The organism is Konateibacter massiliensis, assembly GCF_900184995.1.
Classification (GTDB): domain Bacteria; phylum Bacillota; class Clostridia; order Lachnospirales; family Lachnospiraceae; genus Lachnotalea; species Lachnotalea massiliensis.
The window spans coordinates 62,672-120,342 of record NZ_LT860098.1 but is presented as its reverse complement, the minus strand read 5'-3'; the positions used below and the strand labels follow the sequence as shown (position 1 = coordinate 120,342).

Annotated in this window: 51 protein-coding genes and 1 pseudogene (2 of these 52 running past the window's edge); 40 read left to right on the top strand and 12 right to left on the bottom strand. The window is 41.3% G+C overall.

All coding sequences use genetic code 11. The features are described from left to right. From CTY48_RS01930 to trxA, 3 genes are all read left to right on the top strand, one after another. Window positions 1-74, top strand: the 3' portion of a protein-coding gene (locus tag CTY48_RS01930; protein WP_099466833.1) for a cytidylate kinase-like family protein. Its footprint begins 553 nt before the window's first position; only the last 74 of its 627 coding nucleotides appear in the window; its start codon lies beyond the left edge, outside the window; its stop codon occupies window positions 72-74. Between the two features lie 49 nt (window positions 75-123). Then, window positions 124-1,464: an MFS transporter gene (locus CTY48_RS01925; protein ID WP_099466832.1), complete on the top strand. Its 1,341-nt coding sequence runs from the start codon at window positions 124-126 to the stop codon at window positions 1,462-1,464. Window positions 1,465-1,657: 193 nt separating this feature from the next. Then, window positions 1,658-1,969, top strand: a complete 312-nt coding sequence (gene trxA, locus CTY48_RS01920; RefSeq protein WP_099466831.1) for a thioredoxin — start codon at window positions 1,658-1,660, stop codon at window positions 1,967-1,969. A gap of 91 nt (window positions 1,970-2,060) precedes the next feature. Here the strand turns inward: trxA and CTY48_RS01915 are convergent, their stop codons facing one another. Continuing rightward, a complete protein-coding gene (locus CTY48_RS01915) occupies window positions 2,061-3,143 on the bottom strand; it encodes a GGDEF domain-containing protein (RefSeq protein WP_099466830.1) in 1,083 nt (360 codons plus the stop codon). A gap of 570 nt (window positions 3,144-3,713) precedes the next feature. Between CTY48_RS01915 and CTY48_RS01910 the strand changes: the two genes are divergently transcribed. Further along, window positions 3,714-6,182 carry a glycosylhydrolase-like jelly roll fold domain-containing protein gene (locus tag CTY48_RS01910; RefSeq protein WP_099466829.1) on the top strand — a complete coding sequence of 823 codons (2,469 nt, stop codon included), beginning with the start codon at window positions 3,714-3,716 and terminating at the stop codon, window positions 6,180-6,182. A 97-nt stretch (window positions 6,183-6,279) separates the two neighbouring features. Here the strand turns inward: CTY48_RS01910 and CTY48_RS01905 are convergent, their stop codons facing one another. Beyond that, window positions 6,280-7,815: a PucR family transcriptional regulator gene (locus tag CTY48_RS01905; RefSeq protein ID WP_099467490.1), complete on the bottom strand. Its 1,536-nt coding sequence runs from the start codon at window positions 7,813-7,815 to the stop codon at window positions 6,280-6,282. A 154-nt stretch (window positions 7,816-7,969) separates the two neighbouring features. Here CTY48_RS01905 and CTY48_RS01900 point away from each other — a divergent pair, with 154 nt between their 5' ends. The 13 genes from CTY48_RS01900 to CTY48_RS01840 all read left to right on the top strand — a co-directional run bounded on the left by CTY48_RS01900 (window position 7,970) and on the right by CTY48_RS01840 (window position 22,866). Beyond that, the gene (locus CTY48_RS01900) at window positions 7,970-8,746 is read left to right on the top strand and encodes an SDR family NAD(P)-dependent oxidoreductase (RefSeq protein ID WP_099466828.1); all 777 of its coding nucleotides are present in this window, start codon (window positions 7,970-7,972) and stop codon (window positions 8,744-8,746) included. Between the two features lie 132 nt (window positions 8,747-8,878). Next, complete coding sequence (locus CTY48_RS01895) at window positions 8,879-9,853, top strand: Gfo/Idh/MocA family protein (RefSeq protein ID WP_099466827.1); 975 nt, start codon at window positions 8,879-8,881, stop codon at window positions 9,851-9,853. 43 nt (window positions 9,854-9,896) lie between these two features. Further along, window positions 9,897-12,548 (top strand): translation factor GTPase family protein, encoded by a 2,652-nt coding sequence (locus CTY48_RS01890; protein ID WP_099466826.1) that lies wholly within the window; start codon window positions 9,897-9,899, stop codon window positions 12,546-12,548. A gap of 14 nt (window positions 12,549-12,562) precedes the next feature. Further along, complete coding sequence (locus CTY48_RS01885) at window positions 12,563-13,114, top strand: GNAT family N-acetyltransferase (RefSeq protein WP_099466825.1); 552 nt, start codon at window positions 12,563-12,565, stop codon at window positions 13,112-13,114. A gap of 84 nt (window positions 13,115-13,198) precedes the next feature. Continuing rightward, window positions 13,199-14,275, top strand: a complete 1,077-nt coding sequence (gene ytvI, locus CTY48_RS01880; protein ID WP_099466824.1) for a sporulation integral membrane protein YtvI — start codon at window positions 13,199-13,201, stop codon at window positions 14,273-14,275. Between the two features lie 148 nt (window positions 14,276-14,423). Further along, a complete protein-coding gene (locus tag CTY48_RS01875; protein ID WP_099467489.1) occupies window positions 14,424-16,088 on the top strand; it encodes a propanediol/glycerol family dehydratase large subunit in 1,665 nt (554 codons plus the stop codon). A 41-nt stretch (window positions 16,089-16,129) separates the two neighbouring features. After that, complete coding sequence (locus tag CTY48_RS01870) at window positions 16,130-16,768, top strand: propanediol/glycerol family dehydratase medium subunit (protein WP_099466823.1); 639 nt, start codon at window positions 16,130-16,132, stop codon at window positions 16,766-16,768. Next, a complete protein-coding gene (locus CTY48_RS01865; RefSeq protein ID WP_099466822.1) occupies window positions 16,768-17,160 on the top strand; it encodes a diol dehydratase small subunit in 393 nt (130 codons plus the stop codon). Before CTY48_RS01870 ends, CTY48_RS01865 begins: the two co-directional genes overlap by 1 nt. After that, window positions 17,157-18,983, top strand: coding sequence for a diol dehydratase reactivase subunit alpha (locus tag CTY48_RS01860; protein ID WP_099466821.1), 1,827 nt, complete (start codon window positions 17,157-17,159; stop codon window positions 18,981-18,983). Before CTY48_RS01865 ends, CTY48_RS01860 begins: the two co-directional genes overlap by 4 nt. Next, window positions 18,970-19,305, top strand: a complete 336-nt coding sequence (locus tag CTY48_RS01855; RefSeq protein WP_099466820.1) for a glycerol dehydratase reactivase beta/small subunit family protein — start codon at window positions 18,970-18,972, stop codon at window positions 19,303-19,305. The genes CTY48_RS01860 and CTY48_RS01855 overlap by 14 nt, the downstream gene beginning before the upstream one ends. 34 nt (window positions 19,306-19,339) lie before the next feature. Further along, window positions 19,340-20,383: a cob(I)yrinic acid a,c-diamide adenosyltransferase gene (locus tag CTY48_RS01850; RefSeq protein WP_236354688.1), complete on the top strand. Its 1,044-nt coding sequence runs from the start codon at window positions 19,340-19,342 to the stop codon at window positions 20,381-20,383. Window positions 20,384-20,849: 466 nt separating this feature from the next. Then, a complete protein-coding gene (locus tag CTY48_RS01845) occupies window positions 20,850-21,464 on the top strand; it encodes a hypothetical protein (RefSeq protein ID WP_099466819.1) in 615 nt (204 codons plus the stop codon). Window positions 21,465-21,540: 76 nt separating this feature from the next. Beyond that, window positions 21,541-22,866 (top strand): FAD-dependent oxidoreductase, encoded by a 1,326-nt coding sequence (locus CTY48_RS01840; protein ID WP_099466818.1) that lies wholly within the window; start codon window positions 21,541-21,543, stop codon window positions 22,864-22,866. Between the two features lie 48 nt (window positions 22,867-22,914). Here the strand turns inward: CTY48_RS01840 and CTY48_RS01835 are convergent, their stop codons facing one another. Then, the gene (locus CTY48_RS01835; RefSeq protein WP_099466817.1) at window positions 22,915-23,421 is read right to left on the bottom strand and encodes a QueT transporter family protein; all 507 of its coding nucleotides are present in this window, start codon (window positions 23,419-23,421) and stop codon (window positions 22,915-22,917) included. A 365-nt stretch (window positions 23,422-23,786) separates the two neighbouring features. Between CTY48_RS01835 and CTY48_RS01830 the strand changes: the two genes are divergently transcribed. Further along, complete coding sequence (locus CTY48_RS01830) at window positions 23,787-24,686, top strand: hypothetical protein (protein WP_099466816.1); 900 nt, start codon at window positions 23,787-23,789, stop codon at window positions 24,684-24,686. Between the two features lie 121 nt (window positions 24,687-24,807). Here the strand turns inward: CTY48_RS01830 and CTY48_RS01825 are convergent, their stop codons facing one another. Both CTY48_RS01825 and CTY48_RS01820 read right to left on the bottom strand, forming a co-directional pair. Then, window positions 24,808-25,569, bottom strand: coding sequence for a response regulator transcription factor (locus CTY48_RS01825; protein ID WP_099466815.1), 762 nt, complete (start codon window positions 25,567-25,569; stop codon window positions 24,808-24,810). Continuing rightward, window positions 25,547-27,421, bottom strand: a complete 1,875-nt coding sequence (locus tag CTY48_RS01820; RefSeq protein WP_099466814.1) for a cache domain-containing sensor histidine kinase — start codon at window positions 27,419-27,421, stop codon at window positions 25,547-25,549. The genes CTY48_RS01825 and CTY48_RS01820 overlap by 23 nt, the downstream gene beginning before the upstream one ends. 175 nt (window positions 27,422-27,596) lie before the next feature. Here CTY48_RS01820 and CTY48_RS01815 point away from each other — a divergent pair, with 175 nt between their 5' ends. The 5 genes from CTY48_RS01815 to CTY48_RS01795 all read left to right on the top strand — a co-directional run bounded on the left by CTY48_RS01815 (window position 27,597) and on the right by CTY48_RS01795 (window position 33,793). Beyond that, window positions 27,597-28,964, top strand: a complete 1,368-nt coding sequence (locus CTY48_RS01815) for an ABC transporter substrate-binding protein (protein WP_099466813.1) — start codon at window positions 27,597-27,599, stop codon at window positions 28,962-28,964. 78 nt (window positions 28,965-29,042) lie between these two features. Then, window positions 29,043-29,921, top strand: a complete 879-nt coding sequence (locus CTY48_RS01810; protein ID WP_099466812.1) for a carbohydrate ABC transporter permease — start codon at window positions 29,043-29,045, stop codon at window positions 29,919-29,921. Continuing rightward, a complete protein-coding gene (locus CTY48_RS01805) occupies window positions 29,921-30,748 on the top strand; it encodes a carbohydrate ABC transporter permease (RefSeq protein ID WP_099466811.1) in 828 nt (275 codons plus the stop codon). Before CTY48_RS01810 ends, CTY48_RS01805 begins: the two co-directional genes overlap by 1 nt. Before the next feature lie 12 nt (window positions 30,749-30,760). Further along, window positions 30,761-33,079, top strand: coding sequence for an alpha-xylosidase (gene yicI, locus CTY48_RS01800; protein ID WP_099466810.1), 2,319 nt, complete (start codon window positions 30,761-30,763; stop codon window positions 33,077-33,079). A 105-nt stretch (window positions 33,080-33,184) separates the two neighbouring features. Next, window positions 33,185-33,793 (top strand): hypothetical protein, encoded by a 609-nt coding sequence (locus CTY48_RS01795; protein WP_099466809.1) that lies wholly within the window; start codon window positions 33,185-33,187, stop codon window positions 33,791-33,793. A gap of 166 nt (window positions 33,794-33,959) precedes the next feature. Here the strand turns inward: CTY48_RS01795 and CTY48_RS01790 are convergent, their stop codons facing one another. Further along, entirely contained in the window at window positions 33,960-34,436 is a 477-nt protein-coding gene (locus tag CTY48_RS01790; RefSeq protein WP_099466808.1) for a pyridoxamine 5'-phosphate oxidase family protein, read from the bottom strand. A gap of 95 nt (window positions 34,437-34,531) precedes the next feature. After that, complete coding sequence (locus tag CTY48_RS01785; protein WP_099466807.1) at window positions 34,532-35,086, bottom strand: GNAT family N-acetyltransferase; 555 nt, start codon at window positions 35,084-35,086, stop codon at window positions 34,532-34,534. A gap of 227 nt (window positions 35,087-35,313) precedes the next feature. Here CTY48_RS01785 and CTY48_RS01780 point away from each other — a divergent pair, with 227 nt between their 5' ends. Genes CTY48_RS01780 through CTY48_RS01770 form a run of 3 tightly spaced genes read left to right on the top strand, consistent with a single transcriptional unit; the run spans window position 35,314 to window position 37,063 of the window. Next, window positions 35,314-35,751 carry a MarR family winged helix-turn-helix transcriptional regulator gene (locus tag CTY48_RS01780; RefSeq protein ID WP_099466806.1) on the top strand — a complete coding sequence of 146 codons (438 nt, stop codon included), beginning with the start codon at window positions 35,314-35,316 and terminating at the stop codon, window positions 35,749-35,751. Window positions 35,752-35,767: 16 nt separating this feature from the next. After that, window positions 35,768-36,463, top strand: a complete 696-nt coding sequence (locus tag CTY48_RS01775; RefSeq protein WP_099466805.1) for a pirin family protein — start codon at window positions 35,768-35,770, stop codon at window positions 36,461-36,463. A gap of 27 nt (window positions 36,464-36,490) precedes the next feature. Further along, complete coding sequence (locus CTY48_RS01770) at window positions 36,491-37,063, top strand: nitroreductase family protein (protein ID WP_099466804.1); 573 nt, start codon at window positions 36,491-36,493, stop codon at window positions 37,061-37,063. Between the two features lie 122 nt (window positions 37,064-37,185). Here the strand turns inward: CTY48_RS01770 and CTY48_RS01765 are convergent. Next, a pseudogene (locus CTY48_RS01765) lies at window positions 37,186-37,716 on the bottom strand (GNAT family N-acetyltransferase). A 315-nt stretch (window positions 37,717-38,031) separates the two neighbouring features. Here CTY48_RS01765 and CTY48_RS01760 point away from each other — a divergent pair. From CTY48_RS01760 to CTY48_RS01720, 9 genes are all read left to right on the top strand, one after another. Further along, window positions 38,032-38,940 (top strand): Rpn family recombination-promoting nuclease/putative transposase, encoded by a 909-nt coding sequence (locus CTY48_RS01760; RefSeq protein ID WP_236354686.1) that lies wholly within the window; start codon window positions 38,032-38,034, stop codon window positions 38,938-38,940. Window positions 38,941-39,116: 176 nt separating this feature from the next. Continuing rightward, on the top strand, window positions 39,117-40,139 hold the full coding sequence (locus tag CTY48_RS01755) for an ROK family transcriptional regulator (protein ID WP_099466802.1): 1,023 nt from the start codon (window positions 39,117-39,119) through the stop codon (window positions 40,137-40,139). Between the two features lie 47 nt (window positions 40,140-40,186). Beyond that, entirely contained in the window at window positions 40,187-40,798 is a 612-nt protein-coding gene (locus tag CTY48_RS01750; RefSeq protein WP_099466801.1) for a sugar O-acetyltransferase, read from the top strand. A 53-nt stretch (window positions 40,799-40,851) separates the two neighbouring features. Next, complete coding sequence (locus CTY48_RS01745; RefSeq protein ID WP_099466800.1) at window positions 40,852-41,637, top strand: histidinol-phosphatase HisJ family protein; 786 nt, start codon at window positions 40,852-40,854, stop codon at window positions 41,635-41,637. A 180-nt stretch (window positions 41,638-41,817) separates the two neighbouring features. After that, complete coding sequence (locus CTY48_RS01740; RefSeq protein ID WP_236354684.1) at window positions 41,818-42,525, top strand: HAD hydrolase-like protein; 708 nt, start codon at window positions 41,818-41,820, stop codon at window positions 42,523-42,525. A 27-nt stretch (window positions 42,526-42,552) separates the two neighbouring features. Then, a complete protein-coding gene (locus CTY48_RS01735) occupies window positions 42,553-42,996 on the top strand; it encodes an 8-oxo-dGTP diphosphatase (RefSeq protein WP_099466798.1) in 444 nt (147 codons plus the stop codon). Window positions 42,997-43,022: 26 nt separating this feature from the next. Further along, complete coding sequence (locus CTY48_RS01730) at window positions 43,023-43,892, top strand: SPL family radical SAM protein (RefSeq protein ID WP_099466797.1); 870 nt, start codon at window positions 43,023-43,025, stop codon at window positions 43,890-43,892. Window positions 43,893-44,079: 187 nt separating this feature from the next. Next, window positions 44,080-44,604: an RrF2 family transcriptional regulator gene (locus CTY48_RS01725; RefSeq protein ID WP_099466796.1), complete on the top strand. Its 525-nt coding sequence runs from the start codon at window positions 44,080-44,082 to the stop codon at window positions 44,602-44,604. Continuing rightward, entirely contained in the window at window positions 44,591-47,335 is a 2,745-nt protein-coding gene (locus CTY48_RS01720) for a YhgE/Pip domain-containing protein (protein ID WP_099466795.1), read from the top strand. The genes CTY48_RS01725 and CTY48_RS01720 overlap by 14 nt, the downstream gene beginning before the upstream one ends. Window positions 47,336-47,372: 37 nt before the next feature. Here CTY48_RS01720 and CTY48_RS01715 read toward each other — a convergent pair whose 3' ends face one another. Further along, window positions 47,373-47,855: a DUF2798 domain-containing protein gene (locus CTY48_RS01715; RefSeq protein ID WP_099466794.1), complete on the bottom strand. Its 483-nt coding sequence runs from the start codon at window positions 47,853-47,855 to the stop codon at window positions 47,373-47,375. Between the two features lie 289 nt (window positions 47,856-48,144). Then, window positions 48,145-48,471 carry a winged helix-turn-helix transcriptional regulator gene (locus CTY48_RS01710; protein ID WP_099466793.1) on the bottom strand — a complete coding sequence of 109 codons (327 nt, stop codon included), beginning with the start codon at window positions 48,469-48,471 and terminating at the stop codon, window positions 48,145-48,147. Window positions 48,472-48,588: 117 nt separating this feature from the next. Between CTY48_RS01710 and CTY48_RS01705 the strand changes: the two genes are divergently transcribed. Then, window positions 48,589-48,981, top strand: coding sequence for a pyridoxamine 5'-phosphate oxidase family protein (locus tag CTY48_RS01705; RefSeq protein WP_099466792.1), 393 nt, complete (start codon window positions 48,589-48,591; stop codon window positions 48,979-48,981). Window positions 48,982-49,131: 150 nt separating this feature from the next. Here the strand turns inward: CTY48_RS01705 and CTY48_RS01700 are convergent, their stop codons facing one another. Together CTY48_RS01700 and CTY48_RS01695 are read right to left on the bottom strand one after the other, a co-directional pair. Then, on the bottom strand, window positions 49,132-52,515 hold the full coding sequence (locus CTY48_RS01700; protein ID WP_099466791.1) for a glycoside hydrolase family 2 TIM barrel-domain containing protein: 3,384 nt from the start codon (window positions 52,513-52,515) through the stop codon (window positions 49,132-49,134). Between the two features lie 21 nt (window positions 52,516-52,536). Then, the gene (locus CTY48_RS01695; RefSeq protein WP_099466790.1) at window positions 52,537-53,421 is read right to left on the bottom strand and encodes an AraC family transcriptional regulator; all 885 of its coding nucleotides are present in this window, start codon (window positions 53,419-53,421) and stop codon (window positions 52,537-52,539) included. Between the two features lie 419 nt (window positions 53,422-53,840). On the opposite strand from CTY48_RS01695, the gene CTY48_RS01690 reads away from it, so the two are divergent. The 4 genes from CTY48_RS01690 to CTY48_RS01675 form a co-directional block, all read left to right on the top strand. Then, window positions 53,841-54,797 (top strand): ABC transporter permease, encoded by a 957-nt coding sequence (locus CTY48_RS01690; RefSeq protein ID WP_099466789.1) that lies wholly within the window; start codon window positions 53,841-53,843, stop codon window positions 54,795-54,797. A 14-nt stretch (window positions 54,798-54,811) separates the two neighbouring features. Further along, window positions 54,812-55,684, top strand: a complete 873-nt coding sequence (locus CTY48_RS01685; RefSeq protein ID WP_099466788.1) for a carbohydrate ABC transporter permease — start codon at window positions 54,812-54,814, stop codon at window positions 55,682-55,684. Window positions 55,685-55,719: 35 nt separating this feature from the next. Continuing rightward, window positions 55,720-57,432: an ABC transporter substrate-binding protein gene (locus CTY48_RS01680; protein WP_099466787.1), complete on the top strand. Its 1,713-nt coding sequence runs from the start codon at window positions 55,720-55,722 to the stop codon at window positions 57,430-57,432. A gap of 93 nt (window positions 57,433-57,525) precedes the next feature. Beyond that, window positions 57,526-57,671, top strand: partial view of a glycoside hydrolase family 3 C-terminal domain-containing protein gene (locus CTY48_RS01675; RefSeq protein WP_099466786.1) — the start only. The gene runs 2,026 nt beyond the window's last position; 146 of the gene's 2,172 nt are visible here — the first part of the coding sequence; the start codon lies at window positions 57,526-57,528; the stop codon falls past the right edge of the window.

Genomic DNA, 57,671 nt, shown 5'->3' with positions numbered 1-57,671 from the left:
TTAATACGAGTGAGCTTACCTTTGAGGAGGCAGTGACCTTAATCAAAGAGTATATTAAAATTCGGATTAAATAGTGTTAGGAAAGTGTGGGCGACGCTCACACTTTTTATGAGGAGGAAAATTATGAATCAACTATCGATGAGAATTGACAGACTCCCGTCCACACCAATGTTGAAAAAGATTTTACTTTTGACAGGTATCGGCTGGCTTTTTGATGCTATGGATCAGGGTATGGTATCAGGCGTTATGGCAGCTATAGGTGCAGATTGGGGATTGACGACACAGCAGTTAGGACTTCTTGGAAGTATCGGAATGCTCGGAATGGGAATTGGAGCAGCATTATCCGGCATGGTTGCGGATAAATGGGGCAGGCGGACTGTTATTATGTTAACCTTGATTATATACGGTGTGGCAAGTGCAGCTTCTGCTTTTGCAATAAATTATCCGATGCTGCTCGTGCTTCGCTTTTTGACTGGCTTTGGTTTGGGCGGTGAGTTACCGGCTGCGTCTACACTAATCAGCGAATATTCCCCGACCAAAATCAGAGGGCGAAACGTAATCTTTTTGGAGAGCTTTTGGGCTTGGGGCTGGATATTAGCGGCTTTGGTGGCTTATCTGCTCATTCCGCTCTACGGTTGGAGAATCGCCTTCTTGGTAGGCGGGATGCCGGCATTGTTTGCTGTATATCTTCGAAAGGCGGTTCCAGAATCACCAAGATACCTTGACGCAGTGGGAAGGACGGAGGAAGCCGAGGAGCTGGTTGCCAAAATGGAAAAACAGGCGGGTATCACTCCTTTGCCTGCTGCAAAATCAGAACATAAGGTCCCTGCGAATCTCCATGTAAAATTCTGGGAGCTGTGGTCAAAAAAATATATTCGAAGCACAGCTGTTTTGTGGGTAATCTGGTTTGGAATTAATTTCGGTTATTATGGCTTTGTGCTTTGGACCCCGACACTTCTTGTCGGACGCGGCTTTGATTTGGTCAAGAGCTTCGGCTTCACATTTGTGATGTGCCTCGCACAGCTGCCGGGATATTTCAGTGCTGCCTATCTGGTGGAAAAGGTTGGACGAAAAAAAGTGCTATCCATTTATTTTGCAGGAACTGCAATTGCTGCGTGGCTGTTCGGACATGCGGGCAGCGCGAATGAGGTTTTGATTTACGGAGCGATGCTTTACTTCTTTAGCCTTGGTGCATGGGGCTGTGTGTACGCTTACACGCCAGAGGTTTACCCGACAGCAGCAAGAGCGAGCGGTTCCGGCTGGGCATCTGCTTTTGGAAGATTAGGTGCCTTTATTGCACCGTTTGTCGTGCCGGTTATCTACCAATCCTTCGGTGAGCAATCCGGCTATGGCTATGTGTTTGCTGTGCTGGCAGGTGTGTTTGCAGTCGTTGCGCTTGTAGTCGGAATTTTTGGAAAAGAGACGATGGGAAAATCCTTGGAGCAGATAAGCGAGGAAAATTAAGAGATTTTTAACAGGATTTATGTTTATTAAAAAGAATACAGGCACATTCCATGATGTTTCTCCATAAATATAACCATTATACGAACGAAATGTGCGTGAGTTGCTCACGGATAAATCACCAGAAAGTATTATAATGGAATTATAGAAAATAACACTGTAACAGTGTTAAAGTGTGAGAGGAGTAAGTAAACATATGGGAGCATTAACAATTACGAAACAGAATTTTGAAACAGAGGTATTAAAATCTGATAAGCCGGTTTTGTTGGACTTCTGGGCAACATGGTGCGGACCATGCAAAATGGTAGCACCGATTGTGGATCAGGTGGCGGAGGAAACGAGACATTCAGCCAAAATCGGAAAGATAAACATTGATGAGGAACCTGAGCTTGCAAAGGTTTTTAAGGTGATGAGTATCCCGACCCTTGTATCCGTGAAGGACGGCAAAGTTGTGAAAAGTACAGTAGGTGTACAGAACAAGCAGACGATTCTATCGATGGTAGAGTAAGAAAGAACGCGTTCAGCAATTTCCTATGCTATAATGAACAGCCCCAAAAAGCATTTGGCTTCTTGGGGCTGTTTGCATGCAGAAAAAGTTATTATCCTACCAATGTCCGATTTTTACCTGAAAGCTTTGCCTTGTACATAACCTGGTCTGCAAGCTCAAAAAAGCTTTGGGCACTGCAGTTTTCACAAGGGTAAGCAGCGATACCGCAGCTAAAGGTAATGCGCTGTTCCGGCATAAAATCAAACATGTGATTTCGAAGATTTTTTTGCGCCACCTCAATCATGGCTTTTGCTTGAGCAGCGGAAGTATGCGAGAAGATAACGGTAAATTCCTCACCGCCGTAGCGAAACACATGCCCTTGAGTACTGCAAGCGGCTTGAAGCTGTGCCGCTAACTGAATGAGCACTTCATTTCCCATTTTATGTCCCCATGTATCATTGACAGACTTGAAATTATCAATATCGACGACCGCGACAACAGGTCTTTCACTATTATTAATCGAGCGCTCCAACAGGTTGTAAAAGGTGCTCATATTATAAAGTCCTGTCAGGGAGTCGCATTTTAAAAGCTCTTCTAATTGAAGCTGCTTAAAGGAGCTTGCTTTCAGCCTTTCATTCTTATCCTGCTCAATTTGAAACAGCAAAATGGACGTAATATAGCTGCACACCAGCAATATCAGAGTTACAAATATTTGTACCGGAAAAAGCACGTCATCTGCACGAGAATCCAATTTTGCAAAAACAAAACTGATACAGGCGGATACAACAGAGACAGCCGCTACAATATGAGTCATTTTTTTATCACTGAAAATAAGTGTTATAAAAATCGGAAAACACAGTATGGCAACAGAAAGTGAAAATACATTATGTACACAGGCAATCACCAAAAACTGAGCAGATAAAGTGAGGATGGAGCAATAATTTTTGGCGGTCTCGGAAAGCCTGCCGCTGTTTAAGCAATACCGACCGATGAATACGAATAAAAAATTGAGAAAGGACGGGATAAACAGGTAGCGCAGCAAATATGCAGAGGTAGAAATTGTAATCACGTTCAGGGAGTATAAGAAAACACGAGCCAAAATTAGTTCCAGTGCCAAAACAACACTAGCAACTAACAAAGCGACATAATTAAAGTTTTTTCGCCATTTGGCATAAACTTGGTCAAAATTCTCCAATTCTCCACCCTCTTTCGGTCGTACGTAAGACAGAACAAAATAATATTTAACAATATTATACCATAGAAAAGTATGCCCACGCAATTACTTTAAACCAATATTTGGTACTTTGAGCCTATGCCCGCTTATGACGGGAATAGACGGTTTGTGCACGGTAGACAAAAAGTAGCTTTATTATTATTGATAGTGAACGTTGTAAAAATATGAGTTTTTATGTAATATTATAGAGGCGATAATTAACAAAATATTCCAAAAACTTATGGAAACTTTAGTTTAAAGTAATAGCAGGCTGGGGAGCAAGTGTTATTATGATGAAGGGAACTTTTAAGCACATTCAGTGAAGTAGAATATTTAGCTAAAGTAGAGGCATATTTTGATAAGTATACAGGGGAAGATAGTTTATATAGAACGTGAGGAAAGGCTGACACGATGAGGTGTCAGCCTTTCTGTGTTTTCAAGAAGAAATATTCTCTTATTATTGACATTACGAATACACGATAATACATTGTGGCAGTTCAAAAAAGTAAGTATAATGTATGGAAAATACGTGAACAGGAGAGGAGACAGAAGATGCAAGACTTAAGACAGTCCTTCCTAAACACGCAAAAGGAATATACTCCTATTCCCTTTTGGTTTTGGAATGACGAATTGACAGAGAAAGAGATTATCCGCCAGATTCATGATTTTCATGAAAAAGGAGTAGACGGATTTGTAATCCATCCACGTATTGGGATACCGGAGGAAATAGAGTATCTGTCTGATACCTTTATGAGTTTTGTCAGCTGCGCGGTGCAGGAAGCCCAAAAGCTGGAAATGAAGGTGGTCCTCTATGATGAGGCAATGTATCCGTCCGGCTCGGCACATGGGATGGTGGTAAAAAGCAATCCTGAATACGCAAGCAAAGGGCTGCGGGTTTTGGAATATCCTTGTCAGGGAAAAATAAATCAGGAGCTGACCTTAGCGGACGGAGAAAATATAATATCCGTACAGGCAGTTCAAAAAAGAACGGAGACAGAAATTAACCCGGATAGTATTCAGACAATAGAATCCTTTGATAATAAAATTAGCTTTGAGGCAAAAGAGGAGGAGAACTGGTCAGTTCTTGTCTTTGTGCAAGCCTTCACGAAAGGGCATATCCGCGGCATTCATTTCGGAGAGGACGACGGTGAACCATATGCGCCTGCTTCCGGAGATTTGCTGAATAAGGCGGCTATGGAGGAATTTATCAGGCTGACCCATGAGCGTTATTATGAGGTGATCAAGCCTTATTTTGGAAATACGATTATAGGAATGTTCACGGATGAACCTTGTATCATGGGAAGAGGAGATATGGAAGGCTTTATTCCGTGGACGGGCGGTTTTTTAGATTATTATGAGAAGCAGGGAAACAGCGAGCTGGATTTGCCTTTTTTATGGTTTGAGGCAGGTGAGTTGTCCGAGCGTAAGCGAAGAAAATACGAGGCAGCGGTCAACAAAAAAATGGAGGACAGCTACTACAGACCGATTTATGAGTGGTGTGAGAAACATCAAATTGCACAGACCGGACACCCGCACGACAGCGATGATATCGGTTTTTTAAAATATTTTCATATACCAGCTCAAGATGTTGTGTGGAGATGGGTTGCACCGGAGAATGGTCTGGCGATTGAGGGAGAGCATAGTACAATGGCAAAATGCACATCCGACAGTGCGAGACACAGAGGGGTAAGACGAAACGGAAATGAGTGCTTTGCCTGCTGCGGAAGAGACGGTATTGAGTGGAACTTCCCGGCAGATGACATGAAATGGTATATGGATTGGCTGTTTGTCCGCGGTGTTAATTTGCTGTATCCTCACGCGTTTTACTACTCCATCGAGGGCGAGCGAAGAAGCGGGGAGAGACCGCCGGATGTCGGTCCTAACAATATATGGTGGAGCAATTACATACAGATTTCTGATTATATCAAGAGAATGAGCTTTTTGATGACAGACAGCGTAAATCAGACGAAAATCGCCGTGCTGTGCGGAGCACATGAGCTGCCATGGAAAATGGTGAAGCCCCTCTATGAAAATCAGTTGGAATTTAACTATCTGGAAAATGAGCTTTTCATTTCAGAGGTTTGTGCGGTGGAAGCGGGAAAGATTAAAATTGCCGCACAGGAATATACAGTCCTGCTAATTGAGGATGAAGCGTTGATTGATAAAGAAAACGATAAAAAGTTACAGAGGTTTATCGACGGCGGCGGAATCGTGTTCCTAAATAGAAATAAAAAAGCTGAGTCATTGATCCGAAACTTTAAGCCGGTTTCAAGCTTTGAAAGCCTGCCCGAGAATATCGGCAGTGTGATTGACAGAGCATTTGTTTTGGATGCCAAGGCGCCTGATTTAAGAATAAGCCACATTGTAAAGGATAATACTGAATTTTATGTCCTCGTAAACGAAGGTGAGGAAGAAATAGAGCGAACCGCAGCAATTGCTTCTGTCGGAGAACTGGAAGAATGGGATGCGTTTGAGGGAACAATCAAGGAAGCGGATATCATTCAAAGAGTGGGAGAAGGCTCAATGGATATTTGCCTCAAGATGGGAAGAAGAGAAGCAAAAGTGCTTTCTGTCAACCCGAAAAAAGCCCCGGTTATATGCAAGAAAAAAGCAGAAGAGAAAGACGAATATGAACTGACTCAAAACTGGCAGATGGGAAGCAGCTTAGATTTGCTAAAGAAAATGGAAACACTAACTCCTTGGAATGAGATGGAAAGTCTTTTCGGCTATTCAGGCACTCTTCTTTATCGGACAACATTTAAAAGTGAGGAAGTTGGAAAGCACGGTCAGGTAGAGCTTGACTTGGGAGAGGTGAAAGAGCTTGCAAAAGTTACGGTAAATAAGAAAGAAGCGGGCATAAAAATGTGGGCACCATATCAGTTTGATATCACGGATTTGGTAACGGACGGTGAAAATGAGATTGTGATAGAGGTGACAAACACACGCGCAAACGAAATTTGCGGACTAAACCTGCGGTCTGGATTGATAGGACCCGTTCGGCTGAAGCTGACAGAAGAATAGAGGATAGATAGAAGATAAGCCCCCGTGTCAGACACGCCGATTATTCGTGTTTGATACGGGGGCAAATATTGACCCAAAGCATAAAATTCCGGTTTTCTTATTCATTCCAATCCTTGCTTGTATTCAGTTCATTATAGCGGTCAATCAAAAATGAAAGACGCAGAAGAAAAGCGGTATTGGCATCGTCAAAATCAAGCCGGCATAGTTCGGTAATACGGTTTAAGCGGTACACAAGAGAGTTGCGATGTATATACAAGCTTTCTGAGGTGAGCTTGATATTGCATCCCTTGTCGATAAAGACACAAAGTGTTTTGTACAGCTCGGAGCTGTTTTTAAGGTCATATTGCCTGAGTATCGAAAGTGCAGGATGGCAGTAGCGCCCTAACTTATCCGGATGCCTCACATCGGAGAGCAAATCAAAAAATTGAAAATCCTGATAATAATGTACCATCTCCTCAGATTTTAACCGTTGTCCTAATTTGAGTGCCGCATACGCCTGATCAAAATAGCTAAGAAGGCTTTCAATATTGGTAAAAGGATTGCTGATACCGATACGGATATGTTCGTTTTGGTAAAAGTCCTTTAAAATCGTCTGCAATTCAAACTCCTCTTCTTTTCCCTCTTTTACAGGAATTACGGCTACAATTCCCTTTTTATAATAGGTGGCACAGGTGCCCGGAATACGGATTTTGAGATTTTTATATGTAAAATTGTCTAAATACTGAGGCCCTAAGTACTTGGTAGGAAGAATAAATAAAACCTGCATTCTAGGAGGAAAATGTAATTTATCCAACCGTATCCCGATTTCATTTAAGGATATCCCGGCAAGCATATCGTGTAGAAACTCATGATAAATACCGTTTTCCTTAAAAAAAGAAGGGGTATAATAGGCAATTGTATAGCTGATTACATGGCTTATTGTACACAGCATTTCAAAATGAGAAGGAATAATTGGATTCTCTCCTTCAATCATAAGCAGAAATCCGACAGGAGTCTGATTATAAAAAACCTTGCTCATCAATTTCCGATAAGGAGAATTAGGACAGGTAACATCACAGGCAGCCGTTGTCAGGGATGCATTTCTAAGCGCCTTTGATTTCTGAATATTGTTTATAAATTCATAGGAGCAATGTTCTTCCTTGATGGCTTCGCTCCACATCGGGTCTAAAATTGGGATTGAGCTGGAGCTGGCGGTAATTTTAAAATTCATATCGCAAAAGAGCAGGGAATTTCCCAATTTGATAGCAGCAGCGTCAATAACCGCATCGATGCTATGTGTTTTATCGGCAAGACCGGTAAGCTCCTCAAAAATTCCTCTGCTGCTTGTGCTTTGAATTAAATCCTTAATGTCATTAAAGAGGGAAAAGAGCATACTTTCCTCTGTAAAAACAATATAATTTCCGATAGGAAAAGTAGAGATATTATGGTCTGTTCTGGCGAGGATACAATACGGAGGAAGGGATGTCAGACTTTTCACTTGTCTATCATAACCAAAGTAAAGAGTATTGCCAAGATAGCTGTTACTCCTGCAATCGAGAAATGCCACATCACTAAGCTCTGCATCTGCTCCGTGAGATACCACTGTCACGTTATATTCGTTTGAAAATTTTTCAATCAACTGTGTAAATGTCAAATCATTTCCTCCGTTCAAACTCACCTCTAATTCTTATAATATAGTGCATTATGACCAAATTGTCAATTAATTATCAATTAACGAACTGGACGTTTTATAAAATACGGTGTAGAATAAAGAATAGATATAAAATAAATGGAAAGGATGTAGGAATATGGATAATTTTTTTGATTTAACAGGAAAAGTAGCGGTAGTGACAGGAGCAAGTTCAGGGCTTGGTGCGGATGCAGCACTTGCTTATGCAAAGGCGGGAGCGGATGTGGCATTGCTTGCAAGGCGAGTGGAAAAGCTGGATGAGGTAAAAGCTGAAATTGAAAAAACGGGCAGGAAAGTAGTGACAGCGGCTTGTGATGTCACGAATGAGGAAAGTGTAAAAGCGGCAATCGATAAAGTGTTAGAGACATTCGGACACATTGATATTTTACTCAATAATGCCGGAATAGCGGTACGCGGCGGTGTAGACAGCATGACAGTGGAAGACTGGGATAAGTCTTTTGACACGAATGTGAAGGGCATCTTTTTGGCAAGTAAGTATGTCGTTCCTCATATGAAGGAAAAAGGCTATGGAAAAATTGTCAATATTGCATCCATTAATGCGGTGGTAGCAGATAAGTTTGATGTGTTTATCAGACATTCCTATAACTCCTCCAAGGCAGCGGTTGTCGGCTTGACGAGAGGTATGGCGGCTTCCTATGCGAGATATGGAATTACAGTAAATGCAATCGGACCGGCACTTTTTGAGAGTGAGATGACAAGTGGTACATTATTTAAGTCTGAGGACTTTTTAAAGAGCTACAATATGGCAAATCCGGCAGGACGCCCGGGTAACCGCGGAGAATTAAATGGTACTGTGCTCTACCTTTCCAGTGATGCTTCCAGCTATGTGCAGGGACAGTTTATCATTGTTGACGGCGGAAGTGCATTGGTATAAGGAAGATATAAAATAAAGAGGCTGATTTCTTGAAAATAAAAGAAGTCGGTCTCTTTACTTATTGCATTCCTTTGCATTATACTATAATTAGAACAAAAATCGGAATAACAAGTGAAAGGAATGGTAACACAAATGGAAAAAACAATCGTAAATTGGGGTATTATAGGATGTGCGGGAATTGCAGAGAAATCGGTGATTCCGGGAATTTTAAGTGCTGATAACGCAAGACTTTACGCACTCTCAAGCAGAGGGGCGGGAAAGAAGCTTGAGGAATTTAAAGAGAAATTTAATCCGGCTAAAACCTATACAAGCTATGAAGAGATGTTAGACGATCCTGAAATAGATGCGGTTTACATTCCGCTTCCAAACGGACTGCACTGTGAATGGGCGATAAAGGCAGCAGAGAAGAAGAAACATGTCTTATGTGAGAAGCCGCTGGCAGTGAACGAAGAGGAAGTAAAAGCGATGCAGGATGCGGCAGATAAAAACGGTGTGCTCTTGATGGAGGCATTCGCTTATCGCCAGAGTCCGCTGACGAAGAAGGTAAAAGAGCTGACTGAGGCAGGGGCAATCGGGAAGCTCAAATTTATCGAGGCTCACTTTAGCTTTCTTATGAACCGCGAGAATGACGTTCGCCTGAACAAAGCACTTTCCGGCGGTGCAACCTATGATGTAGGCTGCTATAACCTGAACATTATCCGTCATATTGCAGGTTCTGAACCTACAAGCATCTATGCAGTCGGAGAGATTGGAGAGGACAGTCAGGTCGATGTAAGCAGTTGTATCACAATGGAGTTTGAAGGCGGACTAAAGGCAGTATCCTATTGTGCGTTCAACTGTGCAGGAAGAAGCGAGTATACGATTGTAGGAGAGAAAGGTGTTATCCGCGTGCCGGTACAGTTTAATGCGTCAGGCGATACACCGATTATCATAACGAAAGAAACCGGCGTTGAGGAAATTATGATTAACTGTCCGCATAATTACATGCTTGAGGTAGAACAGTTTGGCAGATGTATTCTGGAAGGGGAAGCACCTTTGATTACGTATGAGGATTCTCTTAACAATGCAAAAGTGATTGATGAGGCATTGCGTCAGATTCTAAAATAAACGGAAGTATTACAAACAGACAAAGCAAAGGATACAAACGGATATGAGAAATTTAGTCATTGGAATATTGGCACACGTGGATGCCGGTAAGACAACCCTATCAGAAAGTATGCTCTATTTAAGCGGAAAAATCGGGAAGCTTGGGAGAGTGGACAATAAAGATGCCTATTTAGACAATTATGAGCTGGAGAGGGCAAGAGGAATCACCATTTTTTCAAAGCAGGCAATGCTTGAGATGGGTGATATACAGGTTACATTGCTGGATACGCCGGGACACGTGGATTTCTCAGCAGAGATGGAGCGTACACTTCAGGTGCTCGACTATGCGATTTTGGTCATCAGCGGTGCGGACGGAGTGCAGGGACATACGAAAACATTATGGAGACTTCTCCGGTTTTATGAAATACCGGTTTTTCTCTTTGTCAATAAAATGGATCAAAACGGAACGGACAAAGAGGAATTAATGCAGGATTTAAGAAAGCAGCTTGATGATAACTGTGTTGAGTTTGGTTCGGATAAGACAGAAGCGTTCTATGAACAGCTCGCGATGTGCGATGAAGAAATCATGGAAACCTTTTTAGAAACAGGAAGGATTGAAACGTTACATATACAAAAAGCGATTATAGAACGAAAAATCTTTCCATGCTTTTTTGGCTCGGCGTTGAAGCTGGACGGCGTTGATAACTTTATGAAGGGAATCGAGGAATATGCCGCCGCTCCAAGCTATCCGAAGGAATTCGGGGCAAGGGTTTATAAAATTGGCAGGGATGAGCAGGGAAACCGTCTTACGTATATGAAGCTTACCGGAGGAAAATTGAAGGTAAAGGATAGCCTGAAAGGGAACGGATGGGAGGATAAGGTAAATCAAATCCGTCTTTATTCCGGGCAGAAATTTACAGCGGTCAATGAAATTGAGGCAGGCTTGGTCTGTGCTGTTACGGGACTTGGAAGCACACGGGCAGGTGAAGGACTTGGGATGGAAGAAAATGCAGATTTACCTGTATTAGAGCCCGTTTTGTCCTACCAAATTTTGCTGCCAGAGGGGTGCGACCCGAGAGTCATGCTTCCGAAACTTCGCCAGATTGAGGAGGAAGAGCCGGAGCTTCACATTGCATGGGATGAGGAGCTTCAAGAAATTCAGGCTCAGATTATGGGAGAGGTCCAAACCGAAATTTTGAAAAGTCTGATTCAAAGCCGCTTCGGTATAGAGGTGGAGTTTGGAGCCGGACGGATTGTATATAAGGAAACGATTGCAAATACAGTGGAGGGAGTCGGACACTTTGAGCCGCTTCGTCATTATGCGGAGGTACATCTGCTGCTTGAGCCTTTGGAGGCGGGAAGCGGATTGGAATTTAAGACAAGATGCAGCGAGGATATTTTGGGAAAAAGCTGGCAAAAGCTTGTGCTGACTCATTTGCAGGAGAAGAACCACAGAGGAGTGCTTACAGGGGCTTCTATCACCGATATGCGGATTACACTTGTTTCAGGCAGGGCACATAATAAGCATACGGAGGGCGGAGATTTCAGAGAGGCAACCTACCGCGCTGTGCGGCAGGGGCTGATGGAGGCGGAATCTGTTTTGCTGGAGCCTTATTATGCATTTCAGCTTGAGCTGCCGAAGCATCTGGTTGGAAGGGCGATGACCGATATTGAGAAAATGCATGGGATAAGCGAGCTTGCACAGACGGATGGAGACATGGCTGTTTTGACCGGAAGTGCACCCGTATCAACCATGCAGAATTATCAAAAGGAGGTAATCGCCTACACCCAAGGGATGGGGAGGCTGTTTTACAGCTTAAAAGGCTATGAGAGGTGCCACAACGAAGCAGAGGTAATAGAAAGCATTGGTTACGACGTTTTGCGTGATTTACAAAATCCGACCGGGTCAGTATTTTGCGCTCATGGAGCAGGTTTCTTAGTTGAGTGGAATGAAGTCAAAGACTATATGCATATCGAGAGTTATTTTCAATTAAGGCAGGAGGCAGAGCCCAAGCAGAGGATTGTCTCATCCGCCCCAGAGGAGCGATGGGTGACAACCGAGGAAATTGATCAGATTATAAACAGTACCTCCTTTGCAAATCAGGGGAGGAAATCTGTATTGAAAAAGCAGAGGCCGGCAAGACAGAGCTATTACAAGTCTGTTTCCTACACAAATCAGCCAAAGGAGACAAAGGAAGAATATCTTTTGGTGGACGGCTATAATATTGTATTTGCATGGGAGGAGCTACAGGAGCTTGCCAAAGATAATATGGATGCCGCCAGAACAAAGCTGATGGATATTATGAGCAATTACCAGGCAATCAGAAAATGTCATATCATTGTAGTGTTTGATGCCTACCGTGTTCAAAATCATGCCGAGGAGACAATCCGCTACCATAATGTCCATATGGTTTACACAAAGGAAGCACAGACTGCGGACCAGTATATTGAGAGATTTGCCCACGCAAATCAGAGTAAATATAAAATAGAGGTTGCGACGTCCGATGGCTTGCAGCAAATCATCATTCGAGGAGCAGGTGCCTCTTTGATGTCTGCAAGAGAGCTGAAACTCGAAGTTGAGAGGGCAAATGAGCGGGTGCAGCAGGCGTATCAAGAGAAACAGCCTCAGATGAAGGAGCGCAGCTATATATTTGATTCTCTGTCATCGGAGGAGAAGCGTAGGATGGATGAGATGATGAGGGAGAAAGAAGAATAAGTGAGGACTAAAACATGAGCATAAGAAGCAGCAGACTTATTTTGCGGGAATGGAATGAGGAAGACTTTGACCTGTTTTATTCTGTTTTTACAAATACGCAGGTTATGAAATATGCCTATGCGCAAGCGTTTATTTCAAAAGAGGAAGCACATGTATACTTTAATAGAATGCTGGATAAAAATAAGGCATTAGACGACAGAAAGGAATATGATTATTGTATATTTCTAATCGAAAACAATCAGTTTATTGGCTCAGCCGGTATTGAAGTATATGAGAAAAATGAATTTGGAGGCCATGGCGAGATAGGATATTTTTTGCTTCCTGGTTATTGGGGATGTGGTTACGCAAAAGAAACGGCTGATTTGTTATTAAAGCTTGGCTTTACTGAAATAGGATTGCATCGCCTTTGCGCAAGCTGCCACATTGACAATAAAAGCTCGGAATCCGTTATAAAGAAAATAGGAATGAAAAAAGAGGGGCAGCTCAGGCAGATTAGATTTAAAAGCGGTAGCTGGCATGATGAACTTCGGTATAGTATTTTGGCAAAAGAATGGATTACGCCTTGATTACTACTCCTATTATTGAGATAATAAAGTAACACAAACAATCACAACCAAAGAAAAGTCAAAACAGGAAAGGTATCGTCATTTATGAATTTAGAAAAACAGAAAGCATTTATTATCCGCTGCATTTTTATTTTTATCTTACTCATCTTGCTTTATGTGGGAATTAAATATGTATTTCCGCTCTTGATGCCATTTGTCATCGGTATGATTGTCGCGATGGCATTTCGCGGTCTGATTGACATGCTGTCGAAAAAGACAAACATAAAACGAGGGATGGTCTCAGTTTTTGTTCTCATTGCATTTTACGGTCTGGTTGGATTTTTAATCAGTATGGTAGGTGTGAAAATATTTAACTTTATCAGTACCATATTCATTGGGCTTCCTGCCCTCTATCAAGACACGCTGCTTCCGGCATTCGAGGTTTTGACAGTCGGCATAACGAACAGATTTCCAAGTGCGCAGACATATGTGAACGAGTTTGTCAGCAATATTGACCAGTCAATATTTGAATTTATATCGACGACCTCCTCAGCGGTTGTAAGCGCGGTAACCGGACTTGCAAGCCAGATTCCGACGCTGCTAATCAAGCTTATTTTCACAATTGTATCCTCTTTCTTTTTCACAGTTGACTATTATAAAATTGGTGAATTTATTTTAAGCCAGTTCAATCAAGATAGACAAGAAGTGCTTATTAAATTAAAAAATAATATAATAGGCTCACTTGGCAAATTTATAAAGGCATATGCAGCAATTATCTCCATCACCTTTCTTGAGCTGTCAACCGGCTTTTGGATTATGGGAATTCCGACTCCATATCTGTTTGGCGGACTTGTAGCAATCATTGATATTATGCCGATACTCGGTACGGGCGCCGTACTGATTCCATGGGCTATTATCGGCTTTATTATGGGGAACACAAAAATTGGAGCAGGAATGCTTATTTTGTACATTGTTATCACCGTTGTAAGACAGATATTAGAGCCAAAGATTGTAGGGCAGCAGATTGGACTGCATCCGATTGTAACACTTATCCTGATGTATGTAGGTGCACAGCTTATGGGAATTCTGGGACTTTTTGCTCTGCCGATTATTGCAACGATACTGGTGCAGCTTGATAAGGAGGGCAGCATTCACCTCCTAAAAAAACCGGATTCAGAGTAGCTTTTTATAAATAAAAGGATTTGTAAAATTTACAAAGAAATACTTTATTTATTTGGGAAATAATGATATAGTAGAAGTATTACAACACAAAACAACATAAATCAAAATAAAAGACGAAATAAATCAAAAGGATGTAAGGTGCATGATTATGAATCAATCAAAAAGAATGCAAGTATTGAGAGAACGTCCGGTAAATAAGGACGGTTATATTAATGAATGGCCGGAAATGGGATTTGTTGCGATGTCGAGCCCATACGACCCAAAGCCTTCCATTCGGGTGAAGGATGGCGTTGTAGTCGAGCTGGACGGCAAAACCCGTGAAGAATTTGATTTTATTGACCAGTTTATTGCGGACTATTCAATCCGTACTGATAAAACAGAGTATGCAATGTCTCTCTCCTCACTTGAAATTGCGAGAAAAATCGTGGATATCAATGTTTCGAGGGCAGAGATTCTTTCTCTTGCATCAGGAATCACACCGGCTAAAATGGTGGAGGTAATGAACCATTTAAACGTTGTGGAAATGATGATGGGTATGCAGAAGATGCGCGCGAGAAAAACCCCGGCAAATCAGGCACATATTACGAATTTAAAGGACGATCCGGTACAGATTGCAGCGGATGCAGCAGAGGGCGCACTTCGTGGTTTCAGAGAAGAGGAAACGACGGTCGGAATTGCACGTTATGCACCGTTTAACGCGATTGCTCTCTTAATCGGTTCCCAGATTGGAAGAAAGGGTGTGCTGACCCAGTGTGCCGTGGAGGAAGCGACGGAGCTTGAGCTTGGAATTCGCGGTTTTACGACCTATGCAGAGACACTGTCAGTATACGGAACGGAAAAAGTATTTGTGGACGGAGACGACACCCCATATTCCAAGGCATTTTTGGCATCGGCATACGCTTCAAGAGGTCTTAAAACCAGATTTACATCAGGTTCTGGTTCAGAAGCATTGATGGGAAGCGCGGAGAAAAAGTCCATGCTTTACTTGGAGGCAAGATGCCTGTATGCGACAAAGGGTGCAGGTGCGCAGGGAATTCAGAACGGTTCTGTAAGCTGTATCGGTGTTACGGCGAGTGTACCGTCAGGGATCAGGGAAGTAATCGGAGAAAACTTGGTGGCGGCGATGCTTGGATTAGAATGCGCATCTTCCAATGACCAGAGCTTTTCTCATTCAGATATGCGAAGAACGGCGAGAACAATGCTTCAATTTATGCCGGGAACCGATTTTATTTTTTCAGGATATGCGGCAGAGCCGAATTACGATAATTTATTTGCAGGCTCAAACTTTGATGCCGAGGATTTTGACGATTATAATGTAATGCAAAGGGACATGCAGGTAGACGGAGGCTTAAAGCCGGTTCGCGAGGAGGATGTTATCCGCGTGCGAAATAAGGCAGCGAAGGCGGTACAGGCAGTATTTTCTTATCTTGGACTTACAGCGGTAACCGATGAGCAGGTGGAAGCCGTGACCTATGCACACGGAAGTAAGGATACCTTATCCCGCGATGTGGTTGCAGATTTGATGGCAGTGGAAGATTTGATGAAGCGAAACATTACAGGCGTGGATATCGTAAAAGCGTTGTCTGAGACAGGCTTTGAGGACGTGGCAGATAGTATTTTAAACATGTTAAAGCAGCGGGTAGTCGGAGACTATATGCAGACTTCTGCTATTCTGGATGAGGACTTTAGCGTGGTTTCAGCTGTCAACAGGCCAAATGACTACATGGGACCGGGAACGGGCTACCGTGTGGACGGAGAGCGCTGGGAAGAAATTAAGGCAATACCGAATATCATAGACCCGAATAAGTTCTAACTGTTAGAGAATTTAGTAAAATCCGAAGGGACGTGAGCAGAATGCAGATAGATGAACAATTGGTTGAACAGATTGTACGAATTGTAAGCGAACAGTTAAAAGAAAATGCAGGAAAGAATATAGAAGAGCGCAAAGCAGACACCTCCAATCTTAATCACCCTCTGGCAGCAAAGGGAACGAACCCGAAGGAGGTTGTGATTGGTGTCGGACCGGCATTTCAGACCGAGATTAAGAGCACAATCAATGGGCTGGACCTTGATGAAGTCATAAAGACGATAAAGGCGGGAATTGAGGAGGAAGGAATGGTGCCAAGAGTTGTAAAGGTGCTCAAAACCTCTGATGTAGGCTTTATGGGACTGGAAGCGGCTAAATTAAGCGGCTCCGGAATTGGAATTGGTTTGCAGTCAAAGGGAACTGCTGTTATTCACCAGAAGGATTTATATCCGCTTTCGAACCTGGAGCTTTTCCCACAGGCACCGCTTATGACGCTGGAGAAATACCGTGCAATCGGAAAGAATGCGGCAAAGTATGTAAAGGGCGAGAAGGTATCTCCGATTGAGGGAGAAAACGACCCGATGGTAAGAGCAAAATATCAGGTGAAGGCAGCGCTGATGCACATCAAGGAGACAGAGCTGGTTGACCCTTCAAGACCGATGATAGAATGGACGGAGGTGCAGTGATGAAATATCCGTTAGGCGAATATGAAAGGGACTCGATTCGTTCCAAGACAGGAAAGAAATTAAGCCAGATAACGCTGGAAGAGATAAAAAAAGGAAACGTTACAGCAGACGACATTAAAATTTCAAAGGAAATGCTTTTCAAGCAGGGAGAGGTGGCAAAGGAAGCCGGCAATCCTGAGCTTGCCAATAATTTTCAGAGGGCAGCAGAGATGGTGGATGTCCCGGATGAAGTGATATTGGATATGTATAACAAACTAAGACCAAACCGTTCTACAAAGCTTGAATTGGTTATGATGGCAAAGGAACTGGCAGACAAGTATCATGCGGTAAATTGCGCAAAGCTCGTATTGGAAGCGGCGGAGATTTACGAAAAAAGGGGAATCCTACTTTGAAACTCATTGCAGGCGTAGATATTGGAAACTCAACAACGGAAGTGTGTATCAGTCAGATAGACAGCGAGGGTAAAATGCGATTTTTATCCTCTTCTTCGCGTGCCACAACAGGCACAAAAGGGACCGTTGCCAATACAGCCGGCATTATTGATGCATTAGGAAATGCAATGGAGAAAATCAAAAAGCCTGTAAATGAGCTTAGCCTGATTCGTATCAACGAGGCAGCGCCTGTCATCGGTGATACAGCGATGGAGACGATAACGGAGACGATTATCACGGAATCCTCCATGATAGGGCATAATCCTTCTACACCGGCAGGAGCCGGACAGGCGGCAGGAATGACCATATATTTAGAGCATTTGTCAGAAGGAAGAGAAGAGACGCCTTACATTGTTGTGGCGGGCAGCGGCACCTCCTACGATGAAATAGCAAAAACGATAAACCAACATGCAAAAAGGCTTTTCATTGTGGGGCTTATTTTGCAGGCTGATGAGGGCGTACTTGTAGAGAACAGACTGGACAGGAAGCTTCCTATCGTGGATGAGGTAAAGCGTATCCATGACATACCTGAGTGGAAAGAGGCGGCAATTGAGGTGGCATTGGCAGGACAAACCATACGAATGTTATCAAACCCCTATGGAATTGCTACTCTGTTAAAGTTAAATGCCGAGGAAACAAGAGCGGTGACACCGATTGCAAAAAGTTTGATTGGAAAGAGAAGTGCGGTTGTCATCAAGACACCTCACGGGAATGTAAAAGAAAATATACTTCCGGCAGGAGAAATTCGTATTCATGCAAAAGAGGACTGTATCGTCTCGATTGATGCCGGAGCGGATAAAATAATGGAGGTGCTTGCAGGAGCTGGTGAGGTGCAGGACATCAGCGGTCAGAAGAACACCAATATCGGAAATATGCTGGAAAAGATTAGATCCGGAATGGGTGAGTTGACGAAAGAGCAGGCAGGAGAAATTAAAATTACGGATATTCTGGCGGTAGATACACTTGCGCCGGTTATGATAGCAGGCTCCCTTGCAGGCGAAACCTGCATGGAGAAGGCGGTAGGCGTAGCGGCTATGGTAAAAACAAAGCAGCTCCCGATGGAAAAAATCGCGGAGGAGCTAAAAAAACAGCTGCATATCTATGTTAAGGTGGCAGGAGTGGAGGCTGTTATGGCAGCACTTGGAGCGCTTACCACACCGGGAACGAAGCTTCCACTTGCGATTTTGGATTTAGGAGGAGGCTCCACGGACGCCGCTATTATTCACGAAGATGGAAATGTTGCAATCACACACAAAGCAGGTGCGGGAGAGCTCGTATCCATGCTGATACAGACAGAGCTTGGTTTATCCTCGAGGTACATTGCCGAGGAGATTAAGAAATATCCGCTTGCGAAAATAGAGAGTTTATACCATATGAGGTTAGAAAGCGGTGCCATACATTTTTTTGATGAACCGGTAGAACCGAAATACTTTGGAAATGTTGTATTGTTAAAGCCGGATGACATGATTATACTTGAAGATGATATTCCGATGGAGAAAATCGTTTTCGTGCGAAAAGAGGCAAAGAAAAAGGTGTTTGTAAAAAATGCCATTCGGGCATTGACTGAGGTAGCGCCGGAGCATAATCTAAGACGAATTGATCATGTAGTCTTGGTAGGCGGCTCAGCGGAGGACTTTGAAGTTCCGGAGATGCTTATGGAGGAATTTGCAAACTATAAGATTGTCTGCGGGCGAGGAAACATAAGGGCGTCAGAGGGACCGAGAAATGCAGTGGCGACAGGTCTTGTTCTGTCGTATATAGGTGCAGGAAATGACCATAAATAAACCAGCTATCAAGCTATATGTACATTCTAAGGAAGAAGCGCTGATAAAAGAAGTTTGTGCCGGAATGGAGGAAGAGGGGGTTCCGTTTGAACTGGAAGAACAGCAGGAATCAGAGCTTGATTCTCTCTCCTATCGCGCAGCGACTGATTCGGTGCTCGGTGTTGGCATTGGGATAAGGCAGGCAGATGTGGCGATTCAGATGAGTCCGCTGCCGAAAGGAAATAATATATTTAAAATGGAAAACCCAACTTTGAAGCAGGGCAGGCTGTTAGGCATGAATGCGGCAAGAGCAGTGAAGCGAATGCCGTTTAAACCACTGTAGAAGTTGTTTGGATAAAGAAATCGGGGTGTTAAAAGTGGAAAAGGATAAGATTGCAAAAATATATACAAAATCAGGCGACAGTGGCATGACAAGTCTTATGAAAATTCAAAATGTGCCAAAGGATGACGACAGAGTTGAGTTACTTGGTGCCATCGATGAGCTGACGAGCAACATCGGTGTGGTAAAGACGATGGAAATTCAGCAGGAGACAAGAGAACAGTTCGTTCGTATCCAGAAAAACCTTATGACGATTATGGCAGGTATTGCTGATTCCTATAATCAGGAATACAAGTTGAAGGAAGAGGAAATTGACTTTTTGGAAGCGGAGATTGACAGGCTGGAGGGCTTGTTCCCAAGACCAAAGCACTTCATACTTCCGGGTGAAAATAAGATTTCTGCACAGCTTGATGTGGCACGCACCGTTGCGAGGAGAGCAGAGCGGTGGATGAGTGCCGTAAATAGGAAATTTGGTGTGGATAAAAACGCAAAGAAGTTTATGAACCGCCTTGCGGACTATCTGTATGTGACGGCGCGCTATATGGATTATGTAAAGTCAGAAGAGGAAAATAGAGGTTTGTCCACAGTGCAGGCAAGAAAAGGAGACTTATCCATGAAGGAAAATGAGATTATCAACGCTGTTTTGCAACAGCTTTCCAATGAAGGCAGACGACTTTCTCTCGAAACAGCAAAACGCCTGATTGAGCAGATTGAAGGAGAGGCGAAAAAGAGAGGCTTAGATGCGGTGATTGCCGTGTGTGGTCCGGACGGCAATACGATTGCAGTTCATGTGATGGACAATGCTTTTCTGGCAAGCTTTGATATAGCAATGAAGAAGGCATATACCTCCGTGGCAGTCAAAATGTCCACCAAGGAGCTTGGAAAGCTTGCGATGCCTGGTGAAACATTCTATGGAGTAGACAAAGCAGATAACAACCGGCTTATTATTTTCGGCGGAGGTATCCCGCTTAAAATCGGCGATAAAATCGTGGGCGGACTTGGCATAAGCGGCGGAGTATCGGAGGATGACCATTCATTGGCTCAGTTTGGAGCGGATGTGTTTGCGGGATTGTTTGTATAGTAGAAGTGATTAAGAGTATCGGAGAAATGCCTTGAAAAAGGGCAGTTCTTCGATATTTGTTATATTATGGTAAATTTCTTTGAATTTTCCATGATATAACAAATATTTATGCGCACGAATGCAAGTGGAAAATGTCACTACGTGACGGCATTCGGCGCGACAAAACAGCCAAGTCCCTCATGAGTGAGAGATTAGGGAGTTGATGCGGACTTGTCCGCTTTATTATATCATAGGAAATTGCTTTGCAATTTCCTATGATATAATAACTATTTATGCGCACCTCGCGGAGTGGAGGTTGTTGCTACGCAACCCACTCGGGCGCGAAGTGTGAGCTTTGCTCACACTTTCTTATATGAAAATATGAAAAATGTATGTTTTAGTTGAAAAAAAGAAACGAAGTAGTTAGAATGGTACTAAGTTTTTTCAAAGAATTGAATATACTATGGTATAGAAGGAGTGGTGAAGGATGAGAAAGGAATTACCTTATTTTAAGATAGACGGAGCCTATGGTGGTAATCAGGACTGGTTTCGAGATCCGATGATGAAAATGGGAGGATGCGCAGCGGCAACCCTTTGTGATACAAGTATTTATCTGGCACTTCATAGTGAGAAGAGCAATCTATACCCATTTGATGTAGAAGCGCTGGATAAGGAGTCATATATCGAATTTTCTAAGAAAATGAAGCCTTATTTGAGACCGCGCTTTCGGGGGATTGATACGCTTGATATTTATATAGACGGCGCCAAGCAGTATTTTAAGGATACGAACGAGAAAGAGCTTACGGTAAGCGGATTTTCAGGAGAGCTGGAAGTGGAAAAGGCAATAGAGAAGGTGAAAACGCAGATTGATCAAGAGCTTCCTATTCCTTATCTTTTGCTCAAGCATAAAAAGCGAAGCCTTAATTTTTTTACATGGCATTGGTTTTTAATCGTCGGCTATGAGGAGTTTGACGGTGAGATGATGGTGAAGGTTGCGACCTACGCAAACTATCATTGGCTGTCACTTCGGGAGCTTTGGGATACCGGATACCGGGAAAAGGGCGGTATGATTATATTTGATAGAGTGGGCGAAAATAGTTAGAGCAACGGATTTGTTATATGAATAGGAAAGACCTTATTAACTAACAATATACTTAAAACGTATGGTGGTGGTTAATATGAAGGTTTCTGTTTGGACCCAGAATTCAAATTTAACAGAATTTAACAGACTAGAACATGATATAAAAACGAATGTCTTGATAATCGGCGGCGGCATAGCGGGAGTTTTGTGCGCATATATGCTGAAACAAGCCAAAGTTGAATACACACTTGTGGAGGCGGACAGAATTTGCAGCGGTATTACCAAAAATACAACAGCAAAAATCACCTCACAGCATGGCTTGATTTATGATAAGATCATTCGTGAATTTGATAAAGAAACAGCACGGCTCTATCTTCGCGCCAATGAAGAAGCACTTAACAAATACGGTGAAATTTGCCGTGATATTGATTGTGATTTTGAGATAAAAGATGCCTTTACTTATTCTCTTGAGGATAAAGATAAAATTGAAAAAGAGCTATCAGCACTTGAAAAAATAGGATTTTCAGCACAGAAAGAGGATAGCTTATCCCTTCCATTTACCCTTGCGGGAGCAATTAAGTTTCAAAATCAAGCACAGTTTAACCCGCTGAAATTTATAGCAGGGATTGCAAAAGGACTTAATATATATGAGCGCACAACTGTCCGAGAGCTGATTGGAACAACGGCAGTCACGGACCACGGAAAAATTACGGCTGATAAAATTATTGTTACTACCCACTTTCCATTTATAAATAAGCACGGCAGTTACTTTTTGAAAATGTATCAACATCGTTCCTATGTGATTGCACTGGAAAACGCATCCAATATAAACGGTATGTATGTGGATGAAGCACAAAAGGGAATGTCTTTTCGAAATTATGAAAATCTATTACTCATCGGTGGAGGTGATCACCGAACAGGTAAATGGGGCGGCAATTTTAGAGAGCTTGAAGACTTTGCGAAACGATATTATCCAAATGCACAAATAAGATACCGCTGGGCGACCCAAGACTGTATGACGCTTGACAGTATTCCCTATATTGGCAGGTATTCAGGAAGAACAGTGGATTTGTATGTTGCTACAGGCTTTAACAAATGGGGTATGACCTCCGCTATGGTATCTGCAATGCTTCTTTGTGATATCGTTCAGGGAAAAGAAAATCCATATGAGCAGGTTTTTTCGCCCTCACGCACCATTCTTCGTCCTCAGCTTGCTGCCAATGCATTTGAAGCAGTGGTCAACCTTCTGACGCCAACCTTTAAACGTTGTCCGCATATGGGCTGTGCATTAAAGTGGAATCAAATCGAGCATTCATGGGATTGCCCTTGTCACGGCTCACGCTTTACAGAGGAAGGACAGCTTATTGATAATCCGGCAACCAAAGATTTAAAAAATAAAAACAAAGTGTCTGCTTTTAAATAAAAAATGCAGACACTTTGTTTTTATCAGACCTTGTTTTGGGGTTATTTTTTAATTTTGGTTTGCCGGTGAAGTAAATATAACGTGTCGATATTTATTTAGGGCAGTCAGTAATAGGCTTCCGAGTATACCACAGGATATAATCTCTCCGATGCCGACCGTCAGCATAAAGTACGGAATAGAGCCCGGGAATTGGTATACATAGGATAAAACAAACGGAACTACGATAGTGTTTACAAGGATTGGCGGAACCGGAGCCAGCCATCTGTACTTGCGAAGTGCATAGGTACCACATGCTGCAACTAAGGTTGCAAGGCTTCCGAATATGACGTCAAGCGGCATACAGCCTGTTAAAATATTGCTGAGCAGGCAGCCGACAAACAATCCTGGAATGGCAGCAGGTGTAAAATACGGCAATATAGTCAATGCCTCCGAAATTCTCACCTGAATTGCACCGTTTGCGAGATTAAATGCGTTGACAAAGTAAGTCAGCACGATGTAGATAGCTGCTATCATCGCAGCTTGCACGATGAATAATACCTTTTGATTTGATTTCATTTTTGTTCTCCTTTAGTTTTGTTTTACGTGTGGAAGGTCTCGAACACACGAATTGATAAGTAGAAAACCCTGTGTTTGTAAGGGTTTGCAACGTTCCTACTATAACACAGAAAGAGGTAAAAATCAACCTATACAACAATTCTACAACAATTTTGTTTTAAAAACCTCCTATATTTATTTGTTTTTTAGAGGCAATAAAATTAATTAAAAATATAATAATACAAAGAAAGATTTTCTGTAATATATGAAATGCATTAGCATAAAACTGATAATAAACATGTTGCCATTCTGATTGTAAAGGTAAGTAAGACATGATAGAATAATCTATAAAAGTACTTATATATACAATGGTGTGAGGTAAAAGAATGGGGAATTATACAAGAGAAGAAATGGAAATGAGAAAAAATGCTAGAGCATTTGCAGAGGCGAATCAAGAGAAAATTGAGGCAGCAGCTAAGTATACTATCAATGCTGTTGGTTCTGTAAAAGAAGAAGTGAAACACATTGCTTCTATGAAGACAGATAGGCTTGAAGAATACTTAAAGGACAACGCACAGTCTTTATGGGAAAATATTAAAGAAAAGATTACAGCTAGCAGAGATAGATTAAGCAAATTAAAGGTAGACTTCCCTGAATTAGAAGAAAGAGAGGGGAAATTAACAAATATCCTGAATACATTTAGTGAAATCCTTGATGATGATGAATTAAATGGCTGGGGTAAATTCAAAGAAATTGTAAGGGAATTAACGATATGGGTAGTAAGAATGTTTATAATAGCTTGCAAACCGACTCTATTGAGTGTGCTTGGCGGTATAACGTTAGCCATATTAACACCAGTCATTGCGGTGGCATATCCTGTATATGATACTGTAAAAACATCTATGGAAAATGCTGAAAAGTCTGCTTTGCAGGAAAGAAGAAATAATTACAGTGAAACAAATATACAGATAAAAAGAACCTATAGAAATCATTGTTGGAATTGTCATACGGGTGTTACAGAAGAGAATGTACAGTGTCCTATATGTGGTTGGTACATATGTCCCACCTGTGGCAGTTGTAAACGAGGTTGCACTCGAATAAGTAGCATCTCTACTGAAACGGCACGTTACGAATCCGATTATCAGTCATCCAACAAAAATTATAATCAGTCCAACGCTTATAATAATACATCTGAAAAGTACGGATATGATGATGAGGCTATAGAATCATCACCGGAATATTGGGAAGATATTTATGATAAATGCCAATGGGAAAGTATAGACTAATTAAATATAGAAGTGATATATAAAAGAATAAGGCTCAAAAAATGGGTTTTAGAGTTTGCCAAGTAAAGAGTATAAGTTTTTTGTTTTTTAGTGGTCGATTTACTCGACCACTATGCAGTTTTTACAAAGCTTCATGTCGATACTCACTCGGTGTCATATTGACATTGCTTTTAAATACTCTGCTAAAATAAAAGGCATCCTTATAGCCTACCATTTCACCAATTCTCCCTACCTCCAGCGTAGAGTGCGATAAAAGAAGAAGCTTTGCTTCATTTATTCTTAAAGTTGTCAAATATTTAGAAGGAGATAAGCCGGTTTCTTTTTTGAATATCCGAGCCAGATATTCCATGGAAAATCCTAATGTATCAGCCAAAGAACTGATGGAGATATCCTCTTTGTAGTGCTGCTGAAAGTAGTCGAGCATTAGTTTGCATATTCTTTCGGGTGACATATCATACGCATTTATGTGCAAACAACCGAGTTTATCTATGTTAGAATCTAAGGATAATAACACCTGTTGTAAGGTTTCTTGCAAAGCATCGGTCTTTAAGGGCTTTAAAAGATAATCGCAAACATTATACCGCATTGCTTTTTGGGCATAAGAAAATTCATGATATCCACTTAAAATAATTGTTTTGATACTTGGATGGTTTTCTTTAATATAACGAGCTAATTCCAGTCCGTCACACTGAGGCATTCGAATGTCTGTAATAATTAGGTTTGGAAGTAACTTTGAAATAGACTCTATGGCAATAGAGCCGTCACTTACCTCCGCACAAAGCGTAAGCGGAAGATTTAGAGACTCTATTTTCTTAATAATGTTTTGCCTGATTAATGGTTCATCTTCTACCACCATATATTTATATTGTTGTATAGTACTCATGATAGCCCTCCTTGTCCGGATGAATCGGACCGCCTAAAATAAATGTAGTCTGTAAAGAAATCGAAGTTTCAATTTCAAACACCGCTTGTTTTCCATAAAGAAGCTGCATTCTTAAATAGATATTCTTTAAGCCCATTCCACCTATTTGCAAAGAGTTTAATTCCTCTTCTTTATTTAAGTTTGAATAAAGATCTAATAATTCTTTCTTTTTTTCCTCAGATAAAAGACCGCCATTATCGGTAATGGATATCATCCAACACCCTTTTCTGACAAATGCTTTTACGGAAAGCTTCCAAGGTGCAGGCTTTTGAAATGCGTATTTGAAGGCATTTTCAACAACAGGCTGCAAGATTAATCTGGGAATCATAATCTGTTTTGCCTCTTCTTCTATCTCACAGGAATAGAAGAAGCCATTCCCAAAACGAAGCTTCATACAATCTATGTATTTTTCGGTGTGTAAGATTTCTTGTGAGATGGAAACGAGCGTGTGAGACGAGTTCGATATATACCGAAAGTAATCGCACAAGGAATCGCATAATAATACAATTTCATCATTCATATTTTCTTCCGCCATTATGCTGATGTGTGTTAAGCTGTTGTATAAAAAATGCGGATTCACTAAGGATTGAGTTGCTTGTAATTTTGCCCTTGTTTCTTCCGAGTGAGAGAGGAGCACTTCCTGAGTAGAAATCCTCAGCTTTTCATACATGGTCCGAAACGAATCACATAATTGTGCTATTTCTGCAATGTTACTATCGGCAGAGGTTAATATACTTTTATTTTCATCCAAAACACGATTAATGGTTAATTTTTTCGTCGCGTTGGTTAATTTACTTAAAGGATAGGTTAATTTTTCTGAAATGATAAAGCATAAGGCAGAGGTTAAAATAATAGTAGCGATTGCAATAGCAAAAAATATATTTCGAAAGGTATGAAGAGAAGCATTTACAGAAGCTTGCGGCTCCGTTACGATGATAAACCAATCGTAATTTGGTATCACGTCGTAAGTGTATAGTACCTTTTCGTCATTTTTAAGAGTAATCATTTTCGTATTTAAAGTATTCAAATTTGAATCGTTAATATAAGTAAAATAATTATCTTTTGGCTGAAAATCTGAATGATAGGGATAAACCAGTTCTCCGCGATTATTGTAGATAAAAACCGAGGTTGAGGGATTGTTCTTCTCCAGTGTAGAAACCAGAGAAAAAATGCGTCCGCAGTCTTGGATTACTTCGATGAAGCCATCCGGCTCACTTGCACTATTGTATATTTGTCTGGTCAAGGATATAAACATCTGGCTGTTTTGGTTGGCTCCTTCGCCCGGGAGATAGGATTTGTAGACTGGCTGGCTGATGAATTTGGAACCTCGTAATTCCTTTGTTTCTTCATACCAATTTTGTTCTTCTAAGGTAATGTGAGTCACTCGCTGAAAAAAGCCAGATTCCACACATTCACCTGACAAGGTATATAAATTAACTTCGGAGGCGCTTTGAAAAGGTCCGATGATTGAGGTGATAGCATCAAAAATTGCGACAGCTTGCTGCCTTGAGGCAGATAGATCCATTTTAGTCAGAGTATTTTGACTATAAGTAGAAGAAAGCTCAACAAAATTACTTCTTATTACATTGGAGTAAGTAATATTCATCGAGATTGTTGACATATTATCCAGCTCTGCCAAAACGGAATTGTTGACAGAGGTACATAAATTTTCAATTTGTTTTTGCGCATCCGTATTTATTTTTTTACTGTAAAACAAATAAAAAAAGCTAAAGAATAATAGCAATAGTAACAATGTGAATACACCGTAAAAAGCAAATAAATAAATCTTTTGCGAATAATGTTTTTTCCCCATATCGTCCATCCCCTTGGAGACATTATATAATATTGTTCAAAAAAATGCAAAAAGAAGTTCGGAATTATCCATTTTGCACAAAAACACAGTGTGATATGATGATGTTATCAATAAGGGAGATGCAAGATAGCAATGGATAGCAGAGTCTATATTGCAAGAAGAAATGGAGGAAGGTATGTTAAAGAATTATTTGAAAAAGGTAACAGCAATTTTTTTAATGTCTGCTCTGGTAATCGGAACATTGGCAGGTTGTCAAAGTAACAAAGACAGTACAACCGGTAATATGCAAAGTGAGGGAAGTACAGATAGTACAACACAGGATAAGGCAGTCAGCACAGAGAAGATTACATTGACCTTTGGCAGTCATCAGTCAGGACTTCCTACCTCGGGGGTTGTACAGGAGTTAGCAAAAAAATTCGAAGCGGAGACGGGAATTACGATTGATTTTCAGATATCACCGGATGCTCAGTGGAGGGACTTGTTAAAAGTGAAGTTAGACTCAGGAGAAGCACCGGATATATTCTGTGCAGATACTCCGATTAACCTCGCTTCCAGTATGCGGATGGATGAGTATTGTGTTCCGCTTACAGATGAAGAGTGGGCGGCAAGAATTGATGAAAATGTACTTCCGGCAATTTCAATCGATGACAATATTTACGGTATTACATTTCCGGGTAAAAAAATGTACTTCTATGTTTACAACAAAGAAATATTTGAAAAGGCTGGTGTAGAAGTTCCAACTACATATGAAGAATTCAAAAATGTGTGTCAGAAAATCAAAGACACGGGTTACACACCGGTTTATGAAGCTACTACCAATGGATGGCATCAGGTATTACCTCTTTTTGAAACAGGCGGCTTGTATTTAAGTAAGGATGCGGACCTTTATGACAAATTGAATCAAAATCAAATTGATTTTGATCAGGTTCCGGACTTATTAACCATTATCACTCAGTTAAAGGAATGTGCAGAACTCGGATATTTTGGAGAGGATTATTTAAGTAATGCAGTAGAGAATGCGAAAGAGGCAATTGCCAGTGAAAAAGCAGCGATGTTTATTGCGGAGGCTGCATGGAGAAATGAAGTAAAGGCAGATTTTCCTGATTTCGATATCGATAAGCTTGGAATTTTTGTAATGCCTTGGGGTGATAATCAGGTGATTGGTGTAAACCCTGCAAGCAATGCATATTTCATTAATAAAAACAGCAAAAATGTAGATGCTGCAAAAAAATTCTTTGAATTCTTAGCAAGACCTGAAAACTTACAGGCACGTTTGGATGGACAGCCGGGACTATCAGAGGTTTGCTGGCCGGAGATTGCAGGCAGATATTCTTCAGACGATCAGGCTTACATTGATGATCATAAAAAGGCAACAGTAGTACAGGTAGCAGTAAATTATGTGGACTATCAATGGATGGATGTCGGAAAGGACTTAGAATCCATGTATACAGGTGTCATGACACCTGAGGATGTATTAAAGACCTTTATGGACCGCAGGAATGAGCAGGCGTTATTGCAAAAAGACCCGAGCTGGTCAAAATAAAAGATATGCAGGGGGAGGGTGTGTTTTAAGTACCCTTCCCCTTATGACAAAAGGTGAAAAGGAAGATGGAGGAGAGAGATGGACAGAAAAAAAATATATCCTTGGTATTTTGCCGGCGGAGCATTATTTATATACTCGTTGCTATGCTTTATTCCAGGTATTTTGGGGATATTATATTCTTTTACCGATTGGAATAGTTTTACAAGTGAAATCAATTTTGTGGGCTTTAAAAATTATATCAGCGTTTTTTCCGGTCATTCAGAATATTTAAAGTATATCGGCAATACTCTTTTATTTACGGTATGTACGACCTTTGTAAAAACAGTGGTTGGATTTGGTTTAGCATTGTTGCTGACACAAAAATTTATTAAATTAAAGAATCTGCATCGACTCATTATCTTTTCGCCTCAGGTAATGTCTTACCTGGTGGTTGGTCTTGTTTTTAAGAGCATGCTTCATCCGACAACCGGATTTGTAAATAATTTTTTGAGGAGCATCGGGCTTGATTGGTGGGCAATGAATTGGCTCACGGATTTAAAGCTTGTTTTTCCAAGTGTCACGTTTGTTGATGTATGGAAGGGCATGGGATATATTATGGTTGTAATCATTGCCGGTTTGGTTTCTATTTCGCCCGAGTATTATGAGGCGGCAGATATAGACGGAGCCAGTTTTTTACAAAAGACGGGAAGTATTACAATTCCGTTACTAAAATCGGTTATTGCAAATGTAATTATTTTGAATGTTACGTATGGTCTTCGTGTATTTGACATGATTTATTCCTTAACAAACGGAGGACCCGGAAATGCAACAGGAGTAATCAATACAGCGGTATATAAGGAGTTTTCAAAAGGGAATCTGGCAATGGGAACGACACTTTCCAGTATTTTATTCTTTTTTATTCTTGCCTTGCTTTATTTTATACTAAAATCCATGGAAAATAAGGAGGTAGATGCTTAATGCAGCAAGTGAAGAAAAACCTGTTACATATTTTAGCCAACTGCCTTTCCTTCTTTCTTAGCTTAATTGTAATCACACCGATTTTTGTTTTGCTAATCAATTCATTTAAAACAGCGGGAGAAGCAAACTCCATGTCTCTAGCCTTGCCAAAGGTATGGATGGTAGAAAATTATAAGACAGTAATCGAACAGGGAAAATTAGTTACATCCTTTCTAAACGGTTTCTTCTATGCAATTTGCAGTGTCACCATTATTGTAGCGGTTGTATCGGCAGCAGCTTTCGTAATTGGAAGAAACAGAGAGGGCGTAAATCGTTTCATATATTATTATATTATTGCAGGCATTGCAATGCCCATTAATACGTTGGCATTGATGAAGGTAATGCAGCTTTTGCAACTTATGAACACCAGACTTGGAATTATACTTATTTATGCGGCAATCAATATTCCGCTAAGTTTATTTCTGTCATATGGCTTTGTGGAGACAATACCAAGAGAAATTGATGAGGCGGCAATTATTGACGGGTGCAAACCCTTTCAGCTTTTTCGGATTGTGATATTGCCGCTTTTTAAGCCGATTTTATCGACCTTATTTGTACTTAACTTTATGACAGTGTGGAATGACTTTATGATGCCGCTTTATTATTTGAATAATTCCAATAAATGGCCGATGACATTAGCCGTATATAACTTTTTTGGTGTATTTGAAAATTCGTGGAATCTGGTCAGTGCCGATATTATCCTGACACTAGTACCGGTGCTTATTATATTTATTTTGGGACAAAAATATATTGTAGGCGGCGTAGCTGCCGGTTCTGTGAAAGGATAGGAGGGTAAATATATGAAATTTACGGACGGACAATGGTTATTAAGGGAAAAACATAGCATCTTAAATCCGAAGCAGGCATTTGATGCATGTTTTTTAGACGGAAAGCTTACGGTCTATGTTTATACAAAAGAAATTGAAGATAGAGCGCAGACACTTGACCAAGGAACGTTTACCCTTCACTTTACCAGTGACCTGCATGACACGATTCAAGTGCAGATTAATCATTTTGAAGGACTGCGAAAGCATGGACCGGAATTTATTTGCTTTCATGAGGATAGCGTTGAACCTGAATTTTGGGAGGAAGAAGAAAGCTATCATTATCGTTCGGGTAAGCTGGAAGCAGTTATACAGAAGGCTCCTTTCTCATTGGAGTATTATTATGAAGGAAAACAAATCACGAAGAGTGAATCAAAGGCAATTGCCAATATTAAAAATGAGAAAGATGAGGTTTATACAAGAGAACAGTTGACTTTATCAGTAGGTGAATATGTATATGGATTGGGTGAACGTTTTACACCATTTATAAAAAACGGGCAGGCAGTTGATATATGGAATGAAGATGGAGGAACCTCCTCTGAATTATCTTATAAAAATATTCCGTTTTATATCACCAATAAAAATTATGGGGTTTTTGTAAAACATTTGGAGAAGGTTTCCTTTGAAGTGGCATCAGAGCAGGCAGAGAGAGTTCAGTTTAGCGTTGCAGGTGAGCAGCTTTCTTATGTTATGATTGGCGGAACGTCAATGAAAGAGGTGCTGCAAAATTATACAAGGCTAATGGGAACCCCCTCGCTTCCGCCTGCGTGGACCTTTGGTCTTTGGCTTTCCACTTCCTTTACAACAAACTATGACGAAGAAATGGTGACAAGTTTGATTGATGGAATGGAAGAGAGACAAATTCCTTTGCATGTGTTTCATTTTGATTGCTTTTGGATGAAGGAGTGTGAGTGGTGTAATTTTAAATGGGACTCAAAAACGTTTCAGGACCCGGTAGGAATGTTGCGCAGGATGAAAGCCAAAAAGCTAAAAATCTGTGTTTGGATTAATCCATATATTGCACAAAAATCCCCTTTGTTTCAAGAGGGAATGAAAAATCATTATTTAGTGGAATATGCAAATGGAGATGTGTGGCAGTGGGATCGATGGCAGGCAGGTATGGGGCTTGTAGACTTTACGAATCCAGAAGCTTATGAATGGTATCAGGAAAAATTAGAGAAACTCATTGACATGGGTGTAGACTGCTTTAAAACGGATTTTGGCGAACGCATTCCAACGAATGTAGTTTATTATGATGGTTCGGACCCTATAAAGATGCACAATTATTATACTTACTTGTATAACCAGTGTGTATTTGAGCTATTAGAAAGAAAGTTTGGTAAGAAGAAAGCAGCAGTTTTTGCACGCTCCGCAACCGCAGGCAGCCAGAAATTCCCGGTGCATTGGGGAGGCGATTGTTGGGCGACCTATGAATCTATGGCAGAAACCTTAAGAGGAGGTTTGTCGCTTTGCATGTCAGGTTTTGGATTTTGGAGCCATGACATCAGCGGTTTTGAAAAGACGGCACCACCTGATATCTATAAGCGCTGGGTTGCCTTTGGACTTCTTTCCACACATAGCAGATTGCATGGGAGCACTTCTTATCGGGTTCCGTGGCTGTTTGATGAAGAGTCTGTTTTGGTATTAAAATTTTTTACCCAGTTAAAATGTAAATTAATGCCGTATCTATGGAGCGAAGCCATTCAGACAGCCAAAACAGGCATTCCTATGCTTAGAACGATGGTATTGGAATTTCAAGATCCGGCTTGCCGCTTCTTAGACACACAATATATGTTAGGAGAAAAACTTCTGGTTGCACCGGTATTTTCAAAGGAGGGAGAAGTAACTTATTATCTTCCGAAAGGAAAATGGGTTGATTTGCTAACGGGCAATTGTAAAGAAGGCGGAACATATTATGAAGAAAGCTGCGATTATTTTCACTTGCCGCTTTATGCCAGACCAAATACAATCATACCAATCGGCAATAATGAACAAGAGGTGGAGTACGACTTTGCAAAGAACGTAACATTACATGTTATGCCATTAGAGGATGGGAAAAAGGCGGACTGCCAGATTTATAATACAGAGGAAGAAGTGATGCTTCATCTCACCATCGCAAGAGAAAACGATACCTATACAATCAACATACGAAAGGCAATTCATCCATTTTCTGTGCTGTTTCACACACTGCATACTATAATTGATTGTGAGTGTCAGGTGAGTTTGATATCAGAAGGGCTATTGGTAAGTATAGAGGAGCAAAGGGAAGAAATCAGTTTAGTGGCAAAAGAATAGCACGAAAGAGAAAGTAGTGTATAGTTAAAGAATTTTCTCCTTGCTGCCGATAACATAAGTGAAGACATTTTAAAGAGGGATCATGAGTTTAAAGGAGAGTATACTATGTATGTGAGTAATGCAACACAAAACCGAGCATCGTCTTACACTGGGAGCATTGCAGGAATCCGCCTGCCAAATTTTAATGCTGATTATGTTTATTCAAAAAAGAAATCAGGCAGCAGCGATTCGGAATATAAAAAAGCAATAGTCGAGCAGGCAATAAAAGACCAGGCGGCAGGGAAATTTCAAAATGAGTCATATGAATTTGTCCAGTTGATGAAAAGCTATGTTTCGGAAGTTTCTCCAGACAGAGAGAGCGTTATAAAAGCAGGGCTACAAAAAATTGCGAAGAATAATGCAGCAGGCATTGAGCCGCTGAATTTGATGGAATTATTATTAAATGATGGGAAAGTAAAATACCAAAAAGATTCTAATGCTGTAACATATGCCGAGTTTTACGATAGCAACGGGGAAATGGTGGCAACTTATTCAAATAATGGCTGGACCATGTTTACTACAAATGCGGAGGCAGCACGCCAGACCGAGATGTGCTTGACGTACAGCAGGGCATGGAATACAGCCAAACAAGCAAGTCAAGGAAGCAGCCAATTGTCAAACATTTCTGTTGATGGTGTGGAAGAGACAGGGAATACGTTTAATATGCAGGCGTGATATGATATAGTGAACCATGTTTCAGCAAAAAATACAGAATATCATAGGAAATTCCTTCGGATTTCCTATGATATGAAAAATATTATGCGCACCTCGCGGAGTGGAAGTAGTTGCTACGCAACCCGCTCGGGCGCGGAGAATGTGCTTTGCACATTCTTTGTTATTCCTATAAAAATGCTTTCGATTGCTTTCCACTCACATGTTCAAGTTCAATCTGAACAACTTCAAGTGCATTCCAAGCTTGTCTGATAGACTCTTCTCCGCTCTCCATAAAATCAGGAGAATACTTCTGATTTAGAAGTCTCATAGCGTGAAGTTTAACGTCATCATTTTCCACAACAGAAGCTCTGCCAAAGGCAATGATGCTTTTAAAATGTGTGGTGAATTCTTCTGGGGCAACTAAATCACTGGCAATAACCGTAAAGGACACTTTATCATGCTTTCGGATGGCATCAATTTTATGCCCTGCTTTGGAACAATGAAAATAAACAGTATTGTTTTCATAGGCATAATTAATAGGGACTCCATACGGGTATTCTTCATCACCCAAAACGGAAACAATTCCTGTGGTGCCGTTTTCTAATATTTCATTCGTATCAGTTTCCGGTAAAAGCTGTTTGCTTCTTCTCATTTCACGAAACATAGTATTCTCCTTTGTCTGTCTGCGCGGTCAGTAGTTTTCTTAAAAATTAAAATGAATTATATCAAACTTTTATAACCGTTTCAATCTTTTTATAATCAAAGCTGATAGACCGTTTTGAAAATATCATCCTTCATCCGAAGAAGTGCGTCCGCGGAAATGGAGGCTGGATAGTGCATAAGGCGAAGCATTACATCTTTTGTATCGGGCTGAAGTTTTGGCTGCATAAAATAAACGTCGCTCAAACAAAATCCTAAACGCTCATAAAAACCGATTCGCCTTATCGCCTCGGGCGAGTCTGCTGCCTCCACCTCGATCACAACAGGACTGTTTACTTGTTTCAAATAGGCATTCATCATCTTTGAGCCAAGTCCGTTTCCTCTCAATTCGGGATTTACAGCAAAATGCTCTGCATAATGAAAATCCTCAAATGTCCATTCTGCGATAAATGCCTGTATCATGCCGGTTTCCTCTTGCTTTGCGGTGAGAACTTGATAGGCGGATTGTTCAAACAAAGCGAGCGCAGCCTCATAAGAGCGAAATTCCGCAGGAGGAAAAGAAGCCTGCATCAACGCATAGACGGCAGGGAATTCTTCTGGTTTTAAATTATAAAGGTTAAGGTTGTTTTTCTGTGTATGAAAATTCTGATTCATTTTTGTCTCCTGTTTTTTATTCCTTTTGTTTTCTCATGTTCAATGTAAATTTATAGTAACTAATTATAGCATAGTAGGTTTTTAATGCAAGGGCGATACGTGTAAACAAAATATAAATAGAAAATTAATAAAAATTTATCAAAAGATATCTTGACATCAAGATAAAACAGTGGTAATATCTTGATATCGAGATAAATGAAAAAATTGTAAAAAAGGAGGCAGAACCAATGGGAGAAAAAGCAGCCAAGTTGGTGATAGCACTATCCAGAAGTCATAACGCTCTGTTTACCTTAATTGAAAAAAATGTAAGAGGCTTTGGACTGACAGTCAGTGAGTTCGGCGTACTGGAGGCATTGCTTCACAAAGGCGATATGCCGGTGCAGAAGCTATGTGAGAAGGTGTTAGTTACAAGCGGTTCCATGACATATATTATAAATCGGCTGGAAGAAAAGGAATATGTAAAGCGGTATCGATGTCCGAAGGATGCCCGCGTATGGTTTGTAAAATTAACAGAAAAAGGGCAGGAGTTTATTTCGGATATTTATCCAAAACATGAACAGTTCTTAAAGGAAATACTGAATGATGTGACAACAGAGGACAAAGAAGAGCTAATACAGGGGCTTTTTCGTATGAAGGACTTATTGGAACAAAAAACGGTAAAATAAAAGGATGTGAAGTAATATGGTAAGAAGAATTGACCATAATAAAATGGGAAAAAGCAAGAAAGGCTGGTTAAACAGCATATTTCATTTTTCCTTTGCAGAGTATTATAATCCCGATAACATTCACTTTGGTACGTTGAGAGTAATCAATGATGACTTGGTGGAAGCGGGAACAGGTTTTGAGACTCATCCACATCAGAATATGGAAATTGTATCCTATGTGGTGGACGGTGAGTTGACACATGGCGACTCAATGGGAAACAAAAACACTCTAAAGCGGGGTGAAGTTCAGTACATGAGTGCCGGCACAGGCGTTTACCACAGCGAATTCAATCTGGGAGACAAAACAGCAAGGTTTTTACAAATCTGGATAATGCCAGATAAGGCGGGGCATACTCCAAATTATGGTGATTATAAATTTGCGTGGGAGGACAGAGAAAGCAGGTGGCTCCAAATTGTAGCTGGATCAAAGGGAGAGGCCCCGATTAAGATTCATCAGGACGCCAATTTATACGTGACCGAGCTTAAGCCAAATGAGGAAATTGATTTTGAGGTTGGTTTTGGACGGCAGGCATATCTGGTTCAGATAGAAGGCAGCAGTATCATCAACGATGAGGAGATGAGCAGCAAGGATGGATTGGAAGCAGCCGAAGAAAGCTTGCATATAAAAGCTTTGGAAAAGTCTCATATTTTAGTGATAGAAATGAAAAAATAAAATAGAAGTGAACAGGAGGAAAATATTATGTCATTTATTAACAGTCTTGAAAAAAGAAGAACCTATTACAACATTAACCGTGAGTTACCGGTGGCAGAAGAAAGGGTAATTGAGCTGATTGAGCAGGTAGTTGAGGCAACACCGGACGCATTTAACATGAAGAGTGCAAGAGCTGTTGTCGCTCTAGGTGCAAAGCAGGATGAGTTGTGGAACGCTGTCTATGATGCTTTTGGCGGAGAGGTAGACCGTGAGAAAATCGATAGCTTTAAGAGCGGATACGGCACAGTTTTATACTTTACAGATGAAAATATTGTAAAAGCATTGCAGGAGCAATTTCCATTATACGCAGGAAACTTCCCAATCTGGGCAAATCAGTCAAACGGTATGCTTCAATCCAACATTTGGACGGCATTGAGAGAAGTTGGAATCGGTGCTTCCTTACAGCACTACAATCCTGTTATCAATGAAGCGGTGGCAAAGCTGTTTGATATACCGGAGGGCTGGAACCTGATAGGACAGATGCCATTTGGCGGTATCGGATCAGAACCGGATGCAAAAGAGAAAGAAGATATATCCAAGCGTGTTATTGTAAAGAAATAAGCCTATGTTTTAGAATAATACCGGTAATGGAATTTTTAAGGGAAGTCACCATATGACTTCCCTTAGTTTACGTTTAAAAACGCCTCAAATTTTGTTTGTTATTTTAACTATTCTTGGCTATCTTATTTACACCATTCTGTTTTCAATATAGCATATTCGTAAGTATCAAGCCAAATGGGTTCACCATTGCTATCGGTTTTAAAATAAATGTTCTGCAAAAGTAAACCCTCACGCCTCATATGTAAGCGTTCGAGCAACTTCCAAGAATGGTCATTCTTTGGACTGCACATGGCTATAATACGCCTTGCTTCTAGACGTGTAAAGGCATAGTCAAGTAACTCCTTTGCACCCTCTGTGGCATAGCCTTAACCTTGGTACTTACGATTAAACACATATCCTAATTCCCATGTAGAAAAGTCCTCTTTACCCAGATACAAGTTTCCTATTAACTTTCCATTTTCCTTTAAGCAAACAGCATAGAAAGCTTCATTATTTGACCTTCTAATTGCTTCTTCTTTAGCCTGATTTTTTGAATAAATATCATATGGTTCAAATGCAACAACTTCTTTGTCTGACAAGTATTCATATAAATCCTGCCAATCATTTTGTTCAAACCTTCTAATAATTAATCTATCTGTAATTATATTTTCCATTTTATCTCCTTAAATTATTTTATGGGAGAATGTACCTCCTACAATTTGCTCTTTCAATAAAAATATCTGCTTTCATGTTAAATTCCTCCCTTCCTAGAAATTAAATTTCTATTTTGATAGATTCACCAAATAGAATATAAATGATTTTACGTAATAACCCCAATTAAATGGTTACTAACTTACAGACCATCTATATGATAATTATATCATTAACTCCAAAGTAATGTATGTATTATTACTGCAAAAACAAAGCAAAATTTAAAACCAGACACTATTTTAAAAAATTATTGGAACCGGAATGAAGAGTTTGCGGATTTGTTTAATGCAGTGTTATTCGGGGGAAGGTCGGTTATCAAATCCGAAGAGTTGATTGACAAGGATACCGAAATGTCATCGGTAAATGAGCATGCCGAATTTGCGGATAGCATACAGGCGGCAAGAGATGTATTGAAGCTGGTGAAACAGACCGAAAGCATGGAATACGTGCTGCTTGGCATTGAAAATCAGCAAGGAGTGGACTACACCATGCCGCTTCGAATAATGGCATATGATACCTATGCATATCAGAAACAGTGTGATAAACTAAAAGAAAAACACAAAGGGAAAAAAGTATTATCAAAGGATGAATTTATCTCAGGGATAAAAAAGGAAGATAAGCTTTTACCGGTCATCACGGTATTGATATACTATGGCGAGCGGGAATGGGATGCAGCCAAAAGCATGCACGAAATGTTACATATATCAGAGGAGTTAAGGCACTACGTCAATGATTACAAGATGCATCTTGTTGAGGTGAGAAAAAATAATCTGGTATTACGAAATGGGAATAATAGAAGCCTGTTTGATTTATTTGAGATATTATATAATAATATTGTAACAAAGGAAGAGCGGCAAAGAGAAGCAGTCCAATATGAGACTGAAAATATAGTGGACAAATCAGTTATCATGGCAATAGCGGCGGCGACGAAAAGTGAGGTTGATTTGACTGAGTATGATAGGAAAGGAGAAATCAGTATGTGTACATTATTTGAAGAAATTGCAAAAGAGGGAGAGATGAAGGGAGAAGTACGAGGAAAGGTAGAGGGAGAAGCAAAAGGCATCATTAAAATGGGGCGAAAATATAATGAATCAGATGCAACTATCTTAGATGAACTGATGAACGAGCTGGATATCTCGCAGGAACAAGCAGAAAAATATCTAGAAATGTTTGGAAAACAAAATTAGACTTTAATGCGGAGAATACCTAAAAGTATGGTATTTTCCGCATTCGTAATTCTAAAAGTTATTATGAAGCACTTTGTATGAGTGCCCCAAGCCACATCCATACTTGACAAAACTATTTGCAGAGATTATTATATACTTAATAAATATACTTTATAAAGTTGGTTTAAATATATGAGATGAGAGGAGGAACCTACATCAAAAAGCAGATTAATCCAATAAAGGATACAAACCTAAATACAATCAGAAGGGCACTTCGGGAGGTAAAAACCGCGACGAAGCCTCAATTAGCAGAGCTGACAGGGCTCAGTGTGGTGACAGTCAACTCGCTTGTTGCGGCACTTATCGAGGAGGGCGAGATACTTCCTGACACAGTCCAAAGCTCAGAGGGCGGGCGCCCGGCGGCTTCCTTTCGCTATCACAGCGATTTTCGCATGGCTTTGGCTATTTATATGCATGAATGTGACGGAGCCGATACCATCTACTACCGCGTGGTAAATCTGGCGGGGGAAGTAGTGGAAAAATCGGAGCAGCAGGAGGCAGCTATCAATCAGGCAAGCTTTGATGAGACGATTGCAGAACTTCTTTTAAAATACCCTCAGATAAAAGCGATATGCTTTGGCATCCCGGGCTATGAGACCGAGGAGGGTCTTATGGTAATCGACTATGAGACTATGGGAAATCAACCTCTCTCTCATTATGTGAAGGAGAAATTCAGGCTTCCCGTTTTGGTGGAAAACGATGTTAATGCGGCAACGATGGGATATTGTGTCCGAAACAAAATCGGGAAAAAGGAATGTGTAATCGGACTCTATTTTCCGGATAAATATCCACCGGGCGGTGGCATTTATTTGGATGGAAAGCTGTACAAAGGAAAAAACGGCATGGCAGGGGAAATACGATATCTTCCGCTTAGCATTGATTGGGAGAACTTTGACTATGAGCCTGCTAAGATGAAGGAGGCAATCGTCAAGACAATCTTGTCCGTCCAATGTCTGTATAATCCCGATAAAATTGTAATTTACGGAAAAGAAATTTCGCCTCAGATAAAAGAGGAAGTTTCCAAGCAAAGAACAACACAAGCTGAACAGCTTTTATGCTCTGAAATTATCATATCGGAAGAGCTTAATCAAGATTTTGAAGAAGGAATCAAACAGAGCGCCCTGAATATGATAGATACAGCAGTCACTCGCATGGATTAGATAAAACGAATAGGAGAACTGACCCAAAAGAAAGGATAACGTAAATTATGACGCAAAAAGAAAGAATGCTTGCCGGTCTGCCCTACAAAGCGTGGCTGGACGGTTTAGGCGAAGAGAGAATGGAAAATAAGCTGAAAGTTCACGAATATAATACAATAAGCCCGAAGGAGGAAAAAAGAAGCAAGGAGCTGATAAAATCTATCCTTGGAAAAACAGGAGAAAATGTGCACATCGAACCACCGTTCCACTGTGATTATGGATATAATATTGAAGTAGGAGAATGGTTTTTTGCCAACTACAACTGCACGATTTTGGATGTGGGAAAGGTGACAATCGGTGAAAATGTTATGTTTGCACCGAATGTGGCAATTTACACGGCGGGACACCCGCTTCATCCGGACTCCAGAAATTCGGGCTATGAATATGGGATCCCTGTCACAATAGGAGATAATGTATGGGTAGGCGGAAACGTTGTCATCAATCCCGGCGTCACCATCGGAAACAATGTGGTAATCGGCTCCGGCAGTGTCGTGACAAAAGATATTCCCGACAATATGATTGCGGTAGGAAATCCGTGTAAGATAATTCGCGAGATTACCGAGGAGGACAGAAAATATTACTTTAAAGACCGAGAGTTTGATGTAGAAGATTATAAATAGGATTAAGGGCTAAGTATCTTTTGATGCCTAATCCGAATAAAGGAGAAATGACTATGTTAGCTGATTATCATATGCACACCGCTTTCAGCGACGATTCCACATATCCCATGGAGGAGTGTGTAAAAAGAGCGATTGAAATTTCACTTGAGGAAATTTGCATTACGGAACATATCGACTATGGTGTAAAAACAAACTTAAACTGTGATTTGGAGGCTTACTCGAAGGAGTTTGCAAGATGCAAGGAGCTTTATGGCAGCCAGATTACAATGCGTTTTGGAATTGAGTTCGGTATACAGACAGATACTGTGGAGCGTTTTCAGCAGGATTTTGACAACTATCCGTTTGACTTTGTCATCATGTCCTGCCATCAGGTGGATAATCTGGAATTCTGGAACAATGCCTATCAAGAGGGAAAAACACAGCAAGAATATCAGGAAAAATATTATGAGGAAATTCTAAAGGTGATTCAAAAGTACCATGATTACAGTGTTTTGGGGCATTTGGACATGATAAAGCGCTATGACAGACAAGGAGAATATCCGTTTGAGAAGACAAAGCCGATTGTGGAAGAAATTTTAAGAACGGCAATTGCGGACGGAAAAGGGATTGAGGTGAATACCTCAAGCTTTCGCTATAATATCGGTGATTTAACCCCATCAAGAGATATTTTGACATTATATAAAGAGTTAGGCGGTGAAATCATTACCATCGGTTCCGACAGTCATGAAGAGTCTCACCTTGGGCACAAGATAAAAGAGGTACAGGGAGAATTGAAAAAATTAGGTTTTCGCTATATTCATACCTTTGACGGAATGCATCCAAAGGCGCATTTGCTTTGAGTTATAAAAATTATGCGCACAAATGCAAGTGGAAGATGTTACTACGTGGCTGTATTTGGCGCCAAAAAGCAGCCAAGTCCCCCATGAATGAGAAAGTTAGGAAGCTGATGTGGACTTGTCTGTTTTTTTGGATTGGAAAGGTTTGCAACTTGTGCTATACTGGAAAACAGAAGAGAAGGTATGGGGAGAGGCGAAGGAAAGAACAGAGGTAGGCGCATGAATGACAAAGGCAAAAAGTACAAGTATTTTCTAATGGATTTTGACGGAACAATCGCAAATACCGGCATCGGAATCACAAAGGGCGTTGCCTATGCCCTAAAGCATTACGGCATTGAGGTTTCAGATTTAAGCACGTTACATAATTTTATCGGACCGCCGTTAAGTGAATCCTTTCAGCGTTATTTTAACTTTTCCAAGGAGCAGAGCGAGGAAGCGGTAGTTGTATATAGAGAATACTATCATGACAAAGGGATGTATGAGAGTGAGTTGTATAGCGGCATGGTGGATTTGCTGAAAAGCGTAACCCAAAAGGGTGGAAAAATCGTGGTTGCAACATCTAAGGCAGAGTCGATTGCGAGAGAGCTTTTAGAGCATTTTCAGGTAGACCATTATTTTGAATTTATTGCCGGAGCCAGCATGGATTTGAGCATGCACAAAAAAGCAGATGTAATCCGATACGCGATGAAAACAGTAGGAATATCGAAAGACGATGTCATCATGATTGGCGACAGAAGACAGGATATATTCGGTGCAAAGGAAAATGAGCTTCCTTCCATTGGGATTTTGTATGGTTTTGGTGACCGGGCGGAGCTTGAAGAAGCAGGAGCGGACTACATTGTGGATGGGACGAAAGAGCTGAAGGAATTAATGCTCGAAATGTGCGAATAGCGGATTGGTACAATAGGAGGAAGCGAGATGTCAAGAAGCGAAAAAACAGTATTAACAGTGCTTTGCATGGTCTATGACGGCGACCGGATACTGCTTCAGGACCGTTTAAAAGGAGACTACAAGGGTCTGACTTTTCCGGGAGGCCATGTAGAGAATAAGGAATCCTTTGTAAAAGCGGTTGTGCGGGAGGTAAAGGAAGAGACCGGACTTGATATTTACAAGCCCCGAATATGCGGTATCAAGCAGTTTCAGACAGAGGAAGAGGAACGTTTTGTGGTCGTCTTGTACAAGACCGATCAGTTTTCAGGCAAGTTAGAATCCTCAGAGGAGGGTGAAATGTTCTGGGTTGACCGATCAGAGCTTTCCCAGAAAAATCTGGTTCGGGATTTTATGGAGCTGCTTCAGGTATTTGATACCGATGAATTCAGCGAGTTTTATTACGGTGAAGAGAGCGGTAATCACTTATATTAGGAGAGGAAAAATAAGCAGGTAGCAGCATGCATGAGGTAGAAGCAAAGGCGATTTTATCATCAAATAACGGAATGAATATTTACAGAGGATGCACGCATGGCTGCATCTATTGTGATTCGCGGAGTCACTGCTACCAGATGAATCACCTGTTTGAGGATATTGAGGTGAAAAGTAATGCCGTGGAGCTTTTGGAGGATGCATTGAAACGAAAACGAAATAAATGCATGATCGGGACCGGAGCGATGACAGACCCGTATCTTCATCTGGACGTTCAGCTTCAAAACACTCGAAAATGTCTTGAAGTAATCGAACGATATGGATTTGGAGTGGCAATTCATACAAAATCGGCACGTATTTTGAGAGACTTGGATTTATTAAAAAGCATTAATGAAAAGTCTAAGTGTGTGGTGGAAATGACACTGACAACCTATGATGAGGAGCTTTGCAAAATAATTGAGCCAAATGTTTCTACGACAAGAGAACGCTTTGAGGTATTGAAAACCTTGCAGGAGAACAACATCAAAACCGTCGTGTGGCTTTCTCCGATTTTACCCTATATCAACGATACGACCGAAAATATAGAAGGCATCTTAAATTATTGCAGAGAAGCTGGGGTTTACGGCATAATCTGTTTTTCTATGGGGTTGACTCTCCGGGAGGGAAACCGCGAATATTTTTATAAGATGCTTGACCGGTATTTTCCGGGTCTGAAGGAAAAATATGTGCAGATTTACGGAAATTCCTATGGGGTGACAAGCAAAAATAACAGTGAGCTGATGGCGCTGTTTCACGCATTTTGTAAGGAGCATCACATTGTATCGGATGTAAACGCTGTTTTTTCCTATCTGCATAAGTATGAGGATAAGCAGTATGAGCAAATAAAGTTTAACTTTTAATCACATTCATTTATTGTGCATTTTGATGAAAAATAACATCAGATGCACAATTTTTTTTACTTGCAAAGTTTGAAAAGAGTAGTATAATTCCTATTGTGGATATTCGATGTCCATAATAGATACAAATCATCCACAAATACAAAATAACCGTATTTTACATGACTGATAAGTTAAAGGAGGTAAAACGTTGAAACTTACAAAAGGATTTGAACAGGCAGCTTGTATTATTGTCTTATTGGCAACCCAAGACCCTAACATTCCACTGTCTTCACAGGAAATTAATAAGCGGTTAAAATGCTCCCCGACCTACCTGAGGAAAATTATCCGTAAATTGGTCGTATCCAAGTTAGTAAATTCCGTGTCTGGAAATAACGGAGGGTTTACGCTGGCAACAAGTGCAGAGAATATCAATCTATTGCAGGTAGTAGAAGCCTTGGAAGGGCCGATTGAAACGTTTACCGATACAGAGCTTATGAGCGAGGTATTTAAAGATTTCCCTTTCATTACAGACCAAGGTACTGCAATACTGAAAAATGCATTTGCACAAGCGGATCAATTATGGAGAGATTTCCTAAAGAAAAAGACGGTTCATCAACTGATTATGGAAGCTGTCGGAGAAGAAAAACTGGCTCTGTACAACTGGAATCAGTCGGACGAAAAAAGAGAGTTGTTAATTAGAAAGGTGATGAATTCAATTCATGGAAATGATTAAAAAAGAATGGCAGGCAATTTTTAAGAACAAGATTTTATTAATTTCTTTTGTTGTTATTTCTTTTATCCCAATTCTTTATGCTTCATTTTTCCTGAAATCCGTTTGGGACCCTTATGGAAAGACGGGGGACCTGCCGGTGGCAGTTGTAAATGAAGATAAAGCAGTGGAATACAATGGAGAAACACTAAGTGTCGGTCAGGAAGTTGTTGACCAGTTAAAAGAGGATAAGAACTTAAACTGGCAGTTTGTAACGGCAGATGAAGCGCAGAAGGGCTTGAAAAACCAGGAGTATTATATGATTGTAACACTGCCGGAGGATTTTTCCGCCAATGCGGCAACCGTTATGGACGAAACACCGCAGAAAATGAACCTTGAGTATGAGACAAACGGTGCATTAAACTATCTTGGCGAGGTAATCGGCGAAACAGCGATGAAGCAGTTAAAGAGTGAGGTTTCTCAAAAAGTCACAGAGGTTTATGCGACTGCAATTTTTGACCAGCTATCAGAAATCGGAGACGGTTTTGCAGAAGCGGCAGACGGAGCAGGGAAGCTTGATGACGGTGCGGCTGAGCTGGCAGACGGTGGCAAGACACTGACAGACGGTCTTAACACGTTAGCAGAGAGCACGATAACCTTCAGCAACGGCGAGGAGACCTTTAGCGTTGCACTCAATAAGTATTTGGAAGGTACTGTTAAGCTGGATGACGGCCTTGTGGAATTAAAAGATGGTGTGGACACACTCGGAAAAAAGGTTCCTGAATTGGCGGACGGTGTAGAACAGTTAGACAGTGGTTCTGCAAAGCTTACAGATGGAATTAAAGATTATACAGATGGCGTTTCCAAAGTGGCAGGCGGAACAGACACACTTGCAAGTAACGGAAGCACATTGAAATCAGGAGTTGACACACTTGTGACCGGATTAAGTGACGGAACGACGCAGCTTCAGACCGGAGCAGGACAGATTTCAGCAGGCTTGACGCAGATGTCAGAACAGCTTGGAACACAGATTGACGGCAGTTCAGCTCAGCTTGCGCAGCTTAATCAAGGACTTACAGATATCAATAACGGAATACAGGCATTGAATACTGCACTGAACGGAAGCGGCACCGGAAGCGTTGATACAAGTGCATTGTCAGGCGCACTTACAGATATTGGAAACAGGGCACAGAGCGTAGGAGTAAGCGCATCAGACTTGCCTACAGAGCTTGCGACTTCTGTAGGAACATCTCTGGCGGGCAGTACATTGAGTGCTGACCAGCAGGCAGAGGTAATGGGCTATCTTCAAAGTGCACTGCAAAATAGTGCGTCAACCGGAGACTTAAGTGCAATTTCAAGTGACTTAAACGGTATAGGAAGTGATGCAAGCGCTCTGGCAACGGCATTGACCACCTTGTCCAATACGTTAAGTTCGGTTAGTACACTGCAAGCCTCCGTGCAGCAGCTTGCAACAGGTTCAGCAACAGCCTTACCTGGTGCGCAGCAGGCAATCGCTCAGCTTTCAAGCGGTCTGAGCAGTGTGAAAACAGCACTTGACGGTCAGCTTATTCCGGGTATGGGACAGTTGGAGAGCGGTATTTCCAGCTTACAGAGCGGTTTGAGTACAGGTTCCACTCAGCTTAGCACAGGGTTAGACAGCTATATTGCAGGCGTGAATCAGGTAAACGATGGCATACAGAAGTTAAATGATAATTCCGTGGCATTAAACAGCGGAGCTTCTACCTTGAGTGATGGACTTGGCAAGTTAAACGACAATGTACCGACCTTACAAGACGGTGTGGAGGCACTGGTAAACGGAACAGCTACGATTAAGGCAGGAAGCACCGAACTTGTAGGAAATAACACAGCATTGGCAGAGGGACAGAATAAGCTGAAGAATGCGTCCAAACAGTTGACAGAAGGCTCTGCAAAACTGGCAGACGGTGGTGTTACATTACAGGATGGTTTAAACACATTGAAAGACGGAAGCGGCGAATTGGCATCTGCATTAAGTGACGGATCAGAGCAGGTAAATGATGTTCATACCTCAGATGCAACAGCTGAAATGATTTCAGAGCCAAACCAGATTACACAGGAAAAATACAGCAATGTGCCAAACTATGGCCATGCACTTGCACCATATGTATTATCCCTTGCTTTGTATGTAGGCTGTCTGGTATTCAACTTTATTTATCCAATCAGAAAGATTGCGGTAAAAGAAAAATCAGCATTCCAGTGGTGGATGAGTAAGGTATCCGTGGGATTTGTAGCTGCTACCGCAATGGCAATTATAGAAGGCGGTATCATGATAGCCCTTGGCTTAGAACCAAATCATATGATTGCATACTTTGTTGTGGCACTGGTAACGGCTTACGCTTATATGTTCCTTATTATGTTCCTTGCAATGGCATTTGACAATCCGGGCAGATTTGTTGCCATGGTACTGTTAATTTTACAGCTTGCAGGCTCAGGCGGAACATTCCCGATGCCGCTGACTGATAAATTCTTCCAGGTAATTCATCCGTACTTGCCGATGACACATTCCATCTACGGATTTAGGGAGACAATCAGCTCCGGACTTGGAGCCGTAACCTTTACAAGCAACACCGTAATATTATTTGTGATAGCAGTTGTCTCCATGCTGTTACTGCTTGTATCCATGAGGCTGTTGAAGAAATTCCATCATGACGGGGTTTCTCAGCTGGATGACAATCAGAAATTGTTGGATGATGATTACAATTACAGTTATGAATAGAAAGTAAAAAAGTGTGAGCTTAGCTCACACTTTTTTCTTATGCAAGGACCTTTCCGACCGGAAAGACTCTTCTGAATGCAATACGCACAACCGGGCCTGCAATCAATAGCTGGAGCGGCAATGCCATAATCAGATTTTTAGGAATGTTGGTCATCCATATAAAAAACAGATCAGACCAAAGTCCGGTTTTACGGCATAAATCAAAGGCTCCGTACAAGGACATGATAAATACCATTGGAAGTACCATACAGCAAGATACAGTAATTACCTTTCTTTTTGGACTGCTGTCCGGTTTTAGCAGATAACCAAAGGCAAAGCCTTTTGCATATTTTGAAACAATAAACCAGTCACAGCATATGGCAAAAACATAAGCCAGCGGCAGCCCAAGCCATCCTTCCCTGATACTTTCTGCTGACAGACCGTTCATGTTTAACGATACGTTGTAGATGCTCATGCAAAGCACCATGAAAAAGCACATCATTACCGTGTAAATTACACTCTCTCTTTTGTTTTGTGGCATAAATTTTTCCTCCTCAAATTCCTATCATATAAAACTATTTATGCACACCTCGCGGAGTGGAAGTTGTTGCTTCGCAACCCGCTCAGGCGCGGAGAATGTGCAAAGCACATTCTTTGTTCTTGATATCGGTATATAGAAAAATACGCAAAAAAAGATACAGCTAGCGCCATTCTAACTTTCGCTTCGAATGACGTTTGCTGTATCATCTACACTACCATTTTCATCTAAACCATAATATCAATTGGAACTAGTATAGCATATTTTTATAGGCTTGGTCAAGTTTGATTTTCTAATCTTGATGGTTCAAGGCATATGCGGTCTTGCCCCATTCGCCCAGAAGGTCTAAGGAAGGGATGAGGGAGATGCCTAAATCAGTCAGGGAATACTCCACGCGTGGTGGAATTTCATTGTATTGTTTTCGGATAACGATATGGTCATTTTCTAATTCCTGTAAGCTTTTGCTCAGCATAATATTGGAAATGCCGTCAAGCTTCCTCTTTAATTCGTTAAAACGTATTGTATTTTCTGTCCCGACAACCCACACAATGGACAGCTTCCATTTGCCGTCCAATATACTTAAAGCATAGGTTACGGGACATTTTAATGTATCATACATAGGTTAAATTCTCCTTACTTAGTTAGTAAAATTTCAGTACTTGAATATTTGTTATCTTATTATATAATAATGACGTGAAATGAAAATGTAAAGAATAAAATTAGCGGAGGCAAAAAAATGAGTCAAGTTGTTGATTTTTTAAATGAAGCAAAAACATATTATCTTGCAACGGTAGAGGATGGACAGCCAAGAGTAAGACCTTTTGGTGCAGCGGTAGAGTACAAAGGAAGAGTATATCTCACAACAGGTAATCACAAGAAAGTATACAAGCAGCTTATTGCAAATCCAAAGACAGAAATATCAGGTATGGCAAAGGGAAAATGGATCAGACTTTCCGGCGAAGCTGTATTTGATGATTCGATTGAGGCAAAGCAGGCAATGTTTGATGCAAATCCTTCTTTAAAAAACTTATATAGTATCGATGACGGTATCTTTGAAGTATTTTATCTTGAAAATATGCAGGCGCTTGTGTATTCCTTTAACGGCGAGCCGGTTGCATTGGAAAACTAAGCATAGAATAGCGAAAGATTGTAGGTTATACATAAAATATTATGCGCACCTCACGGATAGGAAGCAGCTGCTTTGCAATCCATGAGAGCGCGAAGTGTGAGCAGAGCTCACACTTTTTTTATGCAGAAAACAGCATGATTTCTCCTGCATTTATTCAAAATAAAACGATTTAAAATCAAAATTGCTTCCCGGCAAAAAGACAAAGGTGATATCCTGCATGCCATATACGGATGAAAGAGAAAAGCTCTGCTCTTCATAGTCCACACTGTGTGTAAATTCAGCAATCTCGCTGCTGTCACCGATATCACTGTGAAAACGGATATGAATCGTATTTTTGTCAATTGGGCTTCTTCCGTATATGGTGAGCTTGGAAAAGCCTTTTGCGCCAAAATCCATATTGTGAAATTCCAAGGACACATTGTTTCCGATGCCCTCCACGCAAGGAGCTGAAATTGTGAAGGCGTCACCGTAAATGCGGTCGGCTTCTGCGGCAAAAAGAGTTGCAAAAGCCTTTTCCTCCTTTTTAAAGGAGAAGCCCTTTATATGGATTTTATGCTCCAGTGCGATAGAGAGCGAGGTGATGCCCTTTAGCCGCTTAGAAAATCGGAAGGTTTCCTCCTGATACACATTCCACTTAGACTGCTTATGATAGGTGAAGGTGCCAAGCAATGTCCCTTCCTGCTCCGCGGAGCGTCCTTCATAAAAGCTGATTTGTGTTGCCGCGCTCTCCAGTTCAAAAATGGGGATAGTAACGGTGTCGGAGCCGTAGTCTCCAAAATCTAGATTGTCGTAGGTGACAACTGTTTTGCCGTCTCTTGCCGTTGCCACGCCACGCTCATTTCCGCTGCTGACCTCCCCCTCAAAGCTGCTGTAAAGCGAGCCGGAGATAAACTCATACGGGTTCTGTGTGAGCGAGCCAAGCCCTGTCACATGAAATTCGAGTGAGGAGATAAGCTGGGCATGGTCCTTTCCGTTCTTGCAGCTTGCACGCAGGCGAAAATCCCCATCCCCGTAGGCGGTAATCTGGATTAGGCGGTTATCCTCGGAGAGCGGCTCTAGGGAAGCAATTTTAATCGGCACTCCTGCATCGTTTGTAATCTGCCAGCTCAAATCCTCATAAGTCGCGTTTGAGGGATAGGTTTTTGCCGATACGCGAAGAGTTTTTGTCTCCTTGGTAAAAAGCTGACCTGCTTCGGGAATAATTTCAATTTTTCGCACCGGAATTTCTTCATTGTCAGGACTTTGGAAGGAGGAAAGCAGTGCAGATACAACGGGCTTTGCCTCGGATTTCACAGCCGCAAGTGTAAGGCAACTTGGCGGCAGGGAAGGGGAGGCGACATGTACCGTAATCTCCCCTGCATCAAGCGTGGAGGCGAGAATGGCGAGCAGCTTCCCGCTGAACAATCTCCTTGAACTTCCCTTGTAGGAGTCATAGTCCGTGCTGTCACCGTTGTCCAGTCCGACAAGTCTTGCAGCACCTTTAACCTCAACATGTACACGATTGTTTGCATTTTCTACCGGTGCACCATCGCTGTCTAACATCTGTATGGTGAGGAAAATCAAATCTTCTCCGTCTGCGGTCAATTCCCGCTTATCCGGCTCAATCAGAATGGAGGAAGCGTCCCCGAAAGAACGGGCAATGTCCGTTGCGACCATCTCTCCTCTGTCGTTGTAGGCGACAGCCCGAAGCTCTCCCTTTGTATAGGGAAGCTGCCAGTCTCCGATTAATTTCGTGCCGTTTTTCCACTCTAACTCCTGTATGCCTTGTGAAACATCATTTAAAAACAATTCCACAGCAGAGGCATTTGACATGACACGCACGTCGATAAGCTGGTTCTCGCTAAAATCCCAATAAGGTGCAATATGTACCATCGGATTTGTCTCGCAGTCAGTCCAAGCGGATTGATAGAAGTAGAAAGCATCCTTTGGAAAGCCTGCCGTGTCAAGCTGGCCAAAGTAAGAGTTTCTCGTGTGGTAGGGGGTAGGTTCTCCGATGTAATCAAATCCTGTCCAGATAAACTGTCCGAGAGAGAACGGTGTGTCTCGTTCAGATAAGATACAAAATTCCATGCTCTTTGCCCCCCAGCTTGTCGCGCTGTTTCCGAGGGCAGAGCACTGGCAGTCGTCATCGGATAAGATGGACTGTTTTAACGGAAAATGGTAGATGCCGCGGCTTTGCACAAGGGAGGAAGTCTCACTGCCGTAAATGACCCAGTCAGGGTGCTCCTTGTGGTGCTTTTGATAAAGCTTTTCGGCGTAGTTATAACCGGCAAGCTTGATAATATCAGCACATTTTTGAGCATTTTCCCATGGCATATAGTTGGAGGCTATTGTGATGGCGGCATTTTTTCGGTAATCATGCTTTTGGACCTCTTCAATTAAATAGCTAGTCAAATCTGCACCATGTGCATCAACATGAGTGTCATAAATCTCATTTCCGATGGACCACATAATAATGCAAGGATGATTGCGGTCGCGGCGAATCCAGCTTCTCACGTCCTTGGCACTCTCGTTTTTAAAAAAGCGGGCATAGTCATAGGATGTTTTGGAGCGCTCCCACATATCGAACGCCTCATTGATGATTAAAATACCCATCTCATCAGCTAGATTTAGATATTCCGGATCAGGCATATTGTGGGAGATACGGACTGCATTTGCACCCATTTTCTGCAAAAGGATTAGCTGGCGTTTTGCTGCTGCTTTGTGAAAGGCGCCGCCAAGTGCGCCTAAATCATGGTGCTGGCAGACTCCGTTTAGCTTCATCGGTACGTCATTTAGGAAAAAGCCTTTATCTGCATCAAACGTGAGCGTTCGGATACCAAAACGATTCGTTTCGCTTTCCACAACCACATTGTCGATTATCAAATCGGATTGCATGGTATAGAGATATGGGGAATCAAGACACCACAATTTGGCATCCGGAATGCGTGTCTTTTTGTCCGAAACAATATTAGTTAAAACGATATTGCCCTCTTTATCGAGTAAGGTGTGTCTAACCTCCGCCTTGTCATCCCCTGCCACTTCGTGAGAAACCGTGACAAAATAGTCAGTACCCTCCTTTTGGGTTGAAATGTAAATGCCATTTGAAATAAAATGAGTAGGGGCATAGCTCCTCAGCCATACCTTGCGATAAATTCCGGCACCTGTATACCAACGGCTGTTCGGAGCTTCATGTTTTACTCGAAGAAGGATTTCGTTTTCCCCTTCCTTGAGGTAAGCTGTTATGTCAAATTCAAAGGAGGTGTAGCCATATTGCCAAGAACCTACCTCTTGACGGTTTAAAAATAAAGTGCAATTCATATACACACCGTCAAAACATAAGGAAAACAGGGTGTTTGCCGAAAGGGTACAGGACAGGCTTTTTTTATACCAGCCCTCCGAATTTTCGTATAAATCCTCGCCGTAAATCAGCCAGTCATGAGGGACATCAACCGGCTGCCATTTTGTATCGGAAGAATCTAAATCATGAAAGGTAGCGCCGATGGGCTGCTTGGTAAAGCTCCAATCAGTATTAAATGGTTGTTTTAAATTCATGGAATATCCTTTCCGGTGTAATTATTCACCTAGTGTTAAATGCTGATCCTGCTGCAAGCTTCGGTATTGGGTCGGTGTACATTTGCTGATGGATTTAAAGAGTCGGTTAAAGGTAGCAAGACTTCCAAAACCGGCCTGTATGGAGATATCCACGATGCTTGCGCTTGGCATGCTTATCAATAGTTTCTTGGCGTAGGTGATACGTGAGCGGTTTAAGTAGTCATAATACGAATAGTTTGTAAATTGTTTGAAGAGACGGATAAAATGGGATTCACTGAAGCCGCTCATGCTGGCAAGCTCTGCGACACCAATATTTTCCGTACAGTGCTCATCAATGTAGTTGCAGATATCCAAGAATTTGCTCACGTATTTGTGTGTTCTTGTATTTTTAATATTGGAGATATCAATGGGAAGATTTGTCTTATTTCGCCCCGCAATCACAAGCATTTCCAAAACAAGGGAGTAGAGTGCGGCGTATTTAAGCTCTGAATTTCCTAAATACTCTACACAAATATGCTCCATCAGCTCGTTCATGCGTGCTCTGCCCTCGAAGTCCTGCTCTCTTGGGTAGAGGGCGTAAGGGTAAAACATGGAGGCAAGTCCCTCTAGCCCCTTTATTTTGGCAAACATGGAAGGCTCAATGAGAAAGATATACCGCTTTCCTACCGGAGGTGCAAAAATTTCATGCAGGACACCCGGTGAGATAAATAAAACGTCACCCGGATTTAAGATAACGGTGTTTTCCTCAATTTTAACTGTGTAAATGCTTTGCGTCGGAATGATGACCTCGATAGCTGTCTGCCAGTGGATGGGATAGTCCTCATAATCCTCGTTCACATAGAGGCGGATAGACATATTTTTATCATAGATTATTATTTCGCGTATTCCGTCCAGTACTTCAATCATAGATACCTCTCCTTTTTGAGTTTTTGTTTATCAAATTTTATCATACAGTAATCATATATTATCAAAATGCTCAAATAATACCAAAATGTAAAAATTGTTATTTTTAAAATAAAATATACAAAATAAACAAATGGTTCGATTTAAACTAAAATAAGTATACATAATCACGGATAAAATCAAAGAGTTTCTGAGAAGAGTATAGTGCTAAATAAGGAAAATGTAAAGAAAAAATGATTGCAAATAATGTAAAAGTAGTGAAAATGATAATATTTGATTAGTGTTTGGGTATGAGCGAGAGGAAAGAGAAAACAAATTGCACTATAATATGAGAAGTGAGAAAAGAAAAATATGCAAGTTGACGAAAAAAGGTGGGAGACAATAGGTTTTATGAATAAAGCGGAGAAAGAAGAGGTGACTGTATGGGGAAGAACAAAACAGAATTGACAGAAACACAAATCAAAATAAAAAAATCACACTCCTTGCTAAAGCATATCAAACGTGAGTGGAGGTTATATACTTTTTTGATTATCCCTATTTTGTACTATATTATATTCAAATACATACCGATGGCGGGAAATATTATAGCTTTTCGAAGATACAAGGGAGGCTCCAATATATTTGGAACAGCATGGGTCGGCTTTCGATATTTCGAACAGTTTTTAAAGGATGAGTCCTTTTGGAAAGCTTTTGCGAATACCCTGCGGCTGAGTATCTCTTACATATTAGTGAGGTTTCCGGCAACGCTTATATTTGCCTTGCTGCTAAATGAAATTACACATCTCAAAGCAAAGAAGTTTGTACAGACAGTCAGCTACCTGCCGCACTTTATTTCGCTTGTTGTTGTGTGCGGTATGGTAAAGGAGATTGTTTCCCTGACAGGACCGATTAACAGCTTGATTTCTTGGCTGGGCTTTGAAAAGATAGCATTTATTTCATTGCCAGATTGGTTTTCTACGGTATATATCAGTTCTGGTGTTTGGCAGGCACTCGGCTGGGGAACGATTTTATATCTGACGGCGATGACGAACATCAATATGGAGCTTTATGAAGCTTCCGCAATCGACGGAGCAGGGAAGCTCAAGCAGGCATGGCACATCACGATACCGGGAATTATGCCGACGATTATGACATTGTTGATTTTAGATATCGGTGGAATTATGACCGCCGGTAACATGCAGAAGATTTTACTTTTATACAACCCGTTGACACAGGACAAAGCAGATATCATCGGAACTTATGTATACCGTATGGGTATTTCGGGAGGTAATTTCTCCTACGCTACGGCGGTCGGTTTGTTTGAAGGTGTCATCGGCTTAATATTAGTTACAAGTGCCAACATGCTGTCCAAAAAGTTTACGGAAAGCAGCTTGTGGTAGAAGGGGGAAGAGACATGAAAATAAAAGCATCAAAGGGCAGAAGGATATTTTTGACTGCAAACTTTATCATAATGGCATTGGTTGTATTTGTCACATTATATCCGTTTATTTACTTGATTGCACAGTCATTTAGCTCAGACAAAGCGGTGGCAGCAGGCTTGGTTACTTTTTACCCCATTGATTTTACCGTTTCTACCTATAAATATGTTCTGAAAAAAGCCGAGTTTTACCGATACTACGGAAATACGATATTGTATGGAATTGCAGGAACCTTAATATCGGTGTTTGGAACGGCTATTTTAGCTTATCCGCTGTCAAAGAGCAGACTGAGATTAAATAAGTTCTTTATTCCGTTTTGTATTTTTACGATGTACTTTTCCGGCGGTATGATACCAAACTACATTTTGGTCGCACAATGGCTGCACTTAAGAGACAGCGTCTGGGCAGTTCTTCTGCCGGGTGCAATCAGTACCTTTAATCTGTTGCTGATGAAATCCTTCTTCGCGGGCTTGCCGGAGGAACTGGAGGAGGCGGCAGCGATTGACGGAATGGATACCTACTCAATATTTGCAAAAATTATTATTCCGTTGTCCAAACCGATTATCGCTACAATGTGTCTGTTTTATCTGGTAGGTATCTGGAATGAGTGGTTTGGTCCGTTCCTCTACTTGGACAGTAAAGGCAAATGGCCGATTGCCCTATGGGTAAGACAGCTTGTGGAGGGAGCGAGCAATGTAGAGACAGGAAGCGGAGCTGAGGAGAGCCAGATTACGGCGACAATCAAATCTACAACGATGGTATTAACCTCTTTACCGATTATATGTGTATATCCGTTTGTGCAGAAATACTTTGTAAAGGGTATGACAATGGGGGCGGTAAAAGGTTAACATAATAAATTTTATTAACGAAAGGGAGATGTAATATGTTTAAGAAAGCGATAGCAGCATTACTTACGGTATCAATGGTGGCAGGTTTAACAGCATGCGGCTCTTCAAACAGCAGTAGCAGCACAAGCAGTAACAGCAGCACGACGACAGAGGCAACAACCGATGCGGCAGCAGGCAATGATGCCGGCACAAGCGGGGAAGGCTATACATACGGAGCGGATGAGACTTTTTACTCGGATGAACCGGTAAGCTACTCTATGATGTACAGTGACCATGAGAACTATCCTTATCAGGAAGACTGGTTATTGTGGCAGGCAATTACAGAAAAGACAAATGTCAGCTTTGATTTGACGATTGTAGCAAGAACAGACTATGAGGATAAAAAGTCAGCTCTTGTAAACTCAGGTTCCGCTCCATATATCATTCCTAAGACATACGATGAGACAGCTTATGTATCAAGCGGTCAGATTGTTGCAATCAGTGACTGGGTACAATATATGCCGAATTACCAGAAGGCGATTGAGGAATGGGGAATGGAAGCTGATTTACAGCAAAAGCTTCAGTCCGACGGTAAATATTATGTATTGCCGGGTATGTGGGAAGAGCCGGGCGGCAGTTACTCTCTTGTTATCCGCAAGGATATCTTTGATGCCGCAGGCGTTGATGTGACAACACTTGAAAAAGACTGGACATGGGAAGGCTTCTACGACGCACTGAAAAAAGTAAAGGAATACACAGGCAGCAGCTATGTATGGTCAGACCAGTATCAGGGCGCCGAGGCACTGAACCTGTCCGGTATCGAATATGGAATTAAAGCAGGGCGTTCCAGTGACGGCGGAGACTGGGGACTTTCAAACGGTACAAAGTTTGACTGGGATACAAATCAGTTCTTCTTTACAAACACAAGTGATAAATTCAAGGATTTTCTAACCTTCTGGAATAAGATGAATGCCGATGGAATTATGGACCCTGAGACATGGACACAAGATTCCGACACGGCATCAGAGAAGTTCTACAGAGGCGAATCCTATGTGTTGACAGCTAATTATCAGCTTTTATCGGATATGGTGGCAAATGATAAAATGCAGGATGAAAACGCAGAGCTATATATGGTAGTTCAGCCGGGCGGACCACAGGGAAATCTTCGTGTTGAAACTTCAAGATTGGAAAACGGTATCATGATTTCCCAGAACGCATTGGATGAACTTGGCGAGGAAGGCTTTATCAAAATGCTTCGCTTCATCGACTGGTTATGGTATTCCAATGAAGGGCAGACCTTATCCTTATGGGGAGTTGAAGGAGAAACTTATACGGTTGAAAATGGTGAGATTGTACTAAATTCAGACATTTACTATAACGGTATCAACCCGGATGCAACAAAAAAATTAAATGTAGACTTTGGTTTTGGAAACGGTGTGTTTGCTTACGGTGGTTCTTCGGAACTTAGAGCTTCCAAGATGACAGAGGGAGAAGCAGATTATGTAGAGAGAATAAACAGCAGCAGGGACCCACAAAAGCTTGACCCACCGATTCTTGCGGATGAACTGCAATCGGAGGAATTGACTTTGATACAGACACCGCTTACCGATTATGTCAACACGATGACTCTGAGCTTTATTACAGGCACAGCGAAGCTGGACAGTGATTGGGATGACTATGTAAAGAACTGTGAGACCAAAGGCTCAACAAAATACGTTGATCTGGCAAATGAGATTTTTGAAAATACAAAGAGTATTTTAGGTTATTAGGAATAAAAGCGGGGTTCAGGCAGAAGCTTTGGACCCCTGTTTGACAGCAGATTTTATCGCAGCCAATATGATAAAATGCGGATGGGAGATATTATGAGCGCTACACCTTACAATGAGAAAAGAGAAAAATATCGCGAGCAGGCAAAAAAATTAGTAGAGCAAATGACTTTAGAGGAAAAGGTTTTTCAGACCTTGCACAGCGCACCGGCAATTGATAGATTGGGAATCAAGTCTTATAA

What these genes read in the sequence shown, in the direction of transcription:
- CTY48_RS01925 (WP_099466832.1), top strand. Translation starts at nt 124, where the DNA reads ATGAATCAACTATCGATGAGAATTGACAGACTCCCGTCCACACCAATG.
- trxA (WP_099466831.1), top strand. Translation starts at nt 1,658, where the DNA reads ATGGGAGCATTAACAATTACGAAACAGAATTTTGAAACAGAGGTATTA.
- CTY48_RS01910 (WP_099466829.1), top strand. Translation starts at nt 3,714, where the DNA reads ATGCAAGACTTAAGACAGTCCTTCCTAAACACGCAAAAGGAATATACT.
- CTY48_RS01900 (WP_099466828.1), top strand. Translation starts at nt 7,970, where the DNA reads ATGGATAATTTTTTTGATTTAACAGGAAAAGTAGCGGTAGTGACAGGA.
- CTY48_RS01895 (WP_099466827.1), top strand. Translation starts at nt 8,879, where the DNA reads ATGGAAAAAACAATCGTAAATTGGGGTATTATAGGATGTGCGGGAATT.
- CTY48_RS01890 (WP_099466826.1), top strand. Translation starts at nt 9,897, where the DNA reads ATGAGAAATTTAGTCATTGGAATATTGGCACACGTGGATGCCGGTAAG.
- CTY48_RS01885 (WP_099466825.1), top strand. Translation starts at nt 12,563, where the DNA reads ATGAGCATAAGAAGCAGCAGACTTATTTTGCGGGAATGGAATGAGGAA.
- ytvI (WP_099466824.1), top strand. Translation starts at nt 13,199, where the DNA reads ATGAATTTAGAAAAACAGAAAGCATTTATTATCCGCTGCATTTTTATT.
- CTY48_RS01875 (WP_099467489.1), top strand. Translation starts at nt 14,424, where the DNA reads ATGAATCAATCAAAAAGAATGCAAGTATTGAGAGAACGTCCGGTAAAT.
- CTY48_RS01870 (WP_099466823.1), top strand. Translation starts at nt 16,130, where the DNA reads ATGCAGATAGATGAACAATTGGTTGAACAGATTGTACGAATTGTAAGC.
- CTY48_RS01865 (WP_099466822.1), top strand. Translation starts at nt 16,768, where the DNA reads ATGAAATATCCGTTAGGCGAATATGAAAGGGACTCGATTCGTTCCAAG.
- CTY48_RS01855 (WP_099466820.1), top strand. Translation starts at nt 18,970, where the DNA reads ATGACCATAAATAAACCAGCTATCAAGCTATATGTACATTCTAAGGAA.
- CTY48_RS01845 (WP_099466819.1), top strand. Translation starts at nt 20,850, where the DNA reads ATGAGAAAGGAATTACCTTATTTTAAGATAGACGGAGCCTATGGTGGT.
- CTY48_RS01840 (WP_099466818.1), top strand. Translation starts at nt 21,541, where the DNA reads ATGAAGGTTTCTGTTTGGACCCAGAATTCAAATTTAACAGAATTTAAC.
- CTY48_RS01835 (WP_099466817.1), bottom strand. Translation starts at nt 23,421, where the DNA reads ATGAAATCAAATCAAAAGGTATTATTCATCGTGCAAGCTGCGATGATA.
- CTY48_RS01830 (WP_099466816.1), top strand. Translation starts at nt 23,787, where the DNA reads ATGGGGAATTATACAAGAGAAGAAATGGAAATGAGAAAAAATGCTAGA.
- CTY48_RS01825 (WP_099466815.1), bottom strand. Translation starts at nt 25,569, where the DNA reads ATGAGTACTATACAACAATATAAATATATGGTGGTAGAAGATGAACCA.
- CTY48_RS01820 (WP_099466814.1), bottom strand. Translation starts at nt 27,421, where the DNA reads ATGGGGAAAAAACATTATTCGCAAAAGATTTATTTATTTGCTTTTTAC.
- CTY48_RS01815 (WP_099466813.1), top strand. Translation starts at nt 27,597, where the DNA reads ATGTTAAAGAATTATTTGAAAAAGGTAACAGCAATTTTTTTAATGTCT.
- CTY48_RS01810 (WP_099466812.1), top strand. Translation starts at nt 29,043, where the DNA reads ATGGACAGAAAAAAAATATATCCTTGGTATTTTGCCGGCGGAGCATTA.
- CTY48_RS01805 (WP_099466811.1), top strand. Translation starts at nt 29,921, where the DNA reads ATGCAGCAAGTGAAGAAAAACCTGTTACATATTTTAGCCAACTGCCTT.
- yicI (WP_099466810.1), top strand. Translation starts at nt 30,761, where the DNA reads ATGAAATTTACGGACGGACAATGGTTATTAAGGGAAAAACATAGCATC.
- CTY48_RS01795 (WP_099466809.1), top strand. Translation starts at nt 33,185, where the DNA reads ATGTATGTGAGTAATGCAACACAAAACCGAGCATCGTCTTACACTGGG.
- CTY48_RS01790 (WP_099466808.1), bottom strand. Translation starts at nt 34,436, where the DNA reads ATGTTTCGTGAAATGAGAAGAAGCAAACAGCTTTTACCGGAAACTGAT.
- CTY48_RS01785 (WP_099466807.1), bottom strand. Translation starts at nt 35,086, where the DNA reads ATGAATCAGAATTTTCATACACAGAAAAACAACCTTAACCTTTATAAT.
- CTY48_RS01780 (WP_099466806.1), top strand. Translation starts at nt 35,314, where the DNA reads ATGGGAGAAAAAGCAGCCAAGTTGGTGATAGCACTATCCAGAAGTCAT.
- CTY48_RS01775 (WP_099466805.1), top strand. Translation starts at nt 35,768, where the DNA reads ATGGTAAGAAGAATTGACCATAATAAAATGGGAAAAAGCAAGAAAGGC.
- CTY48_RS01770 (WP_099466804.1), top strand. Translation starts at nt 36,491, where the DNA reads ATGTCATTTATTAACAGTCTTGAAAAAAGAAGAACCTATTACAACATT.
- CTY48_RS01755 (WP_099466802.1), top strand. Translation starts at nt 39,117, where the DNA reads ATGAGAGGAGGAACCTACATCAAAAAGCAGATTAATCCAATAAAGGAT.
- CTY48_RS01750 (WP_099466801.1), top strand. Translation starts at nt 40,187, where the DNA reads ATGACGCAAAAAGAAAGAATGCTTGCCGGTCTGCCCTACAAAGCGTGG.
- CTY48_RS01745 (WP_099466800.1), top strand. Translation starts at nt 40,852, where the DNA reads ATGTTAGCTGATTATCATATGCACACCGCTTTCAGCGACGATTCCACA.
- CTY48_RS01740 (WP_236354684.1), top strand. Translation starts at nt 41,818, where the DNA reads ATGGGGAGAGGCGAAGGAAAGAACAGAGGTAGGCGCATGAATGACAAA.
- CTY48_RS01735 (WP_099466798.1), top strand. Translation starts at nt 42,553, where the DNA reads ATGTCAAGAAGCGAAAAAACAGTATTAACAGTGCTTTGCATGGTCTAT.
- CTY48_RS01730 (WP_099466797.1), top strand. Translation starts at nt 43,023, where the DNA reads ATGCATGAGGTAGAAGCAAAGGCGATTTTATCATCAAATAACGGAATG.
- CTY48_RS01720 (WP_099466795.1), top strand. Translation starts at nt 44,591, where the DNA reads ATGGAAATGATTAAAAAAGAATGGCAGGCAATTTTTAAGAACAAGATT.
- CTY48_RS01715 (WP_099466794.1), bottom strand. Translation starts at nt 47,855, where the DNA reads ATGCCACAAAACAAAAGAGAGAGTGTAATTTACACGGTAATGATGTGC.
- CTY48_RS01710 (WP_099466793.1), bottom strand. Translation starts at nt 48,471, where the DNA reads ATGTATGATACATTAAAATGTCCCGTAACCTATGCTTTAAGTATATTG.
- CTY48_RS01705 (WP_099466792.1), top strand. Translation starts at nt 48,589, where the DNA reads ATGAGTCAAGTTGTTGATTTTTTAAATGAAGCAAAAACATATTATCTT.
- CTY48_RS01700 (WP_099466791.1), bottom strand. Translation starts at nt 52,515, where the DNA reads ATGAATTTAAAACAACCATTTAATACTGATTGGAGCTTTACCAAGCAG.
- CTY48_RS01695 (WP_099466790.1), bottom strand. Translation starts at nt 53,421, where the DNA reads ATGATTGAAGTACTGGACGGAATACGCGAAATAATAATCTATGATAAA.
- CTY48_RS01690 (WP_099466789.1), top strand. Translation starts at nt 53,841, where the DNA reads ATGGGGAAGAACAAAACAGAATTGACAGAAACACAAATCAAAATAAAA.
- CTY48_RS01685 (WP_099466788.1), top strand. Translation starts at nt 54,812, where the DNA reads ATGAAAATAAAAGCATCAAAGGGCAGAAGGATATTTTTGACTGCAAAC.
- CTY48_RS01680 (WP_099466787.1), top strand. Translation starts at nt 55,720, where the DNA reads ATGTTTAAGAAAGCGATAGCAGCATTACTTACGGTATCAATGGTGGCA.